The sequence below is a fragment of the Geoalkalibacter ferrihydriticus DSM 17813 genome (genome assembly GCF_000820505.1).
GTDB classification, from domain to species: Bacteria; Desulfobacterota; Desulfuromonadia; order Desulfuromonadales; family Geoalkalibacteraceae; genus Geoalkalibacter; species Geoalkalibacter ferrihydriticus.
In genome coordinates this window covers 740,816-798,486 of sequence record NZ_JWJD01000001.1, presented here as the reverse complement: position 1 = coordinate 798,486, position 57,671 = coordinate 740,816, and the positions used below count along the sequence as shown (strand labels likewise).

The 57,671-nt window shown below is 59.8% G+C and carries 53 protein-coding genes (2 of these 53 running past the window's edge); 5 read left to right on the top strand and 48 right to left on the bottom strand.

Annotation, left to right across the window (positions count from 1 at the left end):
• Positions 1-1,433, bottom strand: the 5' portion of a protein-coding gene (locus GFER_RS03820; RefSeq protein WP_082047812.1) for a CHRD domain-containing protein. The gene continues 418 nt to the left of window position 1, outside the view; only the first 1,433 of its 1,851 coding nucleotides appear in the window; the start codon lies at positions 1,431-1,433; its stop codon lies off the left edge, out of view.
• Positions 1,434-1,827: 394 nt separating this feature from the next.
• Positions 1,828-1,998 carry a PIN domain-containing protein gene (locus tag GFER_RS18875; protein ID WP_153304550.1) on the bottom strand — a complete coding sequence of 57 codons (171 nt, stop codon included), beginning with the start codon at positions 1,996-1,998 and terminating at the stop codon, positions 1,828-1,830.
• A 124-nt stretch (positions 1,999-2,122) separates the two neighbouring features.
• Here GFER_RS18875 and mntA point away from each other — a divergent pair, with 124 nt between their 5' ends.
• Both mntA and hepT read left to right on the top strand, forming a co-directional pair.
• Positions 2,123-2,548: a type VII toxin-antitoxin system MntA family adenylyltransferase antitoxin gene (gene mntA, locus GFER_RS03815; RefSeq protein ID WP_074669497.1), complete on the top strand. Its 426-nt coding sequence runs from the start codon at positions 2,123-2,125 to the stop codon at positions 2,546-2,548.
• Positions 2,538-2,948 (top strand): type VII toxin-antitoxin system HepT family RNase toxin, encoded by a 411-nt coding sequence (hepT, locus tag GFER_RS03810; protein ID WP_040096204.1) that lies wholly within the window; start codon positions 2,538-2,540, stop codon positions 2,946-2,948. Before mntA ends, hepT begins: the two co-directional genes overlap by 11 nt.
• Before the next feature lie 402 nt (positions 2,949-3,350).
• Here hepT and GFER_RS03805 read toward each other — a convergent pair whose 3' ends face one another.
• The 25 genes from GFER_RS03805 to GFER_RS03690 all read right to left on the bottom strand — a co-directional run bounded on the left by GFER_RS03805 (position 3,351) and on the right by GFER_RS03690 (position 36,162).
• Positions 3,351-4,460 carry a hypothetical protein gene (locus GFER_RS03805; protein WP_040096203.1) on the bottom strand — a complete coding sequence of 370 codons (1,110 nt, stop codon included), beginning with the start codon at positions 4,458-4,460 and terminating at the stop codon, positions 3,351-3,353.
• 15 nt (positions 4,461-4,475) lie between these two features.
• A complete protein-coding gene (locus tag GFER_RS03800; RefSeq protein ID WP_040096201.1) occupies positions 4,476-6,824 on the bottom strand; it encodes an Ig-like domain-containing protein in 2,349 nt (782 codons plus the stop codon).
• Between the two features lie 294 nt (positions 6,825-7,118).
• Positions 7,119-8,219, bottom strand: coding sequence for a hypothetical protein (locus tag GFER_RS03795; protein ID WP_040096199.1), 1,101 nt, complete (start codon positions 8,217-8,219; stop codon positions 7,119-7,121).
• A gap of 52 nt (positions 8,220-8,271) precedes the next feature.
• Complete coding sequence (locus GFER_RS03790) at positions 8,272-10,275, bottom strand: cytochrome-c peroxidase (RefSeq protein WP_052445926.1); 2,004 nt, start codon at positions 10,273-10,275, stop codon at positions 8,272-8,274.
• A 15-nt stretch (positions 10,276-10,290) separates the two neighbouring features.
• A complete protein-coding gene (locus GFER_RS17450) occupies positions 10,291-11,700 on the bottom strand; it encodes a multicopper oxidase domain-containing protein (protein WP_052445925.1) in 1,410 nt (469 codons plus the stop codon).
• Between the two features lie 35 nt (positions 11,701-11,735).
• The gene (locus GFER_RS17445; protein WP_052445924.1) at positions 11,736-13,337 is read right to left on the bottom strand and encodes a multicopper oxidase domain-containing protein; all 1,602 of its coding nucleotides are present in this window, start codon (positions 13,335-13,337) and stop codon (positions 11,736-11,738) included.
• Between the two features lie 66 nt (positions 13,338-13,403).
• Positions 13,404-15,512, bottom strand: a complete 2,109-nt coding sequence (locus tag GFER_RS03775) for a hypothetical protein (protein ID WP_040096196.1) — start codon at positions 15,510-15,512, stop codon at positions 13,404-13,406.
• 326 nt (positions 15,513-15,838) lie between these two features.
• Positions 15,839-16,501, bottom strand: a complete 663-nt coding sequence (locus GFER_RS03770) for a response regulator (RefSeq protein WP_040096194.1) — start codon at positions 16,499-16,501, stop codon at positions 15,839-15,841.
• The gene (locus tag GFER_RS03765) at positions 16,498-17,400 is read right to left on the bottom strand and encodes a sensor histidine kinase (RefSeq protein ID WP_040096192.1); all 903 of its coding nucleotides are present in this window, start codon (positions 17,398-17,400) and stop codon (positions 16,498-16,500) included. Before GFER_RS03765 ends, GFER_RS03770 begins: the two co-directional genes overlap by 4 nt.
• A gap of 392 nt (positions 17,401-17,792) precedes the next feature.
• Complete coding sequence (locus GFER_RS03760) at positions 17,793-19,523, bottom strand: FG-GAP-like repeat-containing protein (protein ID WP_040096190.1); 1,731 nt, start codon at positions 19,521-19,523, stop codon at positions 17,793-17,795.
• A gap of 369 nt (positions 19,524-19,892) precedes the next feature.
• Positions 19,893-20,075 carry a hypothetical protein gene (locus tag GFER_RS03755; RefSeq protein WP_040096188.1) on the bottom strand — a complete coding sequence of 61 codons (183 nt, stop codon included), beginning with the start codon at positions 20,073-20,075 and terminating at the stop codon, positions 19,893-19,895.
• A gap of 103 nt (positions 20,076-20,178) precedes the next feature.
• On the bottom strand, positions 20,179-21,534 hold the full coding sequence (locus GFER_RS03750; protein WP_040096186.1) for a hypothetical protein: 1,356 nt from the start codon (positions 21,532-21,534) through the stop codon (positions 20,179-20,181).
• Positions 21,535-21,626: 92 nt separating this feature from the next.
• Entirely contained in the window at positions 21,627-21,770 is a 144-nt protein-coding gene (locus tag GFER_RS18870; RefSeq protein ID WP_153304549.1) for a hypothetical protein, read from the bottom strand.
• A gap of 289 nt (positions 21,771-22,059) precedes the next feature.
• Complete coding sequence (locus tag GFER_RS17440) at positions 22,060-22,569, bottom strand: TlpA family protein disulfide reductase (RefSeq protein ID WP_052445923.1); 510 nt, start codon at positions 22,567-22,569, stop codon at positions 22,060-22,062.
• A 359-nt stretch (positions 22,570-22,928) separates the two neighbouring features.
• Positions 22,929-23,339, bottom strand: a complete 411-nt coding sequence (mce, locus tag GFER_RS03740) for a methylmalonyl-CoA epimerase (RefSeq protein ID WP_040096184.1) — start codon at positions 23,337-23,339, stop codon at positions 22,929-22,931.
• Positions 23,340-23,436: 97 nt separating this feature from the next.
• Entirely contained in the window at positions 23,437-24,882 is a 1,446-nt protein-coding gene (gene cysS / locus GFER_RS03735; RefSeq protein ID WP_040096181.1) for a cysteine--tRNA ligase, read from the bottom strand.
• 65 nt (positions 24,883-24,947) lie between these two features.
• Positions 24,948-25,991 (bottom strand): chemotaxis-specific protein-glutamate methyltransferase CheB, encoded by a 1,044-nt coding sequence (gene cheB / locus GFER_RS03730; RefSeq protein ID WP_040096179.1) that lies wholly within the window; start codon positions 25,989-25,991, stop codon positions 24,948-24,950.
• A gap of 188 nt (positions 25,992-26,179) precedes the next feature.
• Positions 26,180-28,288: a hybrid sensor histidine kinase/response regulator gene (locus tag GFER_RS03725; RefSeq protein ID WP_040096176.1), complete on the bottom strand. Its 2,109-nt coding sequence runs from the start codon at positions 28,286-28,288 to the stop codon at positions 26,180-26,182.
• Between the two features lie 16 nt (positions 28,289-28,304).
• Positions 28,305-30,080, bottom strand: coding sequence for a methyl-accepting chemotaxis protein (locus GFER_RS03720; RefSeq protein WP_040096173.1), 1,776 nt, complete (start codon positions 30,078-30,080; stop codon positions 28,305-28,307).
• A gap of 120 nt (positions 30,081-30,200) precedes the next feature.
• A complete protein-coding gene (locus GFER_RS03715; protein WP_040096171.1) occupies positions 30,201-30,731 on the bottom strand; it encodes a chemotaxis protein CheW in 531 nt (176 codons plus the stop codon).
• 12 nt (positions 30,732-30,743) lie between these two features.
• Positions 30,744-32,606, bottom strand: coding sequence for a CheR family methyltransferase (locus GFER_RS03710; protein ID WP_052445922.1), 1,863 nt, complete (start codon positions 32,604-32,606; stop codon positions 30,744-30,746).
• Between the two features lie 19 nt (positions 32,607-32,625).
• Positions 32,626-34,326, bottom strand: coding sequence for a glutamine--tRNA ligase/YqeY domain fusion protein (locus GFER_RS03705; RefSeq protein ID WP_040096169.1), 1,701 nt, complete (start codon positions 34,324-34,326; stop codon positions 32,626-32,628).
• 53 nt (positions 34,327-34,379) lie between these two features.
• Positions 34,380-34,880, bottom strand: a complete 501-nt coding sequence (gene ispF / locus GFER_RS03700; RefSeq protein WP_040096167.1) for a 2-C-methyl-D-erythritol 2,4-cyclodiphosphate synthase — start codon at positions 34,878-34,880, stop codon at positions 34,380-34,382.
• A 2-nt stretch (positions 34,881-34,882) separates the two neighbouring features.
• Positions 34,883-35,578: a 2-C-methyl-D-erythritol 4-phosphate cytidylyltransferase gene (ispD, locus tag GFER_RS03695; protein ID WP_040096164.1), complete on the bottom strand. Its 696-nt coding sequence runs from the start codon at positions 35,576-35,578 to the stop codon at positions 34,883-34,885.
• A gap of 104 nt (positions 35,579-35,682) precedes the next feature.
• A complete protein-coding gene (locus tag GFER_RS03690; protein ID WP_040096162.1) occupies positions 35,683-36,162 on the bottom strand; it encodes a CarD family transcriptional regulator in 480 nt (159 codons plus the stop codon).
• 231 nt (positions 36,163-36,393) lie between these two features.
• Here GFER_RS03690 and GFER_RS03685 point away from each other — a divergent pair, with 231 nt between their 5' ends.
• On the top strand, positions 36,394-37,308 hold the full coding sequence (locus tag GFER_RS03685; RefSeq protein WP_040096160.1) for a putative 2-dehydropantoate 2-reductase: 915 nt from the start codon (positions 36,394-36,396) through the stop codon (positions 37,306-37,308).
• Positions 37,309-37,339: 31 nt separating this feature from the next.
• Here the strand turns inward: GFER_RS03685 and GFER_RS03680 are convergent, their stop codons facing one another.
• The 19 genes from GFER_RS03680 to GFER_RS03595 all read right to left on the bottom strand — a co-directional run bounded on the left by GFER_RS03680 (position 37,340) and on the right by GFER_RS03595 (position 54,271).
• Positions 37,340-38,119: a carboxypeptidase-like regulatory domain-containing protein gene (locus GFER_RS03680; RefSeq protein ID WP_040096158.1), complete on the bottom strand. Its 780-nt coding sequence runs from the start codon at positions 38,117-38,119 to the stop codon at positions 37,340-37,342.
• Positions 38,120-38,139: 20 nt separating this feature from the next.
• Positions 38,140-40,008, bottom strand: coding sequence for a penicillin-binding protein activator (locus tag GFER_RS03675; RefSeq protein WP_040096156.1), 1,869 nt, complete (start codon positions 40,006-40,008; stop codon positions 38,140-38,142).
• A 16-nt stretch (positions 40,009-40,024) separates the two neighbouring features.
• Positions 40,025-41,140 (bottom strand): molecular chaperone DnaJ, encoded by a 1,116-nt coding sequence (gene dnaJ, locus GFER_RS03670; RefSeq protein ID WP_040096153.1) that lies wholly within the window; start codon positions 41,138-41,140, stop codon positions 40,025-40,027.
• A gap of 114 nt (positions 41,141-41,254) precedes the next feature.
• Entirely contained in the window at positions 41,255-43,177 is a 1,923-nt protein-coding gene (gene dnaK, locus GFER_RS03665) for a molecular chaperone DnaK (protein WP_040096151.1), read from the bottom strand.
• A 53-nt stretch (positions 43,178-43,230) separates the two neighbouring features.
• Positions 43,231-43,839 (bottom strand): nucleotide exchange factor GrpE, encoded by a 609-nt coding sequence (gene grpE / locus GFER_RS03660; protein ID WP_052445921.1) that lies wholly within the window; start codon positions 43,837-43,839, stop codon positions 43,231-43,233.
• Between the two features lie 13 nt (positions 43,840-43,852).
• Entirely contained in the window at positions 43,853-44,896 is a 1,044-nt protein-coding gene (hrcA, locus tag GFER_RS03655) for a heat-inducible transcriptional repressor HrcA (RefSeq protein WP_040096148.1), read from the bottom strand.
• A 156-nt stretch (positions 44,897-45,052) separates the two neighbouring features.
• Positions 45,053-46,186, bottom strand: a complete 1,134-nt coding sequence (gene hemW, locus GFER_RS03650) for a radical SAM family heme chaperone HemW (protein WP_040096145.1) — start codon at positions 46,184-46,186, stop codon at positions 45,053-45,055.
• Between the two features lie 34 nt (positions 46,187-46,220).
• The gene (locus GFER_RS17435) at positions 46,221-46,697 is read right to left on the bottom strand and encodes a universal stress protein (protein ID WP_052445920.1); all 477 of its coding nucleotides are present in this window, start codon (positions 46,695-46,697) and stop codon (positions 46,221-46,223) included.
• A gap of 12 nt (positions 46,698-46,709) precedes the next feature.
• Positions 46,710-48,506 (bottom strand): Na(+)/H(+) antiporter subunit D, encoded by a 1,797-nt coding sequence (locus tag GFER_RS03640; protein ID WP_074669496.1) that lies wholly within the window; start codon positions 48,504-48,506, stop codon positions 46,710-46,712.
• Positions 48,499-48,759: a hypothetical protein gene (locus GFER_RS03635; RefSeq protein WP_040096143.1), complete on the bottom strand. Its 261-nt coding sequence runs from the start codon at positions 48,757-48,759 to the stop codon at positions 48,499-48,501. The genes GFER_RS03640 and GFER_RS03635 overlap by 8 nt, the downstream gene beginning before the upstream one ends.
• Positions 48,756-50,225, bottom strand: coding sequence for a monovalent cation/H+ antiporter subunit D family protein (locus tag GFER_RS03630; protein WP_040096140.1), 1,470 nt, complete (start codon positions 50,223-50,225; stop codon positions 48,756-48,758). Before GFER_RS03630 ends, GFER_RS03635 begins: the two co-directional genes overlap by 4 nt.
• A 64-nt stretch (positions 50,226-50,289) precedes the next feature.
• Entirely contained in the window at positions 50,290-51,780 is a 1,491-nt protein-coding gene (locus GFER_RS03625; protein ID WP_040096137.1) for a complex I subunit 5 family protein, read from the bottom strand.
• Positions 51,777-52,166, bottom strand: a complete 390-nt coding sequence (locus tag GFER_RS03620) for a cation:proton antiporter subunit C (protein ID WP_040096135.1) — start codon at positions 52,164-52,166, stop codon at positions 51,777-51,779. Before GFER_RS03620 ends, GFER_RS03625 begins: the two co-directional genes overlap by 4 nt.
• Before the next feature lies 1 nt (position 52,167).
• Positions 52,168-52,647, bottom strand: a complete 480-nt coding sequence (locus GFER_RS17430) for a Na(+)/H(+) antiporter subunit B (RefSeq protein WP_052445919.1) — start codon at positions 52,645-52,647, stop codon at positions 52,168-52,170.
• A complete protein-coding gene (gene mbhE, locus GFER_RS17425) occupies positions 52,644-52,916 on the bottom strand; it encodes a hydrogen gas-evolving membrane-bound hydrogenase subunit E (RefSeq protein ID WP_052445918.1) in 273 nt (90 codons plus the stop codon). Before mbhE ends, GFER_RS17430 begins: the two co-directional genes overlap by 4 nt.
• Positions 52,913-53,158: a Na(+)/H(+) antiporter subunit B gene (locus GFER_RS03610; RefSeq protein WP_040096133.1), complete on the bottom strand. Its 246-nt coding sequence runs from the start codon at positions 53,156-53,158 to the stop codon at positions 52,913-52,915. The genes mbhE and GFER_RS03610 overlap by 4 nt, the downstream gene beginning before the upstream one ends.
• Entirely contained in the window at positions 53,155-53,478 is a 324-nt protein-coding gene (gene mnhG, locus GFER_RS03605; protein WP_052445917.1) for a monovalent cation/H(+) antiporter subunit G, read from the bottom strand. Before mnhG ends, GFER_RS03610 begins: the two co-directional genes overlap by 4 nt.
• A 2-nt stretch (positions 53,479-53,480) precedes the next feature.
• The gene (locus GFER_RS03600; protein ID WP_040096129.1) at positions 53,481-53,786 is read right to left on the bottom strand and encodes a monovalent cation/H+ antiporter complex subunit F; all 306 of its coding nucleotides are present in this window, start codon (positions 53,784-53,786) and stop codon (positions 53,481-53,483) included.
• Positions 53,786-54,271, bottom strand: coding sequence for a Na+/H+ antiporter subunit E (locus tag GFER_RS03595; RefSeq protein ID WP_040096127.1), 486 nt, complete (start codon positions 54,269-54,271; stop codon positions 53,786-53,788). Before GFER_RS03595 ends, GFER_RS03600 begins: the two co-directional genes overlap by 1 nt.
• Positions 54,272-54,605: 334 nt before the next feature.
• On the opposite strand from GFER_RS03595, the gene GFER_RS03590 reads away from it, so the two are divergent.
• Complete coding sequence (locus GFER_RS03590; RefSeq protein WP_040096125.1) at positions 54,606-55,397, top strand: carbon-nitrogen family hydrolase; 792 nt, start codon at positions 54,606-54,608, stop codon at positions 55,395-55,397.
• A 12-nt stretch (positions 55,398-55,409) separates the two neighbouring features.
• On the opposite strand, the gene GFER_RS03585 is transcribed toward GFER_RS03590, so the two are convergent.
• Positions 55,410-55,751 carry a hypothetical protein gene (locus GFER_RS03585; protein ID WP_040096123.1) on the bottom strand — a complete coding sequence of 114 codons (342 nt, stop codon included), beginning with the start codon at positions 55,749-55,751 and terminating at the stop codon, positions 55,410-55,412.
• A gap of 7 nt (positions 55,752-55,758) precedes the next feature.
• Positions 55,759-56,727, bottom strand: a complete 969-nt coding sequence (locus GFER_RS03580) for a cation diffusion facilitator family transporter (RefSeq protein ID WP_040096122.1) — start codon at positions 56,725-56,727, stop codon at positions 55,759-55,761.
• A gap of 156 nt (positions 56,728-56,883) precedes the next feature.
• Here GFER_RS03580 and trxB point away from each other — a divergent pair, with 156 nt between their 5' ends.
• Positions 56,884-57,671 carry the 5' portion of a thioredoxin-disulfide reductase gene (gene trxB / locus GFER_RS03575; RefSeq protein ID WP_040096121.1) on the top strand. The gene runs 145 nt beyond the window's last position, so only the first 788 of its 933 coding nucleotides appear in the window; it begins with the start codon at positions 56,884-56,886; its stop codon lies off the right edge, out of view.

Genomic DNA, 57,671 nt, shown 5'->3' with positions numbered 1-57,671 from the left:
CCCAAGTGAATGTGCGCGCGGGTAATTGGCGTTACGGGAGCAACATCAACTTCGATTTCGACACTTAACTCCACAGGCACTTCGGGGATAATTACCCAGGAGGCTCCCGATGCCGCACTGGTCACCGGCGGCACTTCCTGCGTCCCGAACAGATCAGTGAAATAGCCGGTCAGCCCATCATTAGTCACGCTTAAATCACGGAAGCTGCTGGTCCCGTTGAGGGTCCACTTGCCGGTGCGGGCGCGGTATTCGGCTTGGCTGAATTGCAGGTCTTCGACAAATACCCAGACTGAAGCCGTATCTGACTCACCAGTAAATGTCTGAACCGTGTAGTCGAAGCCACCAAGGCCAGCTGTGTCCGGGATGAATTGCAACAGAACGTTGTCAAGTTCGCGTACCGGCGTTACGTTGCCGCCGTCCAGATTGGTAATCGCGCCATCTCTTTCCAGCGAGGTCGGGTTGATCGGCACGTCACCCTGCAACAGGTCATTTTCCAGGACATCAATGATGACCGGCTCACCCAGTTTGGTTATTGCCACATCAAAATCGGCAATGGGAGCCAAGTTCTCATCAAAGAAAATCTGCCCCGAGACAACGAAGTGATCGGCAAACACGCCATCTTGAGGAAGGCCGGGTCCCGTCACTCGAACATAGTTGATCCCGAAGGGGCTTCCGAAAATGGTGTGACCTTCTTCCTCTGTCACAGGGTCAACAAAGGTTGGGTCGCCGAGGTAATAGCGGCCCTCGACTTCAATCGGCAACAGGGTGTCGGAATACAGAAAATGCTGGATAGGGCCTTCCAGCGCAATATCAAAAAGCTCTAGAGCATTGCCGACGGGATGCTCGGCAGGTTCAGCATAACTCAGCCGACCACGCTCATCGGCCACAGCAGTTCGAGGTGTAGCAGAAAATGGGTGCACGACGGTGTAGGTGCCACCAGGCTGCAACCCACGCATGTGGATGAGAACTTCGTTGAAGACACCGGCGACAATACCTCCACCCTCTTCCTCTGGCAATTCTTCAATAAACCCTTCGAGAGCAAGGATGAAGCGTGCACGAGCATCATCATCTGCATCTGGGTGAGCAGCGAAGCCGTTTGGTCCTGCCTCAGCGGCCCAATAAATAAATTCGTGCTCAAACAGCGCTGGATCACCATCGCCGTTCTCAACCGCTTCCTCAATCTCCTGCACACACATAGCCGGGTCATCAAGGCACGCCCGGAGCTTCAGAGACTTGGCATCCATGAACCAGAGCGGAAAGGCGTATTCGCCATTTTCAACCAAAAGAGCCTCATCTCCGACAATGTTGTACTGAATTGCCAGATCAGGTTCATAACCCAGCAACTCCGCCGTCGCCGGCTGCACAAAGCCGAACGCCAGCACCATTGCTGCGACAAGCAGCCATAATCTTCGTGATAATTCTTTGATTCCCATGATGTCACCTCACTTTAAAGATTTTTCCCTTGCGCCAGCGGCGCCATCCACTTCGTTTTCTTAATGATCTTTTTGCGTTGGACAAAAGCGCGGTCGTTTCGTTGCTAAAACCATAAGTATCCCCACCCAAGCCATCTCTTTAAGCTTTCCACATCTTTCTTGTCGGGTACAAAAACTAAAAACACAAGCTTGACTACCCTTATAGCAATCAAACCAGGGTCCAGAAAAATCACCATGGGGGACTTCCCCCATTTAATGGTAGGGTTTTCCTACCAACTTCATAGGCTATGCGCAGAATGGGAGCAAAGAGAGGGGAAATATCGGCGTGAAAACAAGATATCGCGCGAAGGCGGGGACGTTGTTGAGCTGTCAATTGATCAGCAAAGAGCCCAAACTAAACGAAGGGATCGTAAAGTTTTAAACCTAGATGCGCATGCATGGCGTGGAAATGCCGATCCTTGCTGAGAACCGGCAAATCGTGGTGGTGAGCGATAAGGGCAATGATCAGGTCAGGGATGCCGACTCCGTTGACACCCTTTTTGCGCAGAAGAAATGCTGCATCCATAATCCGTCGCCACATATCCTGAGGTTCATCTCGATGCGGCAGAGCCCTCTCGTGTCTCTTTTTTGTGCGCGTATAAGCTGTTTTTGCTATGCTTTGTTTATTCCAGGGTGCAAAGAGGGGGAAAATGCCGGCGCGAAAACAAGATATCGAAAAGATTGACTCTTTGGTCGCCGGGTATCTCGACCAGGCGATGCCGGGTTTATTGGCGGTTTATCGTTTCGGCAGCCTTGGCACCTCAGGCGAAAGAAAAGAAAGCGATATCGATCTGGCTTTCTTGCCTGAGGCGCCTGTGTCGAACGTAACGCGCTGGAATCTGGCACAGGAATTAGCTTCAACTTTGGGCATGGATGTGGATCTGGTGGATCTGAGGCAGGCAACAACCGTCATGCGCATGCAGGTCGTAGCCCATGGCACGAGGATCTTCTCTGCCGACGATGTCCGGATCGACACTTTTGAAGACATGGTGTTTTCAGCCTATGCTCGCTTGAATGAAGAGCGCCGCGAAATTTTGAACGACATTCATAGCAGGGGCTGCGTCTATGGCGGATGATGTACTGCTCAACAAGGTGGCGGTCATTGAACGATGCCTTGGTCGCATCAAGGACGAATACCAAGGTCGAGAGACGGAGCTTGAGACAAACTTCACCCGTCAGGATGCCATTATCCTGAACCTGCTGCGCGCCTGCGAGGCTGCCATCGATGCGTCCATGCATACGGTGCGCGTGCGCAAGTTGGGCATTCCGCAGGAAAGCCGTGAAGCCTTTGCCATGCTCGAAAAAGCCGGGCTGCTCGACTCCGGACTCTCCGTGCGTCTTCAAGCCATGGTTGGGTTTCGCAATGTCGCTGTCCACGATTACCAGAAACTCAATCTCGATATCGTCAAATACATTCTCAATGAGCGCTTGAGCGATTTTCAAAACTTCTGCAAAGTTTTGCTGCAAATGGAATAACGTTTACAAATAGGAAGTTGGCAACCAAAAGTAACCTGTCCCCAGAGGCCAGGGACGTTGCTTACCTGTCAAACAAAACGCTCTGAATTTCACTATTAATTTGCCGCATTGCTCCCGGGGAATTTATCGTTCCGCGATGGATTGATTTTCGGGGCCGCACCCCACTCCGGGGGCTGAAAAGCACGACGCGACGAATCACGACCTGTACGCCTCGCAACAACTACAAAAAACTCCGCCGCCAAGACACCAAAAGCCCAAAAAAGTCAACAGCGCAACAACGTCCCCCTTTCCACTTGGTTTTGCGAAGCATGGGTGCATAAAAAGGGGCAGGCTACTTTTCGTTGAAAAGTAGCCTGCCCCTTTTCTTCTTTGACCCGCCCGGGTTCTGGGTTGGGTTGTTGGTTAGTTGACGCGCTTTACAAAACCCTTGCTGCCTTCGCGGCCGACCACCAGGGGCTGGGTGTCGTTGTTGAGGCCGTAGGCTTCGCTGGCAGTGTTAAACAGGGTTGCGGGCGCGGTACCGCTCCACAGGGTGGCCCTGGGGAGGTCTCCGGTCCAGCCGGCAATGCGCCCATTTTCGTTCACCGCCACGGCGCTTCCTGCCGTGCCGAGGGCGACGGGGCCGGAAACCACGCCACCGGTAACGGTCCACATGACCGGTGCACCGACGAGGTCGCTTTCGCCTACCACCAGACCGTTTTCATTCACGGCATAGGCAAGATGATCGGTGCCGAGGTTGATGGCCGTGAAGGTCGCGCCGTTGTTTGTCGAGCGCCAGAGCGCGGCGCGCATGCTCAGATCTCCCGCCTCGGCCTCGCCGACCACTAGGATCTCGCCTGAGCCGACCTTCGCCACGCCACTTGCGGAGCTGAAACGGCTCGCCTCGCCGCCAACCGCAAAAGCGGCGAATGGCAGCACCTGTGCCGCGCCGAAGTTCCCCTGGCCATCAGCAATCCAGAATACGCCACGTGTTCTTACTGTGGCATCCTGCGCTTCGCCGACGATCAAGGTGCCGTCGGCACTGATGCCGTAAGCCTTGCTGGTTGCAGTGGCCGGGGCGTTGGGCAGATTCTGGAGGGTCTGCACTGTCGTACCGCCATTCGTCCAAAGTACCGCGGCAAGGCGATCCCCGTCCGCGGCCTGGCCCACGGCATTGCCGAATTCATCGATGGCAAAAGCCGCGGCATAGCCGCCAAGGGTTTCAAGCGCAACCGGTGCCACGGAGGCTGCGCCATCCGCGTTCACTTCCCACAGAGCCGCGACAAAGGGGCTGTTTGCCGCAAGGGCCGCATAGCCGATAACTTCGAAACTGTCATTGATATCGATGGGCACGGAGAAATCGGCCGTCACCGGGGTGCCGGTGTCATCGACCATCTGGTCGATGGCCAATCCCGCACCGCCGACCTCCAAGGTGCCGACCTGCGTCGTTGTGCCGGACCCGCTGCTGCCGCCGCAACCCGCCAGCAGCGTCAGAACAAAAAAGATACCAAGAGGTTTTATCATCGTTTTCATTTATAGCCTCCTTGCTCAACGCACGTCGAGGGGCAGGTTGTTGAATTCTTCGCCCGTCGAGGAGCCGATGCTGATGCTGGTGACGTTGGCATTGTTGGTGGTTGTTGCACGCAAGCGCCATTTGCCGTTGTTAGCGACCACTACGGTGCCGATGGCCTCCCCGGACGCTTGTACTCCGGGGTAGACGGTCAGCGTCGTGCCCGGCATGTTGCTGCCCCCGGAAATGTCCCAACGCAGCTTGTTCAAGGAAAGGCGCGCCTTGTTGATCGTGACGACTTCTTGCGGGGTCACGGGGATCACCGTCACGGTAACCGATGCAATATTGGAGGTGCCGTTGTCAGCGGTGATGCTGTAGTTGAACTGATCAACGCCGCCCACCAGGGCAAAATCTGCCGAGGGCGTATAGGTAATGGTGCCTGCGTTATTGTCGGAAACTGCAATTCCTTCCAAAGGCGGCGACACGATATTGATCGTCGATTCGCCCTCGACATTGCTGTCTTGGTTAATCACAGTGATGACCGCGGCAGATGCCTCATTGAGGTCCAATGTAACTGGAAAAGATTGCGCCACAGGTGCGCCAACTTCCGCAACAAGGTTGTAAGCCGCGAAGGTTTCCGGGTGATAGATCTTGCCCATGACGGAAAAGTCAGACGTCTTGATCACCTCTTGCCAGGTCCCATTTTCTGGGGTGCCACTTATCAGGCGCTCCACCAGGAAATAATCAACCGGCTCGGTTGACCCAGGAACCACAAAGGTACCACCGACCACCGGCGACAGCTCTGCCGGATCGCCGATGTAGTGAACATCGCGGGCAACAGTTTGCTCAAGGTTGTCAGGGTCGGGAACCTGAATCGTTTTTACAAGGGCCGCGGGGGGATTCTGCAATGTCGGATCAAACTCCGGCCAGGTCAAAAAGGTCGGCCCGATATCGCTGTACAATGTCCCGACAAAAGCGCCATCGGGGTCGGCCGGATCGGCGATGCCGATATCCGAGGTGAAATTGATCGCTCTGCTGTCAACACCGACATTTTCAAAAATCCGCTGACCATAGGGGTGGGTCACCCGGTAGGTGCCTGCAACATCCGTGTCGATGCGGATACGCTCACGACCGAAGGCAATCTGATTGCCATCGACAATTTCGTGGTCGCCACCGAAAGTGGCCTCAACGGCCAGCGTCAAGAGATAGCGAAGGTCGCCGACCCTCTCCTCGGCTACGGCAAGAAACCAGAACTGCTCACCCCCAGTGCCAAACTCGACCTGAGTCGGGTCGCTGGTGTCGATGGGATCACCGATGCACATGGGATCAAAGGGCGGGCAAAGGGTCAGTTGCAGACCACCCTCGGGAATCCCATCATCTTCCTGGTACCAAAGGGGAAGTCCTTTCGGATAAGCGTGCTCAACACCAGTGATCAACCCCTCGGGATGGAGGAATGGATCGGCCACGCTGGTCGCATTGAAAGGTACAGCTCGGTTCACCGGCCCCACGGCGAAGAGATTGGGGTCCGGTACGGGAGGAAATTCATGGACAAGCTCTTCCGCCAGGGGATCAAGTTGATCCAAAGGGATGCTCAGCACCTTGCCCATGAGGAGAAACTGGTTCGTTTCGACCACAATCGGCTGGCCGTTGAATTCGGGGCCCTCAATGCGGAAAACAATCGGCCGATCCGTCCCATCGGTCAGAAGGCTGGGCACGTTGGGGTCACCGATATACTGCTCGAGAACTTCATCGGTCTCTGGATCGCGCACCTGAAGAGCCGGATTGTCAGCATAGCCCGGCCAGGTCAGAAAAGGCCCGATGCCGCCGTCGAGCGTACCGGCATACGCACCGGCCACATCGCGAAAATTGGTGGAGCCGATGTCGGAGGTGTAGTTAATGCCGCGATCATCCGCCGCCACGTCTTCAAAAGTGATTTCGCCATAGGGATGGGTCACGACATAGGTTCCGGCAACGGGTGTGTCGATACGAATGCGCGTCCGGGCAAAAGTGATCTGATTGCCGTTGATGGGATTGTGGTCACCACCGAAAGTCGCCTCCACCGCCAGCGTCAAAAGCGCTTCGCCGCCACCAGGCATGGGCACCGATGCATTTGCCAGCCACCAGAAGCTCTCTCCTGCGACGATCAGGGGATTTTCCACATCGAGGGGATCGAAGACACACAGATCCGGACGGGTCGAATAACCGGCCGGATCAGGAAGACAGAGTTCCAAATTCAAACCGTTGGAATCACCAAAATAGGCCGGATAGCCATGAGGTGCGATGGGTGGCCCAACCTCGGACAGACTTTGCGCCCCGACCGGTGCAGCGACGGCCCAAGCCAGGCCGAGCACCGCAACCAGAAACATCAAGCGTAATTTCTTCAACATCGTGGTTCTCCTTTACGTGCAACGGTTGGTTGACTTACCTGCGTTCGGCCCGTCGCGAGAAGCGGGGCAGGGGAAAATCAATTAAAGACCTTTTTAGTCGCCTATTTAAGTCCCTATCGTTCTTTTGCACTATTGCAAATCATTCTTTAGTGCTTAAGAAAAGTACGGGCGAGGGTGTTTTTCCCTCGCCCTTTAGTTAATTATCGAAGGATCAAGGTTACCTGTTCCGTTTCAATACCGATCGCCGATACGGCCGTCACCGTGCCGCAACCATTCGCGTTCCCCCTTCTCGGCTTACGGCTCCACCGGTACGGCTATTGCCACCTGATTGGCAGCAATACCGACCACTTGGGACGCATCGTTGATGCCGAAAGCCATGCTGAAGGCCGGTGCCAGCACCTTGTTGTCGTTCAGATCTGCGCGATTCCAGATGACGGCGGTTTCCTGTCCGCCGCTCAAAGCCTGCGTATAGCCGACGATGCGATTGTTTTCGGTGGTGTTGATGGACTGGAAAGATGCGCCGGCCAGGGATTCAACAACTGCGCCGTCGGCACCCCACAGTACGCCATGAACCACCTTGGTGCCGTTGTCGTCGACTTCCGCTTCACCGACGACACGCCCGGCAAAGTCGACACCGAAGGCAACACTGGCAATCTGACCAGCAACACTTTCCAGCGCCACCGGCGCTCCATAAGCATTAGGGCCGGTAGGCAGCCACATCACAGCTGTTAGCTGGCCATCAATGACGGACTCACCGACGATAATGCCATTGTCGCCGATGAAATAAGCGGAACTGATGGCCGCATCCGAAAGATGATCCAAGGTCAAGGGGGCGGCGTCGGTGTCCCTCCAATAAACCGCGACCGTGTTGCCGTCGAGATCGCCGGCTTCTCCGACGATTTCATCCGCGCTGTTGACGCTGTACGCCGCACTCGGACCGGCGAGAAGATCGCCATGAGGAAGAAGGCTGGCTGCGCCGTTACCCTGCCAGTAAGCCGCGCGGGTATTGGCGTCCGCCACATCCTCGACAGTGATGCTGGTTTCACCAACGCTGAGTTCGCCGGCGACGCCGTAGGCCGCACTGTAATTGTTGCCCTCTTGCGGCAGCAGCAAAGTCGCCGACGTGGGGTCGGTCACATCCCACTTGACGCCTTTGGTGAGGCCTGTTCCATCATCACCATAACCTACCGCAATCCCCTCGGCGCTGATGGCAATGCCGGCACTGAAAGTGCTGTCGACATCAGGTAGCGCAACCTCTGGGGTCTCAAACTCAATCTCTGCAACCGGGGTTGGCACTTCCGGCGCGGGTCCGCTACTGCTGCTGCCGCCGCAGCCCGCCATGGTCAAAGCGCCCACCGCGACCAGGCCGATTAAGAACAGTCTGAAACGTTTCATGATTTACTCCTTTGCCCTTTTAAAAAGTTGCATGGCTGGTTTCGTTTATGTCCTATCGCAAATAATGAAAAGCGCGATTTTGCTGATGATCGTAATCGTCCGGTGCCAGGAAGGGGCGCAAAGGCTCCGTGCGCCCAGCCGCTCCCACAGCCGGTATGGTCTCCGTATTGTCCGCCAGAATACGGGTGCGCTTGGGGTTGCCGGGCACCACATCCACATGGCCGTCGGGGATTCGCAGCTCCGGGTGATCGAAGGGGGCGCGCGCAAAACGCACCCGCTCGTCGGTCAGGGCGAGCATGAAATCCACCAGCGCCTGCCGGTTCTCAGCCCCTGGCGAACCCGCTGGACCCTGCAAAGCACCCAAAGGATTCATTTCGGGATCGAGATCGGCCAGGTTTTCCTGATGAAAATTTCCGCCGCGCGCGTAGAAATCCACCACCTGCATGAGGGTGGCCATTCCGCCGTCGTGCATGTAGGGGCCGGTCAGCTCGACGTTGCGCAGGCCCGGAGTTTTGAAAGCGCCGTCAACGGCGACCCGGGTGGTATCGACCGAAATCTCGTCGCAGATCGTGGGTGGCTCGTCCTGAAAATCGTTGATGCAGCCGGGCTGTCCCAGAGGCGGAAAACCGAGCACTGCTTCACCGATAAAATAATGATGGCTGAAGGCCAGGGGCATGCGCTCGCCATTTTCCAAGGTGATGCTTGGGGGCGCATTGCCGCCGCGCCCGAGGTCGTCATTGGTCGGCGTCACCCCGATGTTGTAGAAACCGATGTCGTAATTGCCAAATTCGTTGTTGCCCATGCGCATGGTTTCGATGATGCCTTCCTCGCGGGCGAAGCTCACCGAGGCGCCGGTCATCTCCGGGCCGACATGGCAGGCGGTGCAGCCCAGGGTGTCGAAAAAGAGGATGCGGCCGGCTTCTGCACTTTCCGGCAGAGGGTTGTTGTCGGGGTCGAGATTCCACAGGTCAAAAGGGGTGCGGTCGGCGATGAGTGTCGCCTGATAAAGCTGCACGGCCAGCCCGAAGAACAGCGAGAAGTTCTGCTCCATGTGGCTGTAGCCGCCCTCAGGGTCGGGACCGTTCCAGAATTCGGGGTGAAACGTGGCACGGACCAGGTCCCCGTAAGTGGTATCCAGGCCCCGACCGCTGCTGTGCCGCAAATCGCTCAGAGCGCTATCCTGGGGATGGACCTGCTGTTTGGCCAGCGGGCGCAGCGACAGCATCTTTTTGCCCACATCGGGCCAGGTGCGACCGATCCACGACATTTCGCCCGTATCCAGGGGCGGTCCGACCGATTGGGAGGCCAGACTGGCATTGTCGAGGGCATAATCCGAGCTCAGATCATCCACCAGGCTTTGCGCGCGCAGGCTGCCGCCCTCATTGATGTACACCACCGCATCAGGGTTCTGATTAAGCGGCCCGAAGGGGTCGACCCCATTGAAAAAGGGGTGAGCGCGGCCGTCCAAAAAGTTCGCGAAGTTGAACACCGCATTGATGACAGTGGGCGCGGTACGCGGAGTGTTCTGCCGCACGTTGCGCGCGTTGTGCGCAAAGGTGTTGTCGCGCACATGCACGCCCGGCTCTTCCGCCTGCCCCTCGACGATGCCGAGCAGACGGGTGCGGTTCACACCCTGGGTCCCGACGCGATCATCGCGCCGCACGGTGCGCGCGGACAGTTCACTGTCCGGCTCGGCAAACTGCACAAAGGGGAAATCTTCGATGCGCAGCTCCGTGTTGGCCCGCCCGTCCTCAAACTGGCCGTCGACGCCGGGGTGCAGGGTGTTGCGCACCCGGCTGTCGGTGCCGGCATGGTGGTGACAGGTAGCGCAGGCGGTCATGCCGTCGCTGCCCAGCTGCATATCCCAGAACAGCGCCTTGCCCAGCTGGATGGCCGTGGCGCGGTCGGCGACATACATGTCGAGGTTGCGCGGCTCGGGCACCGGCACGTTGAAGGGCGCGAACGCGGTCTGCTGGGCCATGGTTGGAAGGGCTGTAAAGGGGCCTGCCAAGACCAGAGCGGGGAGAAGAAAAATCAAAAACAGGCGTTGCTTCATGGTGCCTCCGGATGGTTAGCCGGTTTGCCCAACTGTGACGGGCAAGATCGCCGTGTGTAAAACCAATTCATAATTCAGCCAATGACGGAATTCCACCAACACCTGGTGCGTGGTGGCGCTGCCCTGGTCAATCAGAATGTCCCAACGCTGCGCCGTCATCAGGGTGAACTGACGATGGCCATCCACCAGGGGCAGATCGGAGAGACGGAATGCCTGGGAGTACTTGCCGAAACGATGCTTGGGGTTGGCCGCGCTATCGCGTCCCAGGGTGCGGGCATCCACGGCCGTCACCCAACCGTCGATGCTGGTCGGAAAACGCCAAACGGTTGTGCAATAGCTGGCGTTGAGAGCACGGATCAGCAGTTTCTCGCCGGGGGCGATGGTGGGGCGGACGAATTCATAGAGCGCGCCCAAAGAGTCGTTTCTGTCCATCTGCGCCTGGGTTGGCTGCTCGATTACTCCGTCTTCGCCGATGGTCACCCCGGTCACCACGAAGAAACTCGGGTTGAAATCGTTCAACCCTCCTACAGGGATATTCTGCCAGCCGCCGGTGAATTCTCCCCCGGGAGCATCCAGCGCCTGAATACCGAAATCTTTGTCGATGTTGTCCCCTTCGACACCATGCCAGCGCAGATCGATATCATCGACTACCCAGAAGGTCTCCTTGTCGTAGCGCGTCGGCGCGTTTTCCAGCAGGGTGTAACCGGGGCCGCCATCCGCGTAAGGAGCAACAAGCTCGGTTTCGCCGGGAGGCTCTAGGGCATCGACAATGAGCGGGCCGTACATACCCAACTCAAAGTGCAGCACCGTATTGCGATGGCAGTGATAGAAATAGGTGCCGGCCTCGGCGGCCTTCCATTGATAGAGATATTCGCCGCCCCCGTCTTCGGCATCATGGGGTCCACCGATTTCCATGGTCAGATGGCCGACGCCGTCATTAACCGGGGTCGGCTCGATGCCGTGATGATGAATGCTGTGGGGCCCGTGGCTGTTACTCATGCGGGTGTGCACGATGTCGCCTTCCCGCACGCGGATCGTGGGAGCCGGCCAGCGATCCGGCAAAAGATCCTCATCGTCCCGAAAACTCCAGACGCGGATGCCGTTGTTGGCGTTGGGATCGTTGGGGGGGAAAATATCCGCATCACGCCGCCGCCCGGAGCGCGACAGGATGACATCGGCCACCACTTCATCGGGCGTTGGGAAGTCGGCATCGTTAGGCAGGTCTTGCAACAACGCAATAAAATTCGGATGGAAAAGTTTGTGCGCCCGCACACTGTTGGCATTGGGGATTGCAGGGGGAGTCTGAACCGCCTGAATCATTGTGCGGGTATTGGGCACATCAGCCGCAAAACCCTCAAACTCGGCACGATCAATGGGGTCATCGGGGTTGAAAGGGCTGCCTAGATCACGTGGAATGGTTGCCATGACTATAATCTCCTTAAAGCGATTTGCTTAAATTCTTAACGCAGGCGCAAAGGAACGCTGCGCGCGGCGTGAATACTATGCCCTTCGCCGTGGTGCATGAGCGTGACGAAACGGCTGCCCATGGCTTTCAAAGCGCGGCCGCGGAAACTGAAGCGTCCGTCCGTTCCAACCCGGATGCGGCCAGTGAGGATTGGCGCGTCATGCCCCCCGCCGTGCGCATGGAGAAAAATCGGATCGCTGTCACTCTGGCTCGGCACACTGAAGCGGCCCTCGATCAACAACTGCCCGGTTTTCACGCGCAACTCGGCACGATCGACGAAAATGACGCCGGTCGCCGGGTTGCTCGGGTCGAAATCCTCATCGATCTGCCAGTGAGTGGCGATGCCCTGAGGATAGTTGCCGCCCGCCGCCGTATTGGTGATCTCATTGTGGTCGTGCATGGGGTAGACCAGCGGGAAGAGTTCGTCTTCCAGCGGCCATTCCGGCACATCGGGCGGAACATTGTAGGGGTGCAGCAGATCGACGATTGCGCCGGGCGGCAGCGCCCAGGTATCGAGCATGGTCAGGTTGTTGAGCAGCCCTCGTTGGCCGGTGAGGAAATTAGCCTGCGCCAGGGAGTAGACATGAGTGCCGTGAATATGCGGCGAATGCCACATATTACCTGCGTTGAGGCTGCGGATAAGCAGGGGCTGCCCCACCGCCCCACGAAAAGAAATGTTGGATTGCAGATCGTGTACGCCGCCGGTCAGGGACAGGATGCCGTCTCCCCCGTTATCATGGTCCGTGTCCACCCCTTCGCTGTGGTGATGATGCTGGGCGGAAAAGAACCCGCTTTTGCCGTTGAGGGTGAAGTAGTCGGGAAGATAACCACTGGTCGGCGTGTATTGGAATTGGCCGGGATCAACGCCGTTGGGGCTGCCGGCAGCCAAGGCAAAGCGACTGCTGTCGATGACGTTGAACACCCAGATCACATTGCGCACCGGATCCCAGGGAGCGCCGGGGAAATGCGCGGTGGTGCCCAGGTCGTCAAACAGCGCTTGAATGTTGGACGTGGGATTGAGATAGGGCGTATTGTTGCCCACCGGGTTCGGCATCACCACCAGCACCCCGTGCAGGCCCATCATGCGGTTGACCGGCGCATTTAAGGGATCGAGATACATATAGGTGCCCGCCTGTGGCGCGGTGAATTCGATATCGACGCTCTCCCCATAAGGGATGGTCACCTGCTGAACATCTTCCCCATCCACGGTCAGGGTCACGCCGGGGATGGCAAAGCTGTGCGCGCCGCCCATGGGGTTGCCGTTGCCATCGTCGATGTGGTTCAAGATGCGCAACCGGATACGGTCGCCCGCCAAGGCGATCATGGCCGGCCCGGGAATGCGCGGGGCGGTGAGGTCGTGCTCCATACCCTCATTCTCATGATCATCACCGGCGATCTTAAAGGCCCACATGGGAACCGGAATGCCATCTACCATCTCGGCATCCACCGCCACCATCTCGAGATTCAAACGGTCAAGGCCGAAGCTCGACGCATGAGCCTGAGAACCGCGCCAAAACATGGGCCACTCGGCCATGGTGCCCAGGGCGACCACCGAGAGGCCGGTCGCGCTGAATTTGATAAACTCTCGTCTTTTCATAGCTGCCCTTCCTTTGCTGAGATTTTTTTGTCGTCAGCTTTGCTCTTTAAATTTTCAATAGACTGCTCAACGCAGCCTGACCGGAATACTGTAAGTTTGAACGCCCGTTGCCGAGCGCACGGTCACGTTGGGCAACAGCCCAGGCAGAACCTGGGTTCTGCCGTTGATTTCCCAAAGACCTTCGTTGATGGAAACATCGCTGCTGATAACCGGGGTTTCCAGGTTGCCGCGCACCTGCGCGCCGGGGTTGCCGCTGTTGACCACGCTGACATAGGTATTGCCGGCGAAAATCGCGTCGATGGCGCCGTCCAGATCAAGCACTCCCAGGGTGCCGGAAAACAACAGGTCGAAATCGGTCAGGTCGCGGCTGATATCCAGGCGACCGTCCGTCACTGCGCAAGTCGGCGGGTTGGGAAAGATAAAGGGGTTGCCGCACAAGCGAAAGATGACCGGTTGGCCCGCACCATCCACATGCAGGTTCACGGAGGTGATGTTGTCCTGTGGGGAGATGCCGTCCAGGACCAGACGATAGTCGATAGCCTGAGCGCCGGCCGACAGCGCCACCTGTCCCGTCATGGCCGTATCGCCTGTGCCGCTCAAACGAGCGCGCGGCCCGGCATAAACGGTCAGGCTGTTGGCGACCTCGCCGATTAAAGGCTGATCGGTGGTACCGCTGACCTGCCATTTGCCGGTCTTGACGCGAAAATCGGCGCGCTCGACTTGAAGATCTTCAATCAGCACATGCACGGCGGCGGGTGCGGATATCAGGCCGCCCGTATCCTGCACAACGTAGTGGAAGGTGTCTCCGCCCGTGGCCGCCTGGGACGGGAGATAACGAAACAGGCTCTGCCCGGACGCCAGGCGGGTGATGCGGCGAATCGTACCCTGATCAAGCGTTTCGACCTGGGTGAGAAACGGCATATTTGTGTCAACTCGGCGATAGACGCCTTCAATTGGATCGGCCAGGGCAATGGCCATGGGATTGATGCCGTGGACGTTAACTTCACTGAATGAATCAAGCGCGTCGAGAGCGACTCCTGCGAACACGTCGATATCCACCACCGAGCGGCCCTTAAGCAGGCCGACGGTGACTTCCGGCGCGACAGGCGCGACATTGAGACCATCGTCGAAAATCTTGCCGACCACCTGAAATAAATCGGTTTCGAGGGTTTGCGTTTGGTTAGCTACGTTGAGGAAGAAGCCGTTGATGTCGCCATCCGGTCCAGGAGTATTGCCTTCCCCGTCCTCAAGAAGCTCTATGCGGAAAAAATTGACGGCATCGGGGCCGGGAGTCACGGGTTGAAAAACATCCCCTGGTGGAACCGCTGCGTCAAACGGCAAACCGATGTACAGATCGCCGTTAGCCGCCATGACTGGGCGGCCCATGAAATCTGCAGGGTTGAATTCCAGGGTCGGCACAAGAAAAGGGCCGACGGTGCGGCCGTCCTGATTGACGATGGCGCCAAAAGGTCCCTCATCTTCATCCGGGGAGAACAGGTCGACGGGACCCGGCATTTGAAAATCAACCCGGTTGTTCATAGCGACCAGAAAATTCTGCACGTCCTCCGCCAGCTTGCCGACATCCTGAGTCTGATTGATGGAACGACGCCCGGGGTCGGTGATTTCGTAGTCAACGGTGCCAAACGGATGCGTCACCCGGTAGGTGCCGGGAATCGGTAAATCAATACGCAGACGAATGCGGCTGGAGACCGCCTGATTGCCTTCGACCAACGCGCCGATGCCGGCGCCCTCACCCGCCAGGCGCAGCACCAGCAGGGCAAAACCGCCCTGCTCCGCTCCGGTTTCCGAATCGGGCGTGCTGAGGTAGTTGAAAGCGGCCGAAGCCTCCCAGTAACTGAGCCGTGAAAGATTGATCAGAGAGGGGGGAAACTGCGGGAAAGTCATGCCGATATTGCAGGGATCAACAACACTCTCGCCATCCGCGAGCAACACCCCCTGGTCAAGACATTGGGCCAATTTAAGACCCATCTCGTCCTCATACCAGATGGGCAGACCGTTAGCGAGACTGACATTGACCAAAGTGGGATCACTTCCATCCCCGGCAGCAGGAATGTCGTCCGACACCGCCTCCAGCGCCGCTATCGCTGGAGCCGAAAGAAAACCAAACACGGCCAGGGCCAAGAGCCCCAGCTTGAATCTGCCCTGAAAATTCATCGCTATCACCTTGACATGCTAAATTAGACCGATTCAAAGATCAGACGACCCGCCAAAGCCGACCTTCGCCGCATTACACAGAAAGGATCGAAAAGTTTTTCCAGGTCACGGCAGTTCGTCACCGACAAAACGGGGAGTCCTCCCCTTGATACTCAGGTTAGCCCAATGAACCCTAAAGGAATATGGGGGCAAACCCCCATTCAAGGGTAGGAGTTCTCCTCTTTGTGCAAACCGCGCCGGGGAAAAGAAAGGATATAGGAAAAGATGAGAGATAAGGTGGGATTATAAGCTGTCGCCCGCGCCGAGCTGGGCCAGACCTCCAGGGGTCAGAGTTTCCAGCTTTCCGGATCGACGATGCCGATACGGACGGCGTATTTCACCAGCTCGATGGGGTTGCTGATGCCGAGCTTGCGACTGATTGCGGTGCGATGCTTTTCGACCGTCTTGGCGCTGACACACAGGACTTTGCCGATCTGGATGGTTGAGTTCCCCTGCACCAGCAAGGCGAAGACTTCCTTTTCGCGCTCGCTGAGTTCGTCATACTCACTCGTCGCGGCGGCAGGTCGCTCCCCGGCGAGATAAGCCTGGATGACCGAGGCGTGAACCCGGCGGCAGAGGTAATAATTTCCGGCAGCGGCGCTGCGGATTGCGGCAAGCAGCTCTTCGCCGGAAGCTGCTTTGAGCACATACCCGTAGGCACCGGCGTTCAATGCCTGGTGAGCATAAAGCTCTTTTTCAAACATAGAGAGAATCACCACCCGCGATCCGGGAACGGCCTCACGCAGCATGCGGGTCGTGTCGATGCCGTTCATGCGCGGCATGGCGACATCGAGCAGAACGATATCAGGCTTGAGTTTTCGCGCCAGCTCAAGAGCCTCAACCCCGTCGCAGGCTTCGCCGACAACCTTAAGATCGGCCTGGGTTTCAAGGAGCAGGCGCACTCCCTCACGCATAATCGTGTGGTCGTCAGCGATGAGTATCCGAATCATTTTCTGCCCTTTCCAACGGGAATCCAGGCCTCGACCAAAGTACCTTGTCCGGGAACACTTTCAATACTCAATTTGCCGTCCACGGCTGCGAGCCGCTCCCGCATGCCGACGAGCCCGACCCCGGCAAACACATCCCGTCGCGTTTGATTATCATTGCAATCGAACCCCGCGCCGTTGTCCTGAATGCGCAGTTGCAATGCGCCCTGGCGGCATAGCAAATCGACAACAATCTCTTCGGAACGGCCGTGGCGAACCGCGTTGCACAAGCCCTCCTGGCAGACCCGGTAAAGCGCCGTTTCGACTTCGAGATCATAACGGCGTCGGCACCCGCTGCTGGAGAAATTGATCCGACTTTGTGGAAACCGCTGTGCACACTGAACGACCAGGGCCTGCAACACACCAACCAGATCCTTTTCGGCCAATTCCGGCGGCCGCAAGCGGATCACGACCTCATGCACCCGTTCGCGAGTCTGATCAATGAGCTGCTCGAGGCGTCGGGTCTGGCCGAGGATTTCCGGATTCTCTGCTCCCGGAGTGCGCTCCAAAGTCGCCACCGCCAACTTGAGGGCGGTCAGGTACTGACCGGCGTCATCGTGCAGATCGCGCGCCAAGCGCTCTCTTTCGCCTTCTATGGCTTGCACGATCTGACGATTGTGCAGACGCGCCCCCTCTGCAACCTCTTGGCGTGCGCGACACAGGGGACGATAAAAAAAGACATAGGCGGAAATGAGAATAAGCATCAGCAAAACAGAAAAATCAACGAAGGGACGCGCCCAGGGAGTCAGGGCCGGCAGAAGATCGAGCAGCAGGTGCACCCCGAGTTGGCCAACCAGCACCGCTGCCGCAAAAACAGCGGCGACTCGACCGGGAGCCAAACCCAACGGCAGGCCGGCAGGCATCCTGGTTTCCCCAGGAGAAACCTCGACTGGAATGCCTCTGGCTATGCTGGCGCGTGCTTTCATGAGCGTCCTAGGACCTTTCAGCCCTCCTGATCTTAATTTTACACAAAAGATGACCTTTTTTGTCACGGGGAACATTAATCGCACTTCATTTTTTAGCAAATTTTCGACAATAATGTCAAGAAGAATTAGCGTTAGTAAATGTTTTTCAATAATTTATAATGCTCATACAGGTGCGCTCTTAATAACAGGCTGCCGAAGAGCAATTTTTACATTCATGTGCTGAATTGAGCGAGGGGGATTATTTTAATCAGACCGAACCGCAGGGGGGGGGTGATTTGCAAACGGGGAAATGAGCCGGGGCGGGTTGAACCCGCCCCGAGATTGCTTTTTTATTGCAGGTCGTAAACGATGACGGCGGCGCGGCCGGTACCGGTCAAAATGGGGCGGCTGAAGGTGACTGTCTGGAGGATTTCTGCGCGTCCGTCGCCGGTCACATCACCCAAGCGAAAGTCGACCAAATAACCGTCTTGCGGCTGGGTATGCCAGACCTCGCGCAGCAAACCACCAACGGAGTGCATGGCCACCAGACGACTGGGGCCGAGCTTGCGGGTACGCGTCGAGACGCGGAGTCCATCGCTGGCGGGTACAAGTATTTCACCGGCGGGGCCGATGCCGAGATTGGGGTGAATCATCACTTCGCGCAGGTCCTGCACGGTACTGGCGGCAGGATCCATGCGCTCGAAGAACACTTCGCTGCCGCCGAAGCGGCTGGAGCTTTCCCACAGCACCTTGCCGTCGGCGTCAAGCACCTGGAGACGATCGCTGTAATTCAGGCGCGCGAACTGGGTGCGGCCGTCGCGGCCGACAAAAGGCACGAAGCCGAACAGGCTGACCTGCCGCGGAGCATCCACGGCAGGGCCTTCGCTCAATTCGCCGGCCGTTTGGCCGACGCGGAAAATCGGGCCGGTAAAATCACTTTCAAGAGTGCCCATGCGCTGCGCCAGCAGGATGCGGCCTTCGTCGAGCCAGTCGACGCTGCGCAGATACCAGGGAATGCCGCTTTGACTGATGCGCAACTGGTTGCCTTCGAGTACCACCACCCGCGAAGCGAGGCGTCCGTCGCGCACGGCGGTAATGTAGAGTTCGGCACGGCCGTTGCCGTCAAGATCCGCGGAAGCAATGGCCAGGCTGCGCTCCATCCCACCAAAATTAAGAGTAGCCAGGGTGTGATAATCGCGTCCCTCCAGGCGTCCGACTTCAAGGCGATCGTAGAACAAGACCGCCACTTCATTACGGCCGTCGCCACTGAGGTCGGCGACTTCCATGCCCACGGGCCTTCCGTCGATCTCAGCGGTCACCCAAACGCCTTCCCATTGCTGCTCCTGAACACGCTGGATACCCCCGGCGACCGGCACGGGAGCGGCAACGATTCCGGGCGCGATGGGTGTCGGCGCACGTAGGACGGGCGCGGGCGTCGGCAATGGCGCAGCGGCCGGGATAGCGGCCTGAACGGCAGTGGACAGGGGATAGGAATGTACGACCTGCCCGCCCGGGCCAACCACATCGAGACTCCCAGGGCGCGCGACGAAAGCCAGATGCGCCTCGTATTTTAGCGGCGCTTCCACGGTCGCCGGACGCTGGGCCTGCGCGGCCTCATACGTGTGCCAGTCGAGAACCGGCAGCGACTCGCGCAGCTGCTGGAAAAAACCCTCGCCCTGCTCCGCGTAATCCCAGAACACAGCACTAAGGTGTTCATAGCGGCGAATGGCGTCACCGCGACTGATGGCCGAAGCGTCACCGACCGGAGCGGCGTAACTGTAGCCCGAGCGTACGCGTGTAACGCGCAGCACCGCCTTGGCATCGTCAAGAGTCCCAATAACTTCGCCGCTCACCGGATGCACGATGCGTTCACCGCTGCGCACCACGGCAAACAGATCGCCGGGTACCACGCCTTTGGCCGCGTCGGCGTCGATAAGAAATTCACCGTCAACCGGCATGATCACCACGCCCGAGACCGGGGCGAAATCGCCCTTGAGTTTGTCAAAGACTTCGGCACCAGCGACCGGAGCCATCAGCGCCAGAAAAGCTAGAATCAGACCCGCAAACCGTAGACGCTTCAAAATTTTTCCTCCAATTAATGATGCACTCGCAGAAACTCAGAGAATGGCTAAGCAAAAATTTCGTCCTACAAGGCTTGGTGTTTTTTCAGGGGCGAAGGCATACATCAGGTATGTCGAGGTCCTGAAAAAACACCGTAACGCCGTAGGGCGACCTTTTTGCGACGCCATCAATTAATCAATACCTGCCGACACAAGGAACAGACCGAGCATGAACCTGGCTAAAGTAACACATTCCCCTTGCACAAGCAATCAGACGGAATCCGCTGAAAAAAAAACGGTCCGGACGAATTTCATCGTCCGGACCCAAATCAAACACGGCAAATTTTTCCGGCCGACAAAAACCGGCCCCCTCCTTCACACGCGAGACCTTCAGGCGCCCCCTCCGACGCCGAGATCGATCAGTTGCCGTGCAACGTTGGAGACAATACTCTTTTTTCCAGCGTCTTGCCTATCAGGAAAAACCTGAATTTGAAGGTGGTTTTTACTGAAATTGCAATAAGGAAATGGATGAGTGATCGTGCAGGCGGAAACCTCACCCGGATAGGTCAACATGTAAACAGCGTCCCCATGGCAGGAGGGCAAAAAAAGGCCGGGCACAGGGCCCGGCCGAAAAGTCGATCAGAATTCAGAAAATCGTTTGACGCTTGGCTGATCCTTAGAAAGGAATACGGGCCATCAGAGCGACAGAGTAGACGTCGTTGGCGTCATTATTGTTATTAAAGCGATCTTCGTCGGCATCATCATAGAAATCGTCAAGGAAGGCATAAGCGCCGCGCAGGCTGACGTCGAACTTGTCGGCGAACACTTTGCCGATGCGCGCTGCGATTTCATAGCCGAGGGTGCGGTTCACGGGACCAAAATCGCCGCCGTCGGGGTTCTTGTCGGACACGAAGAAGGCACCGGCGCCGAGGTTGACGTAGGTGTTCATGGGCAGGTTGCGGAAGTTGCCGCTGGCAACGAGGGCATGCAGACCGTAGCCGGCTTCCACAGCGTCAGTGATGGCGCGGCGGTTTTTGCCTTCGTTGTTGACCCACTTGTCGACGAGGAAGATCATGAGGTTCTCGTCGGTGAACTCATAGTTGCCCTGGGAGAGGTAGAAACGATCGGCATCCGTTTCGCTGTCGTCGGCGCTGAACCAGATGTAGCGCAGGCCGATATCGCCGTTGGGCAGAATCATGGAGGCTTTGGCGCTGGCGGCCCAAGCTTCGCTGTCGACATAGGTGTTGGTGGGGGCATTGTCCAGAACTTCACCGAACTGGTAGAGAGCAAAGCCCTGGAAGGCCAAGTTGGCGAAGCGATAGTCGCCATAGAGACCGGCCCACCACATTTCGGCGTCGAGGTTCAGGCCCTCGCCACCAGCGGGCACGTTATCGACATCAAACATGCTCTTGTTGTCCAGGTAGTACACCGCGACGCCGGCTTTAGCGAAATCGCCGTAGCGATGAGATACGTCGACACCGTAGAAGTCGGTATCTTTGTACTCCGTGCGCAGACCAACGCGATCCCTGCCTGCGTAAGCATTGGTGTCCCACTTGGAGTAGAACAACTGATAGTCGATGTTCATGGGAAGCTTGCCGGTCAGATTGGCGGCAGCCATGTCATCAAAGAACACCACGCCGCTGAAGGAGTCGCGCAGACCCTGCAGACCGAGGCGAAAGTTGCTGTCGATCTGGGGGATCTTGATGTCGGCATAGAGATTCTTGGTCTGGACGTTGTAGCCGTCGGAACCGACGCGGCCGTCGCGACCAGTTGCAAGGGTCTCACCCCACACCGTGTCGACCTCGGCGAAGTAGGTCAGGCTGATCAGATCGTTGACGCGGTAGTCGAGTTTGGGACGGAAACGCTGTTGAATGATGTTGTGGCTGCGGGCATCCTGCTCACCCATATGAGCGGACGTATAGTGGTTCCCCTGCACGCGGAATTCACCGCTGAACTTGAAATCGGCCATGGCGGGTGCGGCAACAGCCAGCATCGCAGCCACGGCTATGAAAGTCTTAACGCTCTTACTCACTTTGGCCTCCTGAATGCAAATAAAACAATCTGTTGGGGTGGATCACTGCGGGCCGCCCTTCAAGTGTGTATGGCGCGGCCGACATGATCGGTTTAGTTGTGGTGCTTGGGGGCTTCGAACTCGTACCCGCAGGCGGGGCACTTGACGCGAACTTGTTCGTCGGTCTTCATCGGGGCGCAGGCCGCGAAGGACACAGCGATCATGGACGCCATGATCAGGGTCATGAGCTTTTTCATCTTGTCACCTCCTTTCCCATCAATTCAGTTCTTGCTCTGAAGTTTTATCCGGATTTGTCGACAAAAATCAACACCTTTTCACCTTACAGCAATTCAGATGCCAACATTCAACCGGAGCCATAAAAATTTTAATCCGACTAACCAGCCGAAAAACTGCCGTTTTTTTTGCCGACCCGGCCCTCCATCCAAACACCGCGAGGCTGCGGCTGTTGAGCATTTGCAACAGGTGTAGACGCTACGCCACAGTCGGCAACAGGCCGTAAAAACCGGGGCGACGGGTGCGTCGGCCCTATTCGCCCGCGGGCAAAGCGGCGACTTCCTTGACCAGACGCCGCAGGTCTTCCTCGAAAAGCTGCCCGCCATCGTGGTAGACGCGGTGATCGCGGTCGAGAATCAGCATGCGCGGGATCAGATAAACATTGTAGGCGCGGTGAGCGCGCCCATTGTCCATGAGCGCCTCGAACGTCATGGGAAAAGTCTTGCCGCGCAGATAGCGCCGCACCATGCGTTCGGAGTCCTGGACAAAGACTTCAAGAACAACCACCTCGTGCTCGGCCAGCAACTCGCCCACGCGCAGGATATCGTCGGTCTGCTGCTTGCAGGTTGGACACCAGGTGGTGGCCAGCTTGAGCAACACAATGCGGCCGCGGTAGTCGGACAGGCTGACTTCGCGGTCGTCGAGATTCTTCAGGGTGAAATCGGGAGCCTGGTCGCCACGCTCAAGCGCCGCGACGGGCAGGACCGAAAACACCAGCAGAGCGAGCAGGAAAACGAGAACGCGCGAAATAACTTTTTTCATGGGAACCTCCGGGATGGGTTTGCGACGGCTGCCTGGCTCCCGGACCCTGGCGTGCATCCGGAGCGCCGACGGTTCATACTCCCTCCCAAACCAAGGATCGTCGCTGCGTTTCGCGCCACCACCCTTGGATCTCACCCGGCAAAACGCGAGTTACCCAATCAAACGAGGAACAGTTTACCGGGCATGACACACATGTCAAGCAACACAAATTTTGGTGTAGCGTTTTAAAAACAGGCCAATCTAGATTCTTTTATTTCGCGACAGGTGTCAACCTAAAAAAACAATTCAGTTCTTTCGGTAGGTTAACCTGCCAGAAACAGTCCTTCCCTGTCAAAAACATTGTTTGTTTTGATTTTTTCTCAGCCTTGCGCGGGCTGGCATAATTCAGTGAGCACCCCGCCGGTGGCCTTGGGGTGCAGAAAAGCGATGGCAGTGCCATGGGCGCCGCGGCGCGGTTCACTGTCGATGAGACGCACTCCCTGAGTCTGAAGCCGGGCAAGGGTGGCTTTTAAATCATCGACTTCGTAGGCGAGATGGTGTACACCTTCGCCGTTTTTTTCAATGAATTTGGCCACGGGCGAGTCGGGGCTGGTCGCTTCAAGCAGCTCGATGCGGCTTTCACCGGAAACAAAGAAGGCGACCTTAACCTTTTGCTCGGCGACGACTTCGGTGCCCTCGAATTCCATGCCGAGCACGTCTCGGTAGAGGGGCACGGCGGCATCGAGGCTTTTGACGGCAATGCCGACATGACTGATTTTTTTGGTGGTCATGGGTAGCTCCTGTAAAAAACATAGGACATAGGGGACACCAGAGACTCAAGGAACCTCTATAAGCCGCAGGCAATCTTCTTCATAGCGGTTCATCGTCCTACTCCACCTTCCAGATGGTGCCCTGGGGACTGTCGAGGAGCTGCACGCCCTGGGCGGCCAGCTCGTCACGAACCTGGTCGGCGCGGACAAAATCCTTGGCGGCGCGGGCTTCAAGGCGTTCAGCGATACGCGCTTCAATCTCGGCGGGGCTGAGGCCCAATTCTTTGAGGCCGTCGAGATTACGGCGACGCAGCCAGGCAGCCGGATCGGACGTGAAGAGCCCGAGAACCGCGCCGAGGCGCAGGAGTGCGTCGTGCAAGTCACGCAAGGCGGCCAATTTTTCCGGGCTCTTACGCAGCTTTTTTTCGCCCAGAAGACGGTTGAGAGAACGCACTGCGTCAAAGAGATGGCCGATGGCCTGGGCGGAGTTGAAATCGTCGTCCATGGCCGCGCGAAAACGCTCTTCAAGCTGGGCGCCTTCATTGGAGGCGGCTTCGCTTGCCAGCAAATCGGCAAGCAGCTCGGCCGCGGCCTGCAGGGCCTCGTAAAAGCGGGTCAGCCCGGCGCGCGCTTCTTTGAGGTTCTGATCGGAAAAATCGATGGGCGAGCGGTAATGGGCGGTGAGGATGAAGAAGCGCACCACCTCGGGGTCGAACTTCTCGAGGATGGTGCGGATGGTAAAGAAATTGCCCAGGGATTTGCTCATCTTCTCTTGGTTGACGTTGACGAAGCCGTTGTGCATCCAGTACTTGGCGAAGGGCTTGCCCGTCGCGGCCTCGCTCTGGGCGATTTCGTTGTCGTGGTGGGGAAAGATCAGATCCTTGCCGCCGCCGTGAATATCGAAGGATTCACCGAGAAAGGCCATGCTCATGGCCGAACATTCGATGTGCCAGCCGGGACGGCCCGGGCCCCAGGGTGAATCCCAGGCCGGCTCGCCGGGCTTGGCGGCCTTCCACAAAGCGAAATCCATGGGATGGCGCTTGTGCTCGCCGGGCGCGATGCGGGCGCCGGCCTGCATTTCATCGAGATTGCGCTTGGAAAGCTTGAGGTAGGTGGGAAATTTCTCAACGCTGAAATACACGTCGCCGCCCGCCGCATAGGCCATGCCGCGCTCGATAAGGCGTTCGACGAGGGCGATGATGTCGCCGATGTGCTCGGTGGCCTTGGGCTGAGATGTTGGCAGATCAAGACCCAGCGCGGCCATGTCTTCGTCGAAGGCGCGGATGAATTGCTCGGCAAGTTCGTGGCTGGGGATGCCGCGCTCGTTGGCGCGCTGGATGATCTTGTCGTCAACGTCGGTGTAGTTGCGCACGTAGGTCACATCGAAGCCGCGATAGCGGAAGTAGCGATAGACGATGTCGAAAACGATATTGGCCCGGGCGTGGCCCATGTGGCAGTAATCGTAGGTGGTGACGCCGCAGACATACATCCTGACCTTGCCGGGATCAAGGGGCTGAAAATCTTCCTTACGGCCGGTGAGGGTGTTGAAGAGGCGGATGCTCATGGAAGTGGGGCTCCTTTGCGCGCTCAGCGGTGAAAAAGCTTATCGTGAATTGTTCTGGGAACTTATCACAAACGCTCGGTGCGGTCCAGAATCCGCGCGAGCATACGGGGGATTTCATCGAGGGGCAGCACCTGCTGGGCGGCGTCGAGATCGATGGCGGCGCGCGGCATGCCAAAGACCACGCAGCTCGCCTCATCCTGAACCAGCGTGGCCGCGCCCGCCAGCCGCAGGGCAGCGAGACCTTCGGCGCCGTCGCGGCCCATCCCGGTGAGCAGCACGGCGGCCACCTCGCGCGGCGTCTGATGGGCGAGAGAAGTGAACAGCAGGTCGACAGAGGGCCGACAACTGTTGACCGGCAGCCCGTCGGTCAGGCGGATGCGATCAGCGCGCACTTCCATGTGACGATCGCTGGGCGCCACCAGGACCAGCCCGGGGCGCAGGGCGTCGCCATCGGCGGCGGTGCGTACCGGAAAAGGCGTTTCGCGTTCGAGCCATTGCGCAAAGCCTTCGGCAAAGCCCTGGGCGATATGCTGAACCACAAGCATTCGTGCGCGGGTGTCGGGCGGCAACTGCCGCAACAGGCTGAGCACTGCCTTGGGACCGCCGGTGGAGGCGCCTATGGCGAGAATTGAGCGCCGCTGCGCCTCAACGGCACGGGAGGGCGCGCGGGAGGAGCTGGAAGCGGGAATGAGGCGCACGGGCAAGCAGGCCAACACTTTGACCTTGTCGATAAGCCGCTGCGCCAGGGGCGCGAACACTTCCTGAACCGCGCCGCGGGGCTTTTCCATGACATCGAGAGCGCCCAGGGTGATGGCATTGAAGGCGCCGCGGGCGTCACCGGGGCGCACGTTGGCCGAGAGGACCAGGATCGGCGTCGGCCGGCGCGCCATGATTTCCTTGACGGCGGCGATGCCGTCCATGACCGGCATGACGACATCCATGATGACCAGATCGGGCTTGAGGCGCAGCACGGCATCCAGAGCCTCGCGCCCGTCGCGCGCCTCGCCCACCACGCGGATGTCGGGATCGCGCTGAAGAATGTCACGCAAAACGACACGGGTCAGTAGGGAGTCGTCGGCGATGAGGATGTTTATTTTGTCTTTCGGCATTCGTCAGTTGTCAGTTGTCAGTTGTCAGTTGTCAGTTGTCAGTTGTCAGTTGTCAGTTGTCAGTTGTCAGTTGTCAGTTGTCAGTTGTCAGTTGTCAGTTGTCAGTTGTCAGTTGTCAGTGACAATTGTGTTCCATATCCCGAAAAAATCAAATGGTTTGCCACCGGACCACGAACCACGGACAGCCTTTAGCCGATCAGTGTCTCCACCGCATCCACCAGCTTGCCCTGGTCAAAGCTGCCTTTGACGATATAGGCCTGGGCGCCGACGTCGATGCCGCGTCGTTTGTCTTCGTCGGTGGCGCGCGAGGTGACGATGATCACGGGTACCTCGCTTTGTTCGTCGCCGGCGCGCAGTTGCCGGGTGAGTTCAAAACCGTCGATACCGGGCATTTCGATGTCGGTGACGATCAGGTCGAAGTTGCGTGCGGCGAGAATGCTCAGGGCTTCTTCGCCGGACACGGCGACCTCGACCTGATAACCCTGGGTTTCGAGGATGTTTTTTTCCATGGTACGGGTGGTGATGGAGTCATCCACCACCAACACCCGGCCACGCCGTTTGCGCGCCCGGGCGGCCTCCAGGTCGGCGCGCACATGCGGGGCGGCGGCCGGCCGGCGGCGCGCGAAAAGGTCGGGCACCGAGAGAATCAGCGCCGGCAATCCGTCGCCGAGCAGCGCGGCCCCCGCATACCCGGGCACGGAGCGCAACTGCGGGCCGAGACTCTTGACCACGACCTCCTGCATGCCGAGGATCTCACTGACGGCCCACACGGCTTGCCGTTCCTGGTGACGCAGTTCCACCGCGGGGATGCGGCGCGCATCGACGAGCTGCCGCGACGCGAGTCCGAGCAGGTCGCGCAGGGCGAAAAGAGGGCGGGTCTGGTCCGCGATGCGCACCAACTCGCGCCCCCCCTGGGTGACGACATCCGTTTCACGCAAATGCAGCACGGCGTTCACATATTGCAGGGGCAGCACATAACGCTCGCCTTCGCAGCGCACGATCAGCCCGGCGAGTCGCGCCAGGGTCAGAGGCATGTCCAGGCGGATTTCGGTGCCGATTCCCGGTTGCGAATGGATCGCCAGATTGCCTTTGATCTGCTCCATACCCGCGCGCACGACATCCATGCCGATACCCCGCCCCGAAACGTCGCTCAGATCGGTCCGCGTGGAAAATCCGGGGCGCAGAACCAGATAAACCGCCTCCTGGTCGCTGAGGGCCGCCGCCTCTTCGGCCTCGATCACGCCCTGGGCCAGCGCTGTGCGACGCACCTCGGCGGGATCGATGCCGCGCCCATCATCGGTAAGGCTGATGCATACCCCGCTGCGCTCGTAATGAGCGCTCAGGGTCACCTCGCCGCCTGCCCTCTTTCCGGCCTTGCGTCTCTCGGAGGGGCTTTCGATGCCGTGATCGACGGCGTTGCGCAACATATGAATCAGCGCCGGGCGCAGGGTTTCCCACAACAGGCGATCGATGGCAACCTCTTCACCGCTGACCCGAAAGCGGAGGTCTTTGCCTTGCTCGCGGGCCAGATCGCGCACCACCCGGCGCAAATCCTCGACCAGAAGTGCCAGGGGCACCATGCGCAGACCCTCGGCCTCCTGGGTAAGCAATTCGCTGCTCAGATGAAAGGCGACAAGGTCTTTTTCCAGTTGCCGCCGCATGTCCTGCATGCGCCCAAGAATGGCGCTGAGTTTGCGATAATTCTCCTCGCGCCGCAGACCTCCGAGAAACGCTTCCAGATCGCGCTCCAGTCCCTGGAGGCGGGTGTCGCACTGCTGCAAATGCCCGGCGGCCAGGGCGCTTTCGCCGACGAGATTGACCAGCCGGTCAAGGTGTGCGACGCCAACCCTGACACTGTCATCGCCGCGTCCGGGCATTTCTTCTTGTGCCGCCTGGGGCCCCGGTAAGCGGTGGGGCGCGGCGGGCACCTCCCCGGCGCGCAGCCCGGCTATCAGGAGGTCGAGATCGAAATCCGCGACGGCACCGCCCACCGCCTGGGCGGCCAGAGCTTCAAGCGCATCGGTAGCCAGCAGCAGCAGGTCGGCCAGGGCGGCGTCGCAGACACGCGTGCCGTCCTCAAGCTCCTTGAGAGTGTCTTCCAGGCTGTGGGCCAGGCGGCTTATGTCGCCAAAACCGAGCATGCGCGCCGCGCCCTTGAGGGTATGGGCGCTGCGCAGCAAGGCATGCACCTGTTCTGGCCGCGCCGCGCCCTCCTCAAGATTGAGGAAGCCCTGGCGCAGCACATTCAGATGCTCCTTAACCTCGCGGGTAAAAATGACGAAATACTTTTTATCCATGGCAGATGATTTCCGCTCAGGGTTCCTCGACCAACTGTTTGAGGCGTTCGGCCAGCTCGTTGAGTTCGGCGACGGAATGGGCGGTTTCCTCGGCGCTGGTCGCCACCTGGGAGGCGACATCACGCACCTCGCTGATGGTTTCCGTCATCTGCTCGCTGGCGGAAAACTGGTGCTGAGTGGACACCTTGATGTCGCGCGCCGCCGTGGTTGTTTCGTCGATGCCGGCAATGATCTTGTCGAGGGACTCAGCGATGCGCGCCACCCGCCTGTTGGCGTTGTCGAGCTTTTTCGTGCCCTCTTCGGTCTGCACGATGGTGGCGTTGGTTGATTTCTGAATCTGCTCGATGAGTCCGTTGATCTGGCGCGTCGCGTCGGCGGTGCGATCGGCAAGCCGCTTTACCTCGCCTGCGACAATGGAAAAGCGCCGCCCGGCTTCGCCGGCGCCGGCAGCCTCAATGGCGGCATTGAGGGCCAGCAGGTTGGTCTGGTCGCTGATTTCGTCGATGAGATCGACGATGCCGCCGATTTTTTGCGAATTTTCACCGAGTTCGAGCATGGCCTCGGCAATCTGTTGGACCTGATCGCGGAGCAGATCCATGCCCTCGCCGGCATCGTCCACCGCCGCCTTGCCCCGATGCCCGGCTTTCACCGCGTCCTCGGCCAAGCCCTCGACACGCTTGGCATTTTCCGCCACCTGGCGGGCGGTGGCGGCGAACTCCTCGGCGGTGGAGGTCGCTTGGTGCACTGCAGCGGCCTGCTGGCTGGCCCCCGAGGATTGCTGCGAAGTGATGGCCATGATTTCGTTGGAGGCCGAGGAGAGTTGCAGAACGGCCTCTTTTACGTTGTGAATCAGGCGCCCGCTGCGCTCGATTTCTCCCTGGAGGTTGTGCAGGATGACTTGCGTCATGTGATTGAACGCCTCGGCGAGACTGCCGATTTCGTCCTGGGAACGGATCGGGATAAGCTCCTGGGCGTGGCCCTGGGAAATGCGCTCGGCGCTCCGGGTCAGAGCCTTGAGCGGCTGAGTCAGGTGGCGCACGAGAAAATAGATGGCCAGCGCGGCGACCACCAACAGCCCCAGCATGAGAAAACTGATCTGGTTGCGCAGTTTCGCGACCTGCTGCTGGGTTTCATCGATGGAAAAGCCCAGTCGAAAAGCGCCCCAGTGATTGCCGCCGACGTAAATCGGCACGCTGATATCCCACAGAACTTCACCCGTGTCGCGCTCATAGACCTGGTGCAGCACACCCTGGCCGTCGCCGCCGTCGTAGCGCGCCGCGCGCAGACCCACGGGATCGTTGAACATCTGCTTGGTGCGGTTGGCTTGCAGATCGCGCTGGGGATCGCCGGTCAGGGGCTGGGCGTAGCGGCGGTTGTGGGTAGGCAGGTAGCCGTTGCGATCAACGGGGATGGCAAAGACCACGCCGGGGTCTTCTTCGAGAAGGGAATCGATAATGGTGGGCAGGCGCGCATCGAGGTAAGCGTCGTAGGCGGTATGATATTTTTCCACCTGGGCACGGGCCAGAGGTCCCTCGGTGATGCGGCGATAATCGGTATCGAAAATCTCCGCGCGGGTGAAACGACCGCTCGCCAGAGCCTCTTCAAGAATCTGCTCGACGGCGCGGGCCCCAACCAGGGCAAAGGTACGGGCCTTGGTCTGCATCTGCTCCTTAAGCACCTGTCCGCGCTGCTGGACGACAATGGCGGTGAACAGGCTTGCCAGAAGCGCCAGCACCACCACCAGCGAGAAGGTGATCTTGAGGGAAATGCTTTTCCTGATCCATGAAAACATATACAACCTCGCATGAAGGGGGGCGCTGCGAACCGCGCCCGTAGCCAACCCGTCAGAGCAACGGCGGCGCAGGAGTCGGGCGCTCCCGGGCCACCAAAAAAGTTCAGGCGCGCGCCCGACTTACGCGCGCGCGCCGCTGAGAATCCAATCCACATTCAGCAGAGTGACCAAACCCTCTTCCTGGGGCACGCGCCCGAGGACAAAAGGCCGCGCGGTCCCCTCGCTTTCGCTCGGCAACTCAACGCAGGCTTCGGCGATGGCGCGAAGGTCGCGGACCTCATCCACCAGCAGGGCCGTGCACAATTCATTGACCCCGACCACCACCAGGCGACCTTGCGCGGCGCCGGCGACGCCCGCCATTCCCAACGTGGCGCGCGGATCGGTGACGGTGAGGATTTCCCCGCGCAGGCTGATGATTCCGGCAATGTGCGCCGCGGCGCCGGGGACCCGCACCAGGGGCGGCACACGCAGCACCTCGCGAACACAGGCTCCGGGCAGGCCGAACCATTCAGCGTTCATACGCACGACCAACACTTCACGCATCGCCTCGGCGTCCACGGCGTCACGCTGCTCCAGGCTGTGCCAGTAATCCTCGCGCACCGCAGCCAGGGCGGCGCGGATATCCTGCAAAGGGTCGGACTTCTCGGCCATGCATCAGGCTCCTCAGGTTGGTGGCAACTGATCGAGATGGTCGCGGCAGACTTCAAGAAAAACCTCGCGGGTCAGCCCTCCCGACAGGGGCACCAGGGTTTCGTTGGGCAGCCGCTCCAGAAGCCGCAGACTGTTGCGGATTTCACGGCGAGCGGCGGCCGCCTGGCCGAGGCGCTCGTAAATTGCGCCCAGATGAAAATGCGGCATGATGAAATCCAGATCGATGAGCAACGCCTTACGATACTCTTCGCGCGCCTCGTGCCAGCATTCTTCAAGTTCCAGCAGCAAGCCCTTGAGGAAATAGGCTTGGGCGCTGAGATCATCAGCCTCGAGGGCCCGCTCGCAGCAGGTGCGCGCCTGGGCAAGGTCGCCGCGATTGGCAAAAACAAAACCGCTTCCGACCAGGGCACCGCAATGCCGCTCATCCGCTGCAAGAATTTGCGCGAAGCAGGCTTCGGCAACGGCGAATTCTTCGCGGTGAAAGGCTTCGAGACCGCGCTGATAGAGTTCGTTCACGTCGAAAGACGCGGGCTGCGGGGCGCTCTCCTGGGCCTGCGTGCACGGGGCCGGGGAGGAATTCGGTTGCAAAACAGCCGGGGTCTCTCCCGGCGCGGGGGTCTCAACCGCCAACTGGGCGGCGGCGGGCAACCGGTAATAAAAATTGCGCTGGTAAGTTTCACGCCTGAACTCCTGGGACAGGTGCACCAGGGTTTCGGCATGGCCGAGAAACAGGCTGCCGGCCGGCGCCAGGGAGCGGGCAAAACCCGCGACGACCTTGCGGCTGGTTGCCTGGCGAAAATAGATCAGCACGTTGCGACAAAAAATAATGTCGAAGTCGGCGATATCTTCGCGCGCATCCGGATAGCATCCGGTCTGCAGGTTGAGATAGCGAAAATCGACCATTTCGCGAATTCTCGGGTCGAGAACAAACTCATGGCCGCGCGGCTCAAACCAGGTGTTGACCAGGGCGGGATCGGTCACCCGCAGAGAGCGCGGCCCATAGACGCCTTGCCGCGCCTGATTGAGGGCGCGGTGATTGATGTCGGTGGCGAGAATTCGCAGATTCCAGTCGCGCAGCTGCGGAAAATGGGTGCGCAGCAGAATCGCCAGAGAATAAGGCTCCTCTCCCGTGGAGCAGCCCGCCGACCACAGCCGCAGGCTGCGCCGCTCGCGGTTGCGCTCAATGAGTTCCGGCAGCAGCTGATGGCGCAGAGCTTCAAAGTGAGCCAGATAGCGAAAGAAATAGGTCTCGCCGACCGTCAGCAGGCTGAGCAGTTTTTTGAGTTCCCGGCGCGACTCGCGGAAGGTTTCCAGATGCGCGAAGTACTCGCGATAGGTCCTGAGCCCCAGGGCGCGCATGCGGCGTGTCAATCCATGCTGCAGAATGCGCAGGTTGCGTTGGTCGAAATGCAGGCCGCTGTGCTGCACGAGAAAATTCTGAAACAAACCCAGATCCAAATCCTCAAGGGGCTGCAATGCCCCCAGCTCGAGGCGGTGCATGCTTCCGGCCCGCCTGATTCCTGCAAGCAGGCGCGGCAGATCGACGGGAGAGTTGAGAAAATCGAAGGCATCGGGCAGCTCATATTCAAGCTCGGGCCGATCGGCGACGACGATGACCGGCACCTGCCGACTGAGGCGGCCGCATTCAAAGCGCCGCAGCCGCTCAAGCCCCTGGGGGCTCGGTAGTTCGATGCCGAGGATCAACACGTCGCAATCCGTGGCCCGCACCGGCGGCAAAGGCGCATCGCCGGCGGCAATGCAGTGCACTTCAAATCCAGCGGCATTCAGGGCCGGCAAAAGATCGCCGCACAGGCCGCTGGGTGTTTCGGCGATCCACACCCGCACGGGCCTGTTGCGGTTCTCAGTCCCTCCCATACTCCCGCCCCCTGCTCCCTCAGCTGCCGCCAAGCTCGAGCTTGGCCCAGGAGTCGCGCAGGGTCGCGGTGCGGTTGAACACGGGGCGGCCGGGCGCGCTGTCGTGGGGATCGACGTAAAAATAGCCGATGCGCTCGAATTGCACCTGGGCGGCGCCGGGGATCTGCGCCAGGCCCGGTTCGATGAGAGCCTCCAGGGTGGTGAGACTCGCGGGATTGAGATCGGCGCGCCAGTCACGGCCCTCGCGCCCGGCGCCGGGAGTGGGAACCGCGAACAGGCGATCATAGAGCCGTACCTCGGCGCGTTCGGCATGACGCGCCGAGACCCAGTGAATAGTGCCTTTGACCTTGCGTCCGTCGGCGGGATTGGCGCCCCGGGTGCTCGGGTCGTGACTGCACCGCAGCTCGACGATTTCACCGCTGGCCGGATCCCTGACCACCTCGTCGCAACGAATGATGTACCCAAAGCGCAGGCGCACCTCGCGCCCTGGAGCAAGGCGGAAAAATTTTTTCGGCGGATCTTCCATGAAGTCATCGCGCTCAATGTAGAATTCGCGACAAAAGGGCACCTGACGGCTGCCGGCCTCGGGTTTTTGCGGATGGTTGGCGGCCTCGAAAAACTCCTCGCGGTCCTCGGGATAGTCCGTGAGGACCACCTTGAGGGGATTGAACACCGCCAGTGCGCGCGAGGCGTGGGCGTTGAGGTCTTCGCGCACGCAATCTTCAAGCACGCTCATGTCGATCCAGCTGTCGCTCTTGCCCACCCCGATGCGCTCGCAGAAGGTGCGGATCGCCGCCGCGGGGAATCCGCGCCGGCGCAGGCCGACCAGCGTCGGCATGCGCGGGTCGTCCCAGCCCGCGACATGTCCCTCGCGCACCAATTCGAGCAAACGGCGCTTGCTCATCAGGGTGTAGCTGAGATTGAGACGCGCGAATTCGATCTGGCGCGGGCGCGCGGGAACGCAGTCGGCGAGTTTTTCCAGAAACCAGTCATAAAGGGGACGGTGATCCTCGAATTCGAGGGTGCACAGGCTGTGGGTGATGCCTTCAATGGCATCGCTCAGGGGATGCGCATAGTCGTACATGGGATAGATACACCAGGCATCCCCCATGCGGTAGTGGTGATGACGCTGAATGCGGTAGATGACCGGATCGCGCAGGTTCATGTTGGGCGCGGCCATATCGATGCGTGCGCGCAGCGTGTAGGCGCCGTCGGGAAATTCGCCGGCACGCATACGCCGAAACAGCGCGAGACTTTCGGCCGCCGGCCGGTTGCGGTCGGGGCTATCCTGGCCGGGCTCGGTGAGGGTGCCGCGATGGGCCCGCATCTCCTCGGCATCCAGGCTGTCGACATAGGCGCATTCGCGGCGGATCAACTCTTCAGCCCACAGATAAAGCTGCTCGTAGTAATCGGAAGCGTAATACAGATGCGCGCCCCACTCAAAACCCAGCCAGCGTACCGCATCCTTGATCGCCTCGGCGTATTCGACGCTTTCCTTTTCCGGGTTGGTGTCGTCCATGCGCAGGTGACAGCGCCCCCGGTAATCGGCGGCCAAGCCAAAATTGAGGCAGATCGCCTTGGCATGTCCGATATGCAGATAGCCGTTGGGTTCGGGGGGAAAGCGGGTGATCACCTCGGAACGCAAACCGGCGGCAAGATCGGCGTCGATGAGGTTGCGGATGAAATTGGTTGGGGCCGGGGTCTTCTCAGGGGTGCTCATATCAGTGAAAACCTGCGCGTCCTTTCAGGGAAAATAGAGGGCTTAACGCCCGCTCAGATATCGAATTCTTCGTTCACGGTGATTTTTTCCAGCAGCACCACGGCCTGGGCGCTGATTCCTTCACCGCGCCCTTCAAAACCGAGTTCCTCGGTCGTCGTGGCCTTGACGTTGATGCGGCTCAAATCGGCGCCGCAGGCCTCGGCGATGGCTTCCACCATCTTGCGGATATGCGGGGCAAGGCGCGGCGCCTGGGCGACCACCGTCGCATCCAGATTGCCGAGGCGGTACCCCTTGGCGGCCGCCAGGCTCATCACCTCACGCAGGAGTTTGAGGCTTGAAATTCCGCGGTAAGCCGGATCGCTGTCGGGAAAATGGCGACCGATGTCGCCCTCGCCCAGGGCACCGAGCACCGCGTCACAGATGGCATGCAGCAGCACATCGGCGTCGGAATGACCGAGCAGCCCGAGTCCATAGGGGATCTCGACACCGCCGAGGACCAGGCGGCGCTCTTTGGTCAGGCGATGCACGTCATAACCCTGCCCGATACGAAACATGATCAATGAGCCTCCTGTTGGGAGAGAAATGCCTGGGCCACCAGCAGGTCTTCCGGCGTGGTGATCTTGATGTTGCGATAGCTGCCCTCGAGCATGGCCACGGGCGCGCCCAGCCGCTCCACCAGCGAAGCGTCGTCGGTGCCGCGAAACCCTTCGGCGAAAGCCTGTTCATGGGCGGTGCGCACCAGGGCGCAGGAGAACGCCTGGGGCGTCTGGGCCAGCCACAGGCGGCTGCGGTCCGGGGTCGCACGAATGCGCCCGTCGACGACCTCCTTCACCGTGTCCTTGACCTGCACCCCCACCACGCAGCCTCCGATCTCAGCCGCCGCGGCGATGACCGGCTGAATCAAACGCGCCGGAAAAAAGGGGCGCACACCGTCATGGATCAGCACCACGCCCTGCTCCGCCTCACCGAGATAGCGCAGACCGTTACGCACCGAATCCTGCCGCTCGGCGCCGCCGGCAATGATCGCCTCGACCTTGCGCAGCCCCAGGCGCACGACGACCTCCCGACGACAATAGTCGATTTCGTCGGCGGGGGAAATAACGATGATGCGATGCACGTGGGGGGATTGGTCGAACAGAGACAGGGTGTGCGCCAGGATCGGGCGTCCCGCCAATTGCAGATACTGCTTGTTGATGTCGGCGCCCATGCGTCGGCCCATGCCGGCGGCGGGAATCAGCACGGTGGCGGTCATGGCTCTCCAGGGACGAACGACATCCGAGGATCGGGCAGGACCGACCTCGGACCAGGGTATCTACAGGAGCTACCGGCGCGGGCAGAGGCAGCGCCGGGGGCTAATCAGTGGAAAATCTTTTCAATGCGCTGATAGACAGTCTGTTCTTCGGCGCCCTGAGCAAAGGCGATTTCTTTGATGAGAAGTTTCTGCGCCTGCTCGAGAACTTTTTTCTCACCGTAGGACAATTCCTTGTCGCAGCGAATCTGGTAGAGATCACGCAACACGGCCGCCACCTCGAACAGGTCGCCGGACTTGATCTTGTCGTGATATTCCCGCTGACGACGGCTCCAGGAGGCAACCGGGCCGCCGGGCGCGGCATTTTCCAAGACTCCATAAATGGAGTCCACCGTATCGCTGTCGACCAGGCAACGCAGCCCCACGGAGTGGCAATTGTTCACCGGAACCATGATGGTCATGTCGCTGTCGACGATACGCAGAATGTAGAATTCGAGCTTCTGGCCCTGAAATTCCTTCGCCTCGATGGACTCAATCACCCCAACACCCTGGGTCGGATAAACCGCCATATCACCGATCTTAAACATGGGCAACGCCTCCCTTTGCGAAGTAATGAAGATACCACAACTGCGCTCTGCGGTCAAGGCCGGGATGCGCTGGCGAAATGTCTAACTGTGCGACGTAGTTAAGGCTTTTTTGCCAGGGAGAAGGAGGAGGGGCAACCGGGTGAATTGGGGACTTGTTCGCCGACCGCCGAGCCGGATAGTATATTCATCCACCGGCACAACCTTTAAACCTGAATCGGGGAGAATTTCTTCATGACCATTGGCATTATCGGCTCCGGGGCCCTCGGCCTCTACTACGGCGCCCTGCTGCAACGCGCCGGTCACGAGGTGCGCTTTCTGCTGCGCCGCGATTTCGATGCCATCACCCGCAAGGGTCTCAGTGTCTCCTCGCCCAAGGGTGACTTTCACCTGGATCGGGTGAAGGGTTTTCGCGACCCGGCCGAGATGGGGACAGTCGATCTGGCCCTGGTCGGGCTGAAAACCTTTGCCAATCAGCACCTGGTCGCACTGCTCGCGCCTCTCATGGGCCCCATGACGCGGGTCCTGACTTTGCAGAACGGTCTCGGCAATGAAGAACTGCTGGCCGAGGCGTTCGGCGCCGAACGGGTGCTGGGCGGCGTGGCTTTTCTCTGCTCCAACCGCGGGCAGCCCGGGTTCGTGCATCATCTCGACCAGGGTCGCATCCGCCTGGGCGAATTCAGCGGTGGACTTTCCCCCTTTGCCGAAAGCCTTGCCGAATCCTTTCGTCAGGCCGCAATTCCCTGTGAAGCGGTGGCTGATCTGCGCAAGGCGCGCTGGGAAAAGCTGGTCTGGAACATCCCCTTCAACGGCCTGTGCGCCCTGACCGGACAGACTACCGAGGGCCTGCTTGCGCACGCGCCGCTGCGCGCGGAGGTGCGCGCGCTCATGGAGGAAGTCATCCGCGCGGCGAATGCGCAGAATCTCTCGACGCCCATTGCGCCGGACTTTGCCGGGCGCATGATCGACGTCACCGCAAGCATGGGTGCCTACCGCCCAAGCATGATGATCGACCGTCAGGAACAGCGCCCCCTGGAACTGGATGCCATCTATGCCCTGCCCCTGGCGCGGGCCGCGGAAAAAGGCGTGGAAATGGTGCGGGTGAGAATGCTGCATGCGCTGCTGGACGCCGGAGAAAAAACCCCCTGAGGGAGTGCGCCCAAAGCCGAGGCGGGAAAAATCATTGCCGATAAGGCCGCACCCGGATGACGCCGAGATCTTGAATTTCGCCTCGGCGCACTTCGCGGCAGGCCTGCTCGCCGCTGCCGAGGGTGCCGTAAAGTTCGCCCTGCACCGGCTGACCGCGGGTCCGGGTGCGCGCCACCAGGCAGTAGCTGCCGGCATCCGGCACATAGAGTGTGAAAACTCCGTCCTCGCCCGTGGCTAGAGCCGTATGATCGGGCATGCGCTGGAAGTCACGGTCACGATAAGCCATGACCACCGCGCCGCTGACCGGCAGGTCCTCGGCGTTACGGATCTGTCCGGAAAATCCGGTATCACCGCTGGTGAGGGTGCCCTGTTTCATGATCAGGGGCTGAGTGATGGCAAGCAGACGGAAATCGGCGCGCGTGGTGGTCTCGGAACGAACCTCCAGAGGGTTGCCGGGATGGGGGGCCCAGGCATCGCCGGGGCGAGGCGGGCCGGCGGGGGCACCCGCAGCCCGCTGCCGGGCGACCAGGAAATACTGCCCTTCGTGCAGATCCAGGAAATAGCGGCCGTCCTCATCGACGACGGCGCCGAAGTCGGCGGGGCCGCGCAATCCGCCGCGGTCACTCAGATAGGCATAGACAAAGGCACCGACGGCGGGATGCCCCAGGCTGTCGTGCACCTCGCCGGCAATTCCGGAGGGACCGGGCACATAGTCCGGCCGGGGTTCGGGCGCACCTGGTTCGGGCGCGGGCGGCTGCAGGGCACAGGCGCCGAGCAACACCAACAATGCCACCGCGATCAGCCGGGACACAGGGCGCCCCCTTCTTGCGCTCAGGGGATCCACAACGGTCGCTCCCCGCTGAGCTGCACAAAGCGTCCATCGCGCACCTGGATAAGAAACAAATCACGCTCCAGCTCGCCGTCGCGGTCAGCGGAGAGGTAGCCCGTCACACCCGGAAAATTTTGCAGGCCGCTGAGGTGGCGGCGCAGATCCTCGCGACCACGGACATCGGGACGACTCAGCAGGTAGAGCAGGATGCCGGCGCTGTCGAAGGCCTGGGCTTCAAGAATGGTGGGATCCTCGTCGAAGGCCTCGCGGTAAAGGGCGACGAACTCGCGGACCATGGGCTGCGGGCTGTCGATAAAAAAGCCGTCGACGAACACCGCGCCTTCGACGAAGCGTCCGCCCAGGCGCAGCAGATCCGGAGAATTCCAGCCGTTGATACCCAGCAGCGGCACCTTTTCCATTCCGTAATAGGCGAGCTGCGGGGCGATGACACCGACGCGATCGGCATAATCGGGAATAAACAGGGCATCAAAGGGCAAAGGCCTCTTTCTGGAGCGATTCGCGGCGGCAGCGGGATCATACCCCAGCAACCCGTGAATCTGGGTACGGAAGTCCGTGGTATCCTCGCCATAACTCTGCTGTTTAACCACCCGCCCGCCAAGCCGCTGGACTTCCTGGGAAAACAGGTTCAGCAGTTCTTCGCCGAGGCGGTTTTCAGGATAAAGCACGCCGAAGGTCTGCTTGCCGGCACGCGTCACGGCATAATGGGCCAGCGCCCGCGCCTGTTGCCGGCTGGTCAGGGAGTTGCGAAAAACCCAGGAACCCTCCTGGGGTAACCCCTCACGGGGGGACAGCGCGAGCAGCGGCGCCGCCTCGCGCTGCGCCCGCCGGGCAGCGCTCTGCGCCGCCGCGCCGGTCAGGGGCCCGGCGATCGCAATAACCCGATCGATGTTGACCAGGGTCGTGACATTGTCGGCACTGGTCTGCGCCTCGGCGCCACTATCACGGTAAATGAAGCGCGCCTGATGACTGCCTTGATTGTGCAGGGACAGCGCCAGATCCATGCCGCGACGCATACGCTCCCCAAAGGGCGCAAAGCGCCCCGACAGGGGCAAAATCGCGCCCAGAGTGGCCGTTTCGGTAGTCGCGCCGCCATGCAATTGCTCGAGCAGCGCGCGCGCCTCACTCCGGTAAGGAAAGGGCGTGGGATCGCCCATCACCTGCCCCACCAGCGCTCCGGCACGCTCGTGTTCACCACGGTTCAGGGCGCGCAAAGCTAATTGCAGCCGCGCGTCCTGGGCAATGGCACTGCCGTGGAACATGAACGCCGCTTCTTCAAGCACCGTTTCCGCAATGGGGCTGCGCAGCAAATCGTGGACCTGCGCCAGCCAGGGTCCCGGCATAGAGCTTGCGACCAGGGCCTGGCGATAGAACAGCAACGCGCGCAGGGGTTCGTCGAGAGCAGCGTAGGCCTGGCCGAGACGCCCGAAAGCCAGACTGCGATCGGACTCTGTAAGGGGCGCGTCCTGCAGGGGCAAAAGGATATCGGCCCCTGCCCGCTTCTCGCCCATGCGGACCAGGCACGAGCCGCGCACCAGTTGCGCTTCCGGGGACTGCTCGCCGGGCGGCAGACGATCCAGATAAAGCAGCGCCGCGGTGCAGTTGTCCTGATCGTGAAAGATTCGCGCCAGATAGAGGTGTGCCTGAGGCAGCAGCGGCGAGTTGGGATTGCGGATGACAAATCCGCGCAGCCGGGTCAGGCCCTCATCGAGGTGGCCGGTGTAATAAAGCTCGACGCCGGCCTGAAAGTCACCGGCCTGTTCCGTCGCGAGTGCGGGATTTGCGCCACAGGGCGCAATCAGGAAGATACAGGCCAATACCAGAGCGAGAAACGCGGCGGACAGTCTTTGCATGCGTGGGCTCCCGCCCTCAGCCGAAGAGTTCTTTGACCTTGTCAAAGAAACCCTTGCCGAGGGGATGAACTTCCTCACCGCTTTCGCGGGCGAATTCCTCAAGCAGCTCGCGCTGCCGGGGGGTAAGGCGCGTCGGCGTTTCCACCCGCACCACCACAAGCTCGTCACCGCGCCCGTAGCCCTGCAATGACGGAATACCCTTGCCGGGCAGGCGCAGAATCTTGCCCGACTGCGTCCCGGCGGGGATTTTGAGCTTGACCTTTCCTTCCAGGGTCGGCACCTCAAGCTCGTGGCCCAGCGCCGCCTGAACGAAGGAGATGGGCACCTCGCAGATGACATCGCGCCCTTCACGCTGGAAGATGGCGTGTTCCTTGACCGTGATGACCACATAGAGATCCCCGGGAGGACCTCCGTGGCTGCCGCTTTCGCCCTCGTTGCTGAGCTTCAGGCGACTTCCGGTTTCCACCCCCGCGGGGATGCGGATGGAAAGGGTGCGCTGCTCGCGCACCCGGCCGCTGCCGCGACACTCCGGGCAGGGGTCGCGCACCACTCGTCCCTCGCCGTTGCAATCGGGGCAGGGGCGGGTCAGGGAAAAGAAGCCCTGCTGATAGCGCACCTGACCGGCGCCGCGGCACGTCCCGCAGGTTTCCGGCTGGGTACCGGCGCGCGCGCCTGAGCCCTGACAGGTTCCACATTGCTGAGTGCGCGGCACCTGAATTTTGGTTTCCGTGCCGAAGGCGGCTTCTTCAAAGGAAATGCTGAGGTTGTAGCGCAGATCGTCACCACGGCGTCCGCGACCGCGGCGCCCGCCCCCGGCGCCAAAGATATCGCCGAAAATATCGCCGAAAATATCCTCGAAGGGGCTGCCGCCGAAACCGCCGTCACTGAAACCGCCGCCGCCCATTCCGGCATGGCCGAACTGGTCGTATTGAGCGCGTTTCTGCGAATCGGAAAGCACCGCGTAGGCCTCGGAGGCCTCTTTGAAATTCTCCTCTGCCTGCTTGTCCCCGGGGTTTTTGTCCGGATGATGTTGCAGGGCCAGCTTACGATAGGCTTTTTTTATCTCGGTTTCGCTGGCATTGCGGTTAACCCCGAGGACCTCGTAATAATCACGCTTGCTGCCATTTGCCAAAATATCGATCCTTCGCAACGCAAAGAGCAGAGGTCGCCCGCGGCGCCCCTGCCCAAGATCATCTGAAAGACACAAACGCCGGGGCAGCGCATTGCGTGCCCCGGCGTTTCACAATCACTTCTTCTTATCGTCGTCGACTTCCTCGAACTCAGCGTCGACCACATCCTCGTCCTTACCCGCCGCCCCGGTCTCCGTAGCACCTTCCCCAGCGGCGCCTTGCTCGGCACCGGCCTGGTTTTGTGCATACATGGCTTCGGCCAGTTTGTGGGAGGCTTGCGCAAGCTCCTGGGTCTTGCTCTGGATTTCCTCGACGTTGTCGCCCTCCATGGCCTTCTTGAGTGCCTCAAGAGCACTTTGAATGGCTTCGCGGGTGGCGGCCTCGACCTTGTCGCCATGCTCCTGGAGCGATTTTTCGGTGGTGTAGACCAGACCGTCCGCCTGGTTGCGCGCCTCGATCAGTTCACGCTTCTTCTTGTCTTCGCCGGCATGCGCCTCGGCATCCTTGACCATTTGCTCGATCTCTTCATCGGAGAGCCCGGAAGAGGCGGTGATGCGGATTGATTGCTCCTTGCCGGTGCCGAGATCCTTGGCACTGACATGCAGAATGCCGTTGGCGTCGAGATCGAAGGTGACTTCGATCTGCGGCACCCCGCGCGGCGCCGGAGGAATGCCGACCAGCTCGAAGCGGCCGATGGTCTTGTTATCGCCGGCCATTTCGCGCTCACCCTGGAGCACGTGCACCGACACCGCCGGTTGATTATCCCCCGCGGTTGAGAATATCTGGCTTTTGCGGCAGGGAATGGTGGTGTTTTTCTCGATGAGCTTGGTCATGACCCCGCCGAGGGTCTCGATGCCCAGGGACAGAGGCGTGACGTCGAGGAGCAACACGTCCTTGACTTCGCCCTTGAGCACGCCGCCCTGGATGGCGGCGCCGATGGCCACGACCTCGTCGGGATTGACCCCCTTGTTCGGAGTCTTGCCGAAGATGTCCTGAACCCGCTTCTGCACCGCCGGCATGCGCGTCATGCCGCCGACCAGAATGACCTCGTCGATGTCCGAGGGGGAGAGGCCGGCGTCCTTGAGGGCGGTCTTGCAGGGCGCGACGAGACTGTTGAGCAGATCGGCGCAGATGCTTTCGAGCTTGGCGCGGGTCAACTTGATGTTGAGATGCTTGGGCCCGTTCTGATCAGCGGTGATGAAAGGCAGGTTGATATCGGTCTCCATGGACCCCGAGAGTTCGCACTTGGCTTTTTCCGAGGCTTCCTTGAGGCGCTGCAGGGCCATCTTGTCGCTACGAAGGTCGATACCCTGCTCTTTTTTGAACTCATCAGCAACATAGTCGATGATGCGCTGGTCGAAGTCTTCGCCGCCAAGGAACGTATCGCCGTTGGTGGATTTGACCTCGAAGACCCCGTCGCCAAGCTCCAGGATCGAAATATCGAAGGTCCCGCCGCCGAGGTCGAACACCGCTATTTTTTCATCTTTTTTCTTGTCCAGGCCGTAGGCGAGCGCCGCTGCGGTGGGCTCGTTGATGATGCGCAGCAGGTTGAGTCCGGCGATCTTGGCGGCGTCCTTGGTTGCCTGGCGCTGGGAATCGTTGAAATAAGCGGGCACAGTGACGACCGCGTCACTGACCGGCTCGCCGAGATAATCTTCGGCGGTCTGCTTCATTTTCTGCAGCACCATGGCCGAGATTTCGGGCGGACTGTACTTTTTGCCGCGCGCTTCGACCCAGGCATCGCCGTTTTCAGCTTGCAGAATCTTGAAGGGGCTGATTTTGATGTCCTTGCGCACCGCATCGGAGTCGAACTTGCGCCCGATCAGACGCTTGATGGCGAACAGGGTGTTCTCGGGGTTGGTGACCGACTGACGCTTGGCCTGCTGACCGACCAGACGCTCACCGCTTTCGGTAAAGGCCACCATTGACGGCGTGGTGCGCGAACCTTCGGAGTTGGCGATTACGATCGGCTCACCGCCCTCCATGACGGCGACGCAGGAATTGGTCGTTCCCAAATCTATCCCTATGACTTTTCCCATGGTCTTGAATCCTCCTTTGAGTTGCTATGCTGAAAATTTCAGGTTCTTTTGTTTCACTCGCCGCTTTGTTCGGCATCCGGCGCCACGACGGGAGTCTTGGTCACCATGACCAGAGCCGGACGCAGCAGCCGCTCATGCAGGACATAGCCCTTCTGCAACTCCTGGGCAACGGTATTCGCCGGGTGTTCGGCGCTTTCCACCTGGCCCATGGCTTCGTGCCGGGCGGGATCGAAGGCCTTGCCGACGCTCTCGATGGGGGCGACGCCGAACTTTTCCAGCACCTTGCCGAACTGATTAAGGGTCATCTCCACACCCTCGAACAACCCCTGGTTGTCGCCGCCTTCCTGGCGGGCATGCCCCACGGCCCGCTCGAGATTGTCCATGACCGGCAGAATTTCGCGCAGAATTTTCTCGTTGGCGAATTTTGCCAGATCCTCGCGCTCACGCTGGGCGCGCTTGCGGAAATTATCAAGATCGGCGGCCATGCGCAGATAGAGATCGTGGTTACGCCGTGCTTCCTGGCGGCACTCGTCAAGGGCGCGCGCCAACTCGACCGCCTCGCCGGACTCTTCAGCGGACGGGGCTTCGGCCTGCAGTTCTTCGGGGGAAGGCTCACCCTGTTCGGGTGATGCGTCCCGCGTTTCTTCTTTCTTTTTGGACACCTTCTCGCTTCTCCTATTCCTTTGCGGATTCGAACAATTGACTCATCAACTGGGCGGTATAATCGACGATGGGGATGACTTGGGAATAAGCCATGCGCGTCGGGCCGATGACCCCCAGAGTTCCGATGGTGCCACCGTCGGCGCTGCTGTAGCTGGCCGTAATCAGGCTGCACCCTTCGATTTCACGATATTCGGTTTCGCTGCCGATAAAAATCCGTACGCCCTGGCTTTCGCGGCACTTGTCGAGAAACTCCACCAGCATGCTTTTCTGCTCGAAAGCCTTGAACAAGCGCTTCATGCGCGACAAGTCGCTGAATTCCGGCTGTTCAAACATGCGGCTGACCCCTTCGATGAACACCTCGCGGTTGTCCTCTTCGGTAAAGGCCGCGTTGAACAGGGTCATGGAACGTCTCAGCAGACGGTCATAGAGCGCCTTGTCCTGGGACATTTCCTGCACCAGACGCTTCTTCAGTTCGGGCAGTGACATCCCGGTATAGGTTCGGTTGAGATAGTTGTTCATCTCCTCGAGGTCGCTGCGGCTCAGATCCTCGTCGCTTTCAATGATCTTGTTCTGCACCAATCCGTTTTCGGCGACGAAAATGGCCAATATGCGCCCCTGGGACAGGCGCACAAACTCGATATGACGAAATACCGAAGCGGTAAACTGGGGCGCCATGACGATTCCGGTATAGTGCGACAGGTTGCTCAGCACCCGGCCGATTTCGCGCAGCAGTTCGTCGGCATGCAGGCCGCGCCGTCGGCAATAACGCCGAATGCGCTCTTTTTGCTGAGCGCTGAGCGCACGTACCTGCAACAGGGAATCGATATAGAATCGATAACCTTTTTCCGTCGGGATGCGTCCCGAGGAGGTGTGCGGAGCCACCAGGTAACCCATCTCCTCAAGATCGGACATGACGTTGCGCACCGTGGCCGGCGACACCCCGAGCCCGTGGCGCCGGGTAATGGTCCGCGATCCCACGGGTTCGGCCGAGGCGATATGATCCTCGATAATGGCTTCGAGGATTTTGCGACTGCGCTCGTTAAGGGTTTCGCTCATGTTTTTCCCGGTCCCCTGAAACCTCGAACCGGACCCTTGCCCGGCCCGGCCGAAACCGTTAGCACTCAAGGTTCGTGAGTGCTAACGGTGAACAACTTAACAACGGGGACCCCCTTTGTCAAGGGCCCGCGGAGGGGAAAGAACCCAAGAGTTTGCTCACAAAAAGGACGTAATAAGATGGTCGTAAAGAAGCCAGCCGGCCACACCGAGACACAGACGGCCGGAGGCAGGGCGCAGGTAAGGCCGGATCTGCTTGAGCGCCTGGGGAAAAGCCTCGTCCGGGCGGCACCCGAAGCGACGGGAAAAGTCGGTATGCGCAACCCCCGCGCGGGTACGCAAACCAAGGTAGAGCGTTTCAGCCATGGCGCTTTGGCGCACAAAGGATTCCACGAGATCGGCGGGCTCTGCGCCCCTGCGCAACCGCTCGCGATAGACGTCGAGGCTGTCGGGTACCGCCCAGCGCTCTCCCCATCCTCGTTCGTGAAAGGAGTGCGCCCCGGCACCGATCCCGAGGCAGGTGCGACGTTGCCAGTAAACCTGATTGTGGCGGCAGGCATGGCCGGGTCGCGCATAGTTGGAAATTTCATAATGCTCGAATCCGGCGTCCTGCAATCGGGCGTGCAACAGGTTGAAGGCGGCGACATAGGTGTCTTCGTCGGGCAGCGTCAACGCGCCACGACTCTGGAGCAAAGAAAAAGGCGTATTCTCTTCAACCGTAAGACCGTAGCAGGACAGGTGGTCGGGGGCCAGGGCCAGAAAGGCGTCGATCTCCCCTTCAAGACAGGCCGGAGTTTGCCCGGGCAAGGCGAAAATCAGATCGAGGGACAGGGATTTGAAACCGGCCGCGTGCGCGGACTCCACAGCCTGTCGCGCTTCGCCGGGGCCGTGCAGACGCCCTAGAGTAAGGAGCGCTGGGGCGCTCAGGGACTGTACACCAAGCGATAGGCGCGTAATCCCGGCGCGGCGATAATCACGCAGCTTATTTGCCGTAAGAGATCCGGGATTGGCTTCAAGGGAAATCTCCGCGTCGGCACTCACCCCGAAAGCCTTGTCGGCGGCCGCGAGGATCTCGCCGACGGCGGTGGGAGAAAGCAGAGACGGTGTACCGCCGCCGAAAAATATGGTGTTCAGGGGACCGTGCAGGAAACCGCTGCTCGCTGACCAGCGCAAATGGTCCGCGAGCAGCGCGGGATAAGCTTGCAGTTGTTCGTCGCCAGCCTCAACGGAGAAGAAATCGCAATAAAGGCATTTGCGGCGACAGAAAGGAACGTGGATGTAAAGTGAACTCACCCCGGATGATAACTCTCAGTCGTCCAGGCGTCGCTTATTCCACAACCCAGACAGTCAGACCCTCGGCGTTCTGCAGAATGGTCGAGGAAATACTACCGAGCAACAGAGACTTGACCTTGGAAAGACCACGGCGACCGACAACAATCGTATCACAGTCAAGGGCGCGCGCTTCATCGAGGATGTCAAGAGCGACCCCACGGCCCAGGGGTTTGATGCGCAACTCCAGGTTGTCTTCGTCCAGACCGCTTTTCAGCAGCAGCGCCTTGATCTCTTCCAGCAGTGACTGCACCTCTTTCATTTCTTGCAGGTGATCCTCGTCGCCGTGCAATTCAGGCTCCGTGGATTCATCGGCCACCACAGGCTGTGACTGCTGGGCGCCATAAGGGATCCCGGAACTGACGACCAGAGCCGTCACGCGGCAGCCCTTCAGATGAGGTGCGACGCGCGCCACATATTCAGCCGCGCGCTGGGAATGAGGCGACAGATCCAACGCCAGCAGAATTTTGAGCATGAGCAACCTCCCCTAGAATATAAAAAACAAAAATGTGACCAGGGACAAAAACACCACGGCCAACAGCACGCTGCCGCCCACCGGATAACTGCCGTGACGGCTGCGTTGGGTGATGATTTCACGCTCGCGGGCCAGGGCCGTTTCATCAAGGCCCTTGGCGCGCAACAGCGGTCGCAACAGCAGCCATTGCAGGTGGCCGCCGGGTTGGGCGAAAAACCGGGTCAGGCTCGAAGGCAGGCGCCGCATGGCGAGATTGTCGCCGGTCTGGTTGAGCCCGTTGAGGCTCTTGTCCACGGCGCGATAGAAAAACTGCCCGCCGCGCCGATAAAACCAGTCCGTATCCACGGCGATGGCCGCCTTGGGTTCGAGCTTTTTCAGCAGCAGGAAAAATCCGAGCATGGTGAACAGCAACAACTGCATCGCCTCAGACAGGTGATAGGAGGTGTAGGGATTGTAGTCCGTTGCATACGGCAGCATGTCGTAGAGATAGGGAGTGTAAACCCCGATGAAGATGCACAGCGCCGAGGTGATGGCCATGGCGGCGTTCATGTTCCATGGCGGATCGGCAGCACGCTCCCAGGTTTCGGGCTTGCAGTTGTTCTTGCCGAACCAGATGAAGTAAGGAACCTTGAGGCCGGTGTGGAGGAAGGTGCCCGCCGAGGCCAGCATGAGCAGAAATGCCGCCCACAACAGGTGCTCGTCGAACCCGGCCTGCACCGTCATGGACTTGCTGACGAAGCCGCTGAACAGAGGGAATGCCGAAATGGACAAACCGCCAATCAGGGTAAAGAGAAAAGTCCAGGGCATCTTGCGGTAGAGGCCGCCGAGCTCGGTGAACTTGCTCTGGCCGGTCATGTGCAGCACCGCGCCGCAACCCATGAACAGCAGCCCCTTGTAAAGAATGTGGGCGAAGGCGTGAGCGCACACCCCGTTGATGGCCAACTGCGTACCTATACCGACGCCGGCCACCATGTAACCCACCTGGCTGATGATGTGATAAGCGAGCAACCTGCGGCTGTCATTTTCCAGAACCGCGTAGACGACACCGTAAAGGGCCATGATGACGCCGAGCCAGATGAGGATCTCCAGTCCGGCGAAGCCGCGCGCCAGGGCATAGACCGCAGTCTTGGTGGTGAACGCGCAGAGAAACACCGCGCCGCTGAAGGTCGCCTCGCCGTAACCGTCGGGCAGCCAGGCATGCAGGGGCGGCACCGCGGCGTTGAGCAGAAAACCGATGAGAATCAGCCATTCGCCGAGCCCGGGGCTCTGCACGTTGAAACCCGCGAAGGCGAGGCTGTCCGCACCCTGGCTGTAAAGCAGGATGCCGGCAAGCAGCGACACCCCGCCTGCGGCATGCACCAAAAGGTAGCGAAAACCGGCTTCGAGGGATTCTTTGCGCCCGCGAAACCAGATGAGAAACACAGAGGAGAACGCCATCATCTCCCAGAACAAAAAGAGCGTAATGAGATCTCCGGCGTAGATGGCTCCCAGGGAACCGGCAACGTAGACCCAGGCTGCGGCGAACTCGCCCTTTTTCTTGACCTTGAGGGCGTAGAGGGTGCCGATGATAGCCATCAGCGCCATGATGTAGCCGAACACCGAAGCCAGAGCGTCGACCCGTCCGAAAGTCAGGGTCCAGGACAAAAAGGGCACTTCGCCGTAGGTGCCCTGCGCCATGGTGTGAACCCGGGCAAAGACCAGGGTCGGCACCAGCAGCAGATAGCCCGCGCGCACCCGCTCAGGAATCAGGGGCAGCAAAGCCGCGCCGAGCAACAGAATCAGCGCGGGATGAATCCACAGATCAGTCATCGTAGAAATCCTCACGGCGCATAATGCCGATATCGCCGAACCACTTGGAGATATAAACAATCAGAACACAGCTGATAAAGCCGTACACCGACCAGAAACCCGGCAGCAACTCCATGGCCGTATGGGCTTTTTCTTTGTCGACCAAGGCCGGGATGGCGTCGATGACGACCAGCAGGGCAAGAACCAGAAGGAACAGCCGCACCAGCAGTTTCCAGCGCCGGTTGAGCGCTTCGATGATTTGCACGAGGGTCATGGCAGCACCAATTGAGCGAGGCTCAAGAAGAAATAGGGATAGAGTCCGATGGCCAGGGAGATGGTCGCGGTGAGGCACAGAGGCACCACCAGGGTCAATGGCGCCTCCTTGATACCGGACACCGCTGCGATTTCAGCCGTAGGCTTGCCGAAAAAACCCTGGTAGACGATGGGCACGAAATAGGCGGCATTGAGCAGGGTGCTGCTTAAGAGCACCGCCAGCAGCGCCAGTTGGTCCGAATCGAGCGCGCCGTTAAGCATCAGCCACTTGGAAACGAAACCCGCAGTCGGCGGCACGCCGATCATGGTCATGGAGGCCAGGGCGAACGCGCCGAAGGTAAAGGGCATGATGCGTCCCAACCCGCTCATGTCGGAGATGTATTTTTTATGCGCGGCCACGTAGATGGCCCCGGCGCAGTAAAACAGGGTAACCTTACCGAAAGCGTGACTGGCGATATGCATGATGCCGCCCATGACCGCCGCCGGCGCGAGCATGGAGATGCCGAGAATGATATAGGAGAGTTGTCCCACGGTGGAGTAGGCCAGGCGGCGCTTGAGATTGTCTTGGGTGAGGGCGATGAGCGAGGCGACGATGATGGTGACACTGACAAAATACGGCAGGATCGCGCCCACAGACAAGGTCCCGAGTACGTCGAGACCGAAAATGTCGAGAAGTACCCGCGCAATGGAGAAAACGCCGACCTTGACCACCGCGACCCCGTGCAGAAAACTGCTGACCGGCGTGGGCGCCACCATGGCGGCGGGCAGCCAGGGGTGAAAGGGCATGATGCCGGCCTTGGCGAAACCGGCCACCAGCATCACCAGCATCAGGCCGAGAACGCCTGGCGAGGCGGTACCGGCAACAATGCCGCCCTGGGTAAAATCAAGGGTTCCGGCCAGGCTGTAGCACAGCAGCATGCCCGGCAGGGCAAAGGCGATGGAGGCGCCGAGCAGAAAAGTCAGATAACGCCGTCCCGAAGCGCGCGCCTCGGCGTTGCGCTCGTGAGCCACCAGGGGATAGGTGGAAAGCGACAGTACCTCGTAGAACAGATAGAGGGTCAGCAGGTTGGCGGAAAAGGCCACGCCGATGGTCGCGCCGATGGCCACCGCGAAGGAGGCGAAATAGCGGGTCTGATCGTGCTCCTGCAGGGAGCGCATGTAGCCGATGGAGTAGATCGAGGTCAGAATCCAGAGAAAGGAGGCGATCAGGGCGAAGAACATGCCCATGGGATCGACCCGTAACTGGATGGGCGCGCCGGGAAAGGCCTCGACCAGGGTGAACACATAACCGCCACCGGACAGCACCATGGGCAGCATGGACGCAACGATGAGAAACTTTCCCACCGCAATGATCAGCGTCCAACCTTCACGCACGTTGGGGTTGCGCCCCGAGAGCATGATGGGGATCGCGCCCAGTATGGAGATCAGAACAGCGGCCAGAGGCCAGAAGGAGGGGTGAAGATCCATGGTCAGACTCAACTCACTTCACGAAAAGAAAAAGCACAGGAAAACGGGATTGACCCGCGCCGACTCAATACAGCCATGACAAGGCCGGAGCTATGACTCCGGAGACCAGGGGCCCGGCCGACAGACCGACGACGATCAGGGCCACCGCGGCCAGGATCAGGGGTTGTACCAGGGCGCCCGGCGCCTCGTTACGAATCACACGGCCCTCGGCATCAAGGGCCTGGTCGGCGCCGTCGAAAAAGGCGATTTCAATAATGCGGAAGAACAAAACAGCGTTGACCAGGCTGCTGAAGATCAGCGCCGCGACATAGATATATTGGCCCGCTTCGATACCGCCGAGGATCAGATACCACTTGCTGAAAAAGCCCGCGGTCGGCGGCACCCCGATCATGGAAAAGGCGCCCACGGTAAATGCCGCCATGGTCCAGGGCATGCGCCGGTAGAGACCGCGAAAATCCTCAAAACGGCAGCTGCCCTGACGATAGACCACGGCCGAAGCCACCAGGAACAGGCACAGGGTCATGAGCGCATCGTTGACGATGTGCAGCACTGCACCGGTCAGCGCTTGCTCGTTGATCAGCCAGACCGCGCCCACCATGTAACCGACCTCGGCGACGATGATGTAGGTGAGCATCTTTTTGAACTCCACCTGCGCCAGGGCCAGGGACGAGGCGATAAAAATGCCGATGGCCGCGGCCCAGACGATGAGGTGCGGTACGGCCGGATGCAGCACGAAGGCATATTCTGGAGAATAGACCGTGTAGATGAGGCGAATCATCAGATACACCGACACCTTGGTCATCAGCGGCGCGATCAGCACGCTGGTCCCGGATGGGGCAAAAGTGTAGGCATTGGGCAGCCAGCTGTGCAGAGGAAAAAAGGCCGTCTTGATCCAGATTCCCACCATCAGGAAGGCAAAGGCGGTGGCCACCGCCGCGCCGCCGTAGAGCTCCGGAAGGATGCGGCCGATGTCGACCATGTTGAGCGAGCCGGTGAGGATGTAGAGATAACCGGTGCCGAGCAGCAGAAAGCAGGCGCCGATGGTGCCCATGATGATGTAGTTGAAGCTGGCCAGGGGCGCGCGTTCGCGGCCCATGGCGATGAGCCCGTAGGTCGTGATGGCGGTAATCTCGAGCATGACGTAGAGATTGAAGGTGTCGCCGGTCATGGTCAGGGCGAGCAGCCCCGAAACCAGAATCAGATAAAGAGTGAAGAAATGGTGCTCGCGCCCGGGCAACTCCTTGGCGACGCTGGCGCCTGCCGACCAGGTCGCGACCAGGGCGACCGCGGCCACCAACAGCAGCATCAGGGCGGAGAGAGGATCGACGATCAACTCGATACCCCAGGGCGGCTCCCAGCCGCCCATGGTGTAGCTCAAGGGACCGTCACGCAGCACGCGCGGCAGCAGAAACAGCGCGCACAGGGTGGAAACGGCCAGGGACACCATGGCCAGGGGCGCAATCAGGGCGGGGCGACGGGCGCCCAGCAGGTTAACCACCACAGCCATCAGCAGAGGCGCGGCAACAGAATAAGCGGGAAGGTTCGCGCTGATCATCGACCGATTTTCTCCAGAATCTCGTCTTCCTCCAAGGTGCCGTACTCACGGTAGATGCGCAGGATAACCGCCAACGCAATTCCGGTGACGCTGACTCCGACGACAATGGCGGTCAGCATAAGCACATGGGGCAGAGGGTTGACCACGGTCGCCACGTCGATGGCGCCGGCCAGGGCCAGCTCCTTGTCGACAACGGCCAGGCCGGCATCGCGTTTGACCCCGGTCGAGACGAAAAACAATATGATGGCGGTTTGAAAGATGTTCATGCCGATAAGCTTTTTCACCAGATTGCGCTTGCCGATCATGGCGTAGAAGCCGATCATCATCAGCACCACGTAAATCCAGTAATTGTACTTGGCGACAATCTCTTCGAGCAGGCCTTCCATCTCAGAGTCCCTCCTCCAGGGTTCCGGCGGAGGCCAGTTCCCAATACAGCACGAGCATGATGCAGGCCACGCCGATCTGCACCCCGAGTTCGACCAGCAGAATACCCAGGGAGCGCCAGTCGGGAATCGCCATGGGAATCACCGTGGCAAAAGCGGCGTAATCCATGAAATACCCACCGAGCAGCGCGCATACAACACCGATGCCGGCAAAAATCAGCACACCGATGTTGCTCGCGGCCATGATGACCTTGGGCGGAAATAACTCCTTGGAATATTTCAGGTCAAACGCCAGGGCCATGAGCACAAAAGATGCGCCCAGCAGCACCCCTCCCTGAAAACCGCCGCCGGGGCTGTAATGGCCGTGAGCCAGCACGTAAAGTGAAAAAAGCTGAATAAAAGGCACCATCATGCGCACTGCGGTGCGAATGATCAGATCTTCACCCAAGTTGCCCGCGCGGACCTGTTCCTGAAGAATTTTCATTCCCTGACTCTCCGCAGAACGCCGATGACGCCGATGCCGGCGCAGTAGATGACCACCAGCTCGAACATGGTATCGTAGGCCCGGTAGTCACCCAGCACCGCCGTGACCAGGTTGGGGGTGTGGGTAGCCTGGACCGCGGTCTCGATATAGCCCGCGGATACATGCGTGTTGGCCGGCGACTCGGGATCGCCCCAGGCGGGAAAATCGGCGGTGCCGTAAAGCAGAATGGCACCGGTGAGAAGAGTGGCGGCAAGAGCGAGCAGCTTCAATCCTTACTCCTTCGGCTGGTGCGATAAATAGCGGCAATGAACAATATGGTGCTGACCCCGGCGCCGACGGTCGCTTCGGTAAAAGCCACATCGACGCCGCCCATGCCGGCCCACAGCAGGCACATGAGAAAACTGTAAGCGCCGAAAATGAGCGCTGCACTGAGCAGATCGCGTACCGTGATCGCTCCGATGGCGCAGATCACGAGCATGGTCAGGATAATCAGATCAACTTGCCAGATCATTTGCGTTTCTCCGGACGCACCCAGGGCTCAACTCCCGTCGCCAGAGCGGCGCGGGTGATGGCGTGGGTCGCCGTGGGGCTGGCGACAAAAACAAAGGCGGCAATGGCGAGAATCTTGAGCGCCACCAGAATTTCCGCGAAATTGATTCCGTCAAGAGTGTAGAGAGCAACGGCGAACAAAGCCAGCATACTGGCCAGGGTATCGCATTTGCCCGCCGCGTGAAGGCGCGTGTAAAAATCGGGGAAACGCAGAATACCGACCGTGCCGACAATAAAGAAAAACAACGCCGCCAGGAGCAGCAGAGCCACCACAACAGACATTCTCAGCGCACCTCCTCTTTGACCGATTTTTCATCTTCGAGATTGACACTGCGGCGCCGCAGAAAAAACCTGGTGGCGCCAAGCACCGCGATGAAGTTCAGCAGGGCATAGGCCAGGGCGATATCCACAAACATCGCCACGTCGTGAAACAGCAGGCCCATCAACAGCAAGAGAACCGTGGTTTTGGCGCCGAGTACCGTCAGTCCGACAATGCGATCAAGAACTGTCGGCCCCGCCACCACCCGGTAGAGAGTCAGCAGAATCAGCAGGGTCAATACGACGGCGACCGTCAGAATAAAGGTTTCCATCACCCGCGCTCCTCTTCCAGCGCCGCCGCCACCCGCCGCTCCATTTCACCCGGCAGACTCGCCGCGGTGTCGTCGGTCAGAGCGTAAACGGTAAATTCGTCGTTGTCGATGTTGATGGTGATGGTGCCGGGAGTCAGGGTAATGGACTGGCCGAAGGTTACCCGCGCAAAAGGCGACTTGAGACTGGTGGTAAACCGCACGATCTTCGGGTTGATGAGTTCGAGCATGCGCGGGTGCAGCACGATTCTGGCCACCTGCACGTTGGCGACCACGATTTGCCAGAACAGCCAGGGCAGATAGACTGCCATGCCCAGAACCGAACGCCCGGCGACCCCAATCTTGCCGTCGGGAAACAGCAGGTGGGAAGAAAACCATGCGACCGCCGCGCAGGAGATCACGCCGAGAAACAGGTGGAAGGCGTCGAACATCCCGGACAACATCATCCAGAACACGAACAAAATCAAAAAAGTTACAAGCCTGCTCATAATCAATCCATCATCTGTCCGCCGTGAAACCCGGCGAAGTGACCTTAGCAAAAACACTCTCGTTGTGAGCGCCAGAGGCGGACCCGGCAAGCCCGGGTTTCTCATGCGACCCAGAGTGCAAAATTGGAACCAATCGGACACATCCTGAAAATGAAAACGGGGTTAAGGGTAGACATGCCTTCGGTGGGTGTCAAGCAAAACCGGTCAAAAACCCATCAAAAGACGGTTCCTTTGGCCTTGTCGGAGGGCAGGGATTGCCCTATAATCCCCTGCAGGCCGAAGCAGAAAATTCGGCGCCCGAGAAACAATAAAACGTTGTTCCCAAGGAGACAAGATGAATCGACAGATCCGCTCCGCGGCAATCCAATTCAACATTACCCTCGGCGACGTCGCGCGCAACCGCGGCAAAGCATTCTCTGCCCTGCAACAGGCGGCTGACGACGGCGTGCAGCTTGCCGTTCTGCCGGAAATGTGGAGCACCGGCTATGACTATCGCCGCCTGGTCGAACTGGCCAAGGAAACGCCGGCGATTCTCGCCGAGCTACAGGAGACTGCAGCGCGCCTCGGGCTGGTGGTGGTCGGCAGCCTGCCGGAAAGCGAGGACGGCAAACTCTACAACAGTGCCACGGTGATCGATCGGGGCGAATTGCGCGGCAGATACCGCAAACTGCATCTGTTTTCGACCATGGGGGAGGACCGCTTCCTCGCGGCCGGCGACAGCACCCTGGTGGTGCCGACCTCGGTGGGACGGCTGGGGGTGGCGATCTGCTACGACCTGCGCTTTCCCGAACTGTTCCGCAAACTGGCCCTGGAAGGCGCGGAGATTCTGTGTCTGCCGGCGGAGTGGCCCAAACCCCGCCAGGAGCACTGGCGCACCCTGCTGCGCGCGCGCGCCATTGAAAACCAGCAATTCGTGGTCGCCGCCAACTGCTGCGGCATCCAAGGCAAACTGGATTTTTTCGGCATGAGCCTGCTCATTTCGCCCTGGGGCGAAGTCCTCGCCGAAGGCGGCGAAACCGATTGTCAGCCCACGGCTCTCTTCGATTTCGAGCAAATGACGAGCTTCCGCAGCAAGATTCGCTGCTTTCAGGACCGGCGCCCGGAAATCTACGGCACCCTGCCCTGATCGGCGCTCCACTCAGCGGCTGAGCTTTTTGGCCTCGCGGCGCAAACGCGGCGGCACGTCTTCGAGACTGTCCACCAGGTGCAGCGCCCCCTGCTCATCGACGTACACATAGCCTGTGGCGGAGTTTTTTTGTGCCGGGGCGGCCGGTGGAGCCTGCTCGATGACATCCTCGATAGTCAGCGTTCGGCGCTGCGCGGGCCGATCAAACAAGCGATCGCGGAAGCCGACGTAAAATTGCCGGGTTTCACGATAACCGGGCAGGTCCAGATCGATGCGCAGCAGAGCCTGATCCAAGGCTGCCAGCAGCAGCACGAAGATCAGGCTCCACAAAAAAAAGCCCCCGATTTTTTTCATTGTTTCCTCAAGAATGATGGTGGTCGTGGTCGCGAGGCCCTTTGCCGTGACTGCACAAGCTGGAACGCCGCGGGCGGTGTTCCAGCTGCTGAATCACCGGGCCGCTCAGGCAACTCGAACACTCGCACTGCAGGGTGGTATGGGTTATATGGTAGTCGTGCTCGAGCATCTCTTCGATCTCGCCCACGATCTGTCCTTGACGCAGGCGGAACTGTGGCTCCACGTCGACATGCGCCGACAGCGAGGTTATGTGCGAACAGATCGACCAGCAGTGCAGGTGATGCACGTCGTTGACGCCCTCCACCGCACGCATTTTGGTTACGATCTCATTGATGTCGATGTGCGGCGGCACCCCTTCGAGCAAGATATGCACGGCGGCGCGCATGATGCGCAGCGCGCCAAAGCCGATGATCAGCACAATGGCCACGGAGACCAGAGCGTCCACCACGTACCAGCCGGTCAACAGCATCACCACACCGCCCAGGATTACCCCCACCGAGGCGATGGCATCGCCGATCACATGAAGAAAGGCGCTGCGCACGTTGAGATCGTCGTGGGAGTGGCCATGCAGGCGCGATGCCACAATCAGATTCATTACCAGCCCGACGGTGGCGATGATGAACATTTCCAGGCTTTTGACCTCCTGGGGGTCGAGAATACGCCGCCAGGCCTCGAAGAGAATGCCCACGGCCATAAGCAGCAACGTCGCGCCGTTGATCAGCGAAGCGAGAATCTCGGCGCGGTGCCAGCCATAGGTGCGCCGGTCGGTGGCCGGGCGCGAAGCGAGCTTGATCGCCATCAACGACAGCGCCAGGGCGAAGAGATCGCTGAACACATGGGCGGCATCGGAAAGCAGTGCCAGAGAGTTGGTCCACAGGCCACCGATGACCTCCGCGACGAAGGTAACGCTGGTCAGGGCGATGGCAAAGACGAAGCCCTTGGTGAGTTTCCGGTCGAAATGGTTGCCTTCCGCCATTTTTCTACCCCTCGAAAAAAAGCGTACTCATATTAGCGCCGGCCCTGGTTCCGCGCAACAGGCTTTGCCGCAGGCGCGGCCCTGTTATGGATGGTTTTCTTTTGCGCCGCCCTATGCTATTTTTCCCTCGTCCATATCGCCCCAAGGAGCAGTCGCATGTCGCAAAAACACTATGATGTTCTAATCATCGGCGGCGGTCCCGCCGGCCTCACTGCCGGTCTCTACACCTCGCGCGCCCAACTTCGCAGCCTCATGGTCGAACGCATGATTCTCGGCGGCCAGGTCATGACCACCACCAAGGTCGAGAACTACCCTGGGTTCCCCGGCGGCATCGACGGCCCCGACCTGATGGTGCGTTTTCAGGAGCACTGTCAGGAATTCGGCCTTGAAGTCAAGTACGGTGAGGTGGAAAGCCTCGTCGATCAGGGTCGTTTCAAGGCGGTGCGCGTCGACGGCGAAGAAATCCTGACTCGCACTGTCATTATTACCACAGGCGCCGAGCCACGCAAGCTCGGAGTGCCCGGGGAACAGGAACTGACCGGGCGCGGGGTCTCCTACTGCGCCACCTGCGACGGCGCTTTTTTTAAGAACGTACCCGTGGCCATCATCGGCGGCGGCGATACGGCCGCTGAAGAAGCTCTGTTTCTGACTCGTTTCGCCGAAAAAGTCTACCTGATTCACCGCCGCGACCAATTGCGCGCCACCAAGATTCTTCAGCAACGGCTGTTCGCCAACGACAAGATCGAGCTTCTCTGGGATTCGGAGATCGAGCGCATCGAAGGCGATGCCCGTGGCGTCAAGGCCGTCGAGCTGCACAACCTGAAAAGCGGCAAAAAAGAATCCCTGGCGGTGGAAGGGGTGTTCATGGCCATCGGCGTCACGCCCAAAGCGCATTTTCTTGCTGAGGTACTCAAGCTTACCGACGAGGGCTACATCCTCACGGA

Excerpts from the sequence above, each read along its gene's own strand:
- GFER_RS18875 (WP_153304550.1), bottom strand. The coding sequence starts at position 1,998 with ATGGATGCAGCATTTCTTCTGCGCAAAAAGGGTGTCAACGGAGTCGGC.
- mntA (WP_074669497.1), top strand. The coding sequence starts at position 2,123 with ATGCCGGCGCGAAAACAAGATATCGAAAAGATTGACTCTTTGGTCGCC.
- hepT (WP_040096204.1), top strand. The coding sequence starts at position 2,538 with ATGGCGGATGATGTACTGCTCAACAAGGTGGCGGTCATTGAACGATGC.
- GFER_RS03805 (WP_040096203.1), bottom strand. The coding sequence starts at position 4,460 with ATGAAAACGATGATAAAACCTCTTGGTATCTTTTTTGTTCTGACGCTG.
- GFER_RS03800 (WP_040096201.1), bottom strand. The coding sequence starts at position 6,824 with ATGTTGAAGAAATTACGCTTGATGTTTCTGGTTGCGGTGCTCGGCCTG.
- GFER_RS03795 (WP_040096199.1), bottom strand. The coding sequence starts at position 8,219 with ATGAAACGTTTCAGACTGTTCTTAATCGGCCTGGTCGCGGTGGGCGCT.
- GFER_RS03790 (WP_052445926.1), bottom strand. The coding sequence starts at position 10,275 with ATGAAGCAACGCCTGTTTTTGATTTTTCTTCTCCCCGCTCTGGTCTTG.
- GFER_RS17450 (WP_052445925.1), bottom strand. The coding sequence starts at position 11,700 with ATGGCAACCATTCCACGTGATCTAGGCAGCCCTTTCAACCCCGATGAC.
- GFER_RS17445 (WP_052445924.1), bottom strand. The coding sequence starts at position 13,337 with ATGAAAAGACGAGAGTTTATCAAATTCAGCGCGACCGGCCTCTCGGTG.
- GFER_RS03775 (WP_040096196.1), bottom strand. The coding sequence starts at position 15,512 with ATGAATTTTCAGGGCAGATTCAAGCTGGGGCTCTTGGCCCTGGCCGTG.
- GFER_RS03770 (WP_040096194.1), bottom strand. The coding sequence starts at position 16,501 with ATGATTCGGATACTCATCGCTGACGACCACACGATTATGCGTGAGGGA.
- GFER_RS03765 (WP_040096192.1), bottom strand. The coding sequence starts at position 17,400 with ATGCCTGCCGGCCTGCCGTTGGGTTTGGCTCCCGGTCGAGTCGCCGCT.
- GFER_RS03755 (WP_040096188.1), bottom strand. The coding sequence starts at position 20,075 with ATGTTGACCTATCCGGGTGAGGTTTCCGCCTGCACGATCACTCATCCA.
- GFER_RS18870 (WP_153304549.1), bottom strand. The coding sequence starts at position 21,770 with ATGAAAAAGCTCATGACCCTGATCATGGCGTCCATGATCGCTGTGTCC.
- GFER_RS17440 (WP_052445923.1), bottom strand. The coding sequence starts at position 22,569 with ATGAAAAAAGTTATTTCGCGCGTTCTCGTTTTCCTGCTCGCTCTGCTG.
- mce (WP_040096184.1), bottom strand. The coding sequence starts at position 23,339 with ATGACCACCAAAAAAATCAGTCATGTCGGCATTGCCGTCAAAAGCCTC.
- cysS (WP_040096181.1), bottom strand. The coding sequence starts at position 24,882 with ATGAGCATCCGCCTCTTCAACACCCTCACCGGCCGTAAGGAAGATTTT.
- cheB (WP_040096179.1), bottom strand. The coding sequence starts at position 25,991 with ATGCCGAAAGACAAAATAAACATCCTCATCGCCGACGACTCCCTACTG.
- GFER_RS03725 (WP_040096176.1), bottom strand. The coding sequence starts at position 28,288 with ATGGATAAAAAGTATTTCGTCATTTTTACCCGCGAGGTTAAGGAGCAT.
- GFER_RS03720 (WP_040096173.1), bottom strand. The coding sequence starts at position 30,080 with ATGTTTTCATGGATCAGGAAAAGCATTTCCCTCAAGATCACCTTCTCG.
- GFER_RS03715 (WP_040096171.1), bottom strand. The coding sequence starts at position 30,731 with ATGGCCGAGAAGTCCGACCCTTTGCAGGATATCCGCGCCGCCCTGGCT.
- GFER_RS03710 (WP_052445922.1), bottom strand. The coding sequence starts at position 32,606 with ATGGGAGGGACTGAGAACCGCAACAGGCCCGTGCGGGTGTGGATCGCC.
- GFER_RS03705 (WP_040096169.1), bottom strand. The coding sequence starts at position 34,326 with ATGAGCACCCCTGAGAAGACCCCGGCCCCAACCAATTTCATCCGCAAC.
- ispF (WP_040096167.1), bottom strand. The coding sequence starts at position 34,880 with ATGTTTCGTATCGGGCAGGGTTATGACGTGCATCGCCTGACCAAAGAG.
- ispD (WP_040096164.1), bottom strand. The coding sequence starts at position 35,578 with ATGACCGCCACCGTGCTGATTCCCGCCGCCGGCATGGGCCGACGCATG.
- GFER_RS03690 (WP_040096162.1), bottom strand. The coding sequence starts at position 36,162 with ATGTTTAAGATCGGTGATATGGCGGTTTATCCGACCCAGGGTGTTGGG.
- GFER_RS03685 (WP_040096160.1), top strand. The coding sequence starts at position 36,394 with ATGACCATTGGCATTATCGGCTCCGGGGCCCTCGGCCTCTACTACGGC.
- GFER_RS03675 (WP_040096156.1), bottom strand. The coding sequence starts at position 40,008 with ATGCAAAGACTGTCCGCCGCGTTTCTCGCTCTGGTATTGGCCTGTATC.
- dnaK (WP_040096151.1), bottom strand. The coding sequence starts at position 43,177 with ATGGGAAAAGTCATAGGGATAGATTTGGGAACGACCAATTCCTGCGTC.
- hrcA (WP_040096148.1), bottom strand. The coding sequence starts at position 44,896 with ATGAGCGAAACCCTTAACGAGCGCAGTCGCAAAATCCTCGAAGCCATT.
- GFER_RS17435 (WP_052445920.1), bottom strand. The coding sequence starts at position 46,697 with ATGCTCAAAATTCTGCTGGCGTTGGATCTGTCGCCTCATTCCCAGCGC.
- GFER_RS03640 (WP_074669496.1), bottom strand. The coding sequence starts at position 48,506 with ATGACTGATCTGTGGATTCATCCCGCGCTGATTCTGTTGCTCGGCGCG.
- GFER_RS03635 (WP_040096143.1), bottom strand. The coding sequence starts at position 48,759 with ATGACCCTCGTGCAAATCATCGAAGCGCTCAACCGGCGCTGGAAACTG.
- GFER_RS03630 (WP_040096140.1), bottom strand. The coding sequence starts at position 50,225 with ATGGATCTTCACCCCTCCTTCTGGCCTCTGGCCGCTGTTCTGATCTCC.
- GFER_RS03625 (WP_040096137.1), bottom strand. The coding sequence starts at position 51,780 with ATGATCAGCGCGAACCTTCCCGCTTATTCTGTTGCCGCGCCTCTGCTG.
- GFER_RS03620 (WP_040096135.1), bottom strand. The coding sequence starts at position 52,166 with ATGGAAGGCCTGCTCGAAGAGATTGTCGCCAAGTACAATTACTGGATT.
- GFER_RS17430 (WP_052445919.1), bottom strand. The coding sequence starts at position 52,647 with ATGAAAATTCTTCAGGAACAGGTCCGCGCGGGCAACTTGGGTGAAGAT.
- GFER_RS03610 (WP_040096133.1), bottom strand. The coding sequence starts at position 53,158 with ATGATCTGGCAAGTTGATCTGATTATCCTGACCATGCTCGTGATCTGC.
- mnhG (WP_052445917.1), bottom strand. The coding sequence starts at position 53,478 with ATGTCTGTTGTGGTGGCTCTGCTGCTCCTGGCGGCGTTGTTTTTCTTT.
- GFER_RS03600 (WP_040096129.1), bottom strand. The coding sequence starts at position 53,786 with ATGGAAACCTTTATTCTGACGGTCGCCGTCGTATTGACCCTGCTGATT.
- GFER_RS03595 (WP_040096127.1), bottom strand. The coding sequence starts at position 54,271 with ATGAGCAGGCTTGTAACTTTTTTGATTTTGTTCGTGTTCTGGATGATG.
- GFER_RS03590 (WP_040096125.1), top strand. The coding sequence starts at position 54,606 with ATGAATCGACAGATCCGCTCCGCGGCAATCCAATTCAACATTACCCTC.
- GFER_RS03585 (WP_040096123.1), bottom strand. The coding sequence starts at position 55,751 with ATGAAAAAAATCGGGGGCTTTTTTTTGTGGAGCCTGATCTTCGTGCTG.
- GFER_RS03580 (WP_040096122.1), bottom strand. The coding sequence starts at position 56,727 with ATGGCGGAAGGCAACCATTTCGACCGGAAACTCACCAAGGGCTTCGTC.